A 48831-nucleotide genomic window follows, 5' to 3' on the forward strand; every position below is an offset into this window, starting at 1 on the left:
TCTCGAGCCACAGCGGATCGAGCTGGGCGAGCTTGTAGATCGGCGTGTACGCCTCCAGGCGCTGGCCGGCCTGCGCCATCTGCTCCACCACAACGGCGTTCACCGGCGAGGCCACGGTGACGCTGCTCGTGATCGCCGCACCGGTCTGGAGCTTGTCGATCGCACCGTCCGCCATGCCCGCCAGCTTGAGGGCGTGCCGGCGTTCGGCCAGCAGCGCCGATGCCTCCACGTGGGTCGCCCTGGTGGACAGCAGCCGGCTCTCCGCGATGAGGCCCTCGGCGGAAAGCTTGCGGTCCCGGTCCAGGTTGGCCTGGGCAAGCTGCATCTGGGTGAGCGCCTGGAGGTAGCCGCGCTGCGCTTCCGCCAGTGCGGAGCTCTGCATCCGGGCAAGCACCTGGCCGCGCTTCACGGGCTCGTTGACGGCGACCAGCACGGACTCCACCAGTCCGGGCAGAGGCGTGCTCACGACATGGAGCTGGTTGTTCGGCACCATGACTTCGGCGGCGAGGCCTGTCACCTCGCTGACGGGCTGGCTCTCGGGGCTGGCGGTGGCGATGCCCAGTGCGGTGATCTGGCGGGCATCGAGCTTGATGTCCTGGGCCTGCGGGCAGGCGGCGATGCCGGCCAGCACGAAACCCAGCACGCGAAAGGCGTTCTTCGTCACGGGTGGTTCCTCGAATGACTGCGTGGCGGCAGCCGCTGCGGGTCGGTCCTCCGGCGGTCGAGCCGGACGGACGGCGTGGCAGACGGCCGTCGACCTTGCCGGTGCGTGCGCGCACCGGTCGAAGCGGGGTCAGACGAGGAGGGGAGGGCCTATGGCGAAAGGAGGCGCGGCATCGATGCTGCCGCCGGCGCGGACGGTTGACGAGCGAAGGAAGATGCCCTGGGCGGCGAGCGAACGCACGGCAGTGAATGCCGGTGCCGCACTCCTGCCGGGATCGCTGGAGACCCCCATGCGGTCATTGCGCAGGTGTTCGGTCTGCGCCGTGACCAGCGCCCCTTCGTCCTGGCCGCAGCGGGCCACCACCGTGGCGCGGTTGCCGTGGGAATGGGGAACGAGGGCCGTCCCATCGGGGAGATGGATGCCGGAACCGGTGCTGCCGGCGGGGGCGACGTGGGCGTGCAACAGCGGCGCCCACGTCTGGATGAGCGCGAACGCGACCAGCAGAAACAGCACGCCGACGGAACGTCCCCGGGTCATCCCTTGTCTCCCCATGCGATGGCTCGCATTCTGGCACATGTCCCGGCACGGGCACGACCGCGACCGCATCTGTCGATGCATATGGCGCCGCCAGCCCGTGTGCCGCTAGTCCCTCCCTGTGCCGCCGGTAAACTCCGATGCCCGTCTCCGGCTCCCTTCGACACTCCCGTTCCCGCGATGTCCGCTCCGTCCCCGATTCCCGATCCTCTCGCGCTCAAGGCAGAGATTCTCCAGCTCGCGCGAGACGCCGGCTTCGACGGGGCCGGCATCGCGGACATCGACTTGCGGGAGGCCGAGCCCGGCCTGGCGGCGTGGCTCGAGGCCGGATTCCACGGAACGATGGACTACATGGCGCGCCACGGGAGTCTGCGTGCACGGCCCGCGGGGCTGGTGCCCGGGACCGTGAGCGTGATCTCGGTGCGCATGAACTATCTCGATCCTCGCACGGCGGATGCCGCGACCGTCCTGCAGGACGGCCGCCGTGCCTACATCTCCCGCTATGCGCTCGGGCGCGACTATCACAGGGTTCTCCGGTCGCGGCTGCAGCAGCTCGCGGACCGTATCGCGTCGCGGGTCGGACCCTTCGGATATCGGGTGTTCACGGACAGTGCTCCGGTCATGGAAGTGGAACTCGCGCGCAAGGCAGGGCTCGGCTGGCGGGGCAAGCACACGCTGCTTCTGCATCGCGAAGCCGGTTCCTGGTTCTTCATCGGCGAGATCTACACCGATCTGGAGCTCCCGCCGGACGAAACCGGGCAGGAACACTGCGGAAGCTGCACCCGCTGTCTCCAGGCATGTCCCACCGGCGCCATCGTGGCCCCGTACCGGCTCGACGCGCGCCGCTGCATCTCCTACCTCACCATCGAGCACGGGGGGCCGATCCCGGAGCCGCTTCGTCCGCTCATGGGCAACCGGGTCTACGGTTGCGACGATTGCCAGCTCTGCTGCCCCTGGAACAAGTACGCCAGGCCGGCGGGCGTCGACGACTTCGCCGTGCGCAACGGCCTCGATGCGGCCACGCTCGTGTCCCTGTTCGCGTGGACGCAGGCGCAGTTCGACGAGCGGCTGCGAGGCAGCGCGATCCGGCGGATCGGCCACGAGCGCTGGCTGCGCAATCTGGCCGTGGGGCTGGGCAATGCGCCGGGCTCGGAAGAGGTGATCGGCGCGCTGCGGAGCCGCTCGGACGACCCGTCTGCACTGGTCCGCGAGCACGTGGCCTGGGCGCTCGAACGCCACGGGGCGCGGACATGAATGGCTCCGTCCGCGGCAGTGCGCGCTGGAAATCTGCCGTACCGGCACAACGTGACCGGAACGGCCGCGGCGCGCGGCGGGGCCGTTCGCAAGCACCGTGCAGCACCACAATGACAGGATCGGGAAGACGCGAATGAATCGAATCAGGATCGGAGTCGTGCGGACCGGCGGACAAGGCCGCGGAAAGGGCATCGTCGGCACGCTGCTCACGGTGATCCTCGGTGCCGTGGCGATCGTGGGGGCCGTACTCTTCTCGGTGGTGATCCTCGCGGTGGCACTCGTCGTGGGCGCCGTGCTGGTGGGTTACTTCTGGTGGAGAACGCGCCACGTGCGCCGGCAGTTGCGCGAACAGGTCGCCCGTCAGCAGGCCGCGCAGGCCGCAGCGGCCGCGGGCGCTGCCGCCGGCGCACCGCCGCCTGGGGCCGGTACGCCCCCGCCGTCCGGCGGCACAATCATCGAAGGCGAATTCGTGCGCGAACCGGAACGTTGAATCGGTACGGACCGGTCACTGGAACCGCAGCGCCTCGATGGGCTTGAGGTAGGCCGCCTTGCGGGCCGGGTAGTAGCCGAAGAAGATGCCCACCAGGGCCGCCACGCCGAAGGCGAGGAGCACCGACGCAGTGGTGACCTGCGTGTAGATGCCGAAGGTTTCGGTGGCCAAGGCAGAAACGCCGATACCCATCAGCACACCGATCACGCACCCCAGGATCGACACGATGATGGCCTCGAGCAGGAACTGCGCGAGGATGTCGCGCGAGCGCGCCCCCACGGCCAAGCGGATGCCGATCTCGCGGGTGCGCTCCGTCACCGACACCAGCATGATGTTCATGATGCCGATGCCGCCCACCACCAGGGAGACGGCCGCCACGGCGCCCAGCAGCATCGACATCACGCGCGTCGTCTGCGCCTGGATGTCGGCGGCCGCGCTCATGTTGCGGACCATGAAGTCCGGCTCCATGCCTTCCTGGATGCGGTGGCGCTCGCGCAGCAGCGCCGTGATGTCCTGCTCGGTGTCTGGCATCAGGTCGTCCGAGACGCCCTGCACCATGATCATGCGCACGCTGTTGGGAAAGGGGCTGCCGAAGACCTTGCGCTGCGCGGTGGTGAGCGGCACCAGCACGGTGTCGTCCTGGTCGCGGCCGTCGAAGCTCTGCCCCTTGGGCGCGAGGGTGCCGGCCACCACGAACGGGGCATCCCGCACCCGAATGGTCTTGCCGATGGGGTCCTCGTCCCCGAACAGCCGGTTGACGACCGTCTGGCCGAGAATGGCCACCCGGTTGGCCGTGCGCACGTCCGCATCGGTGATGGGATCGCCGGACTGCAGATCCCACCCGCGCACATCCATGTAGGCGGACGTGACGCCGTAGACCTGGGAGTTCCAGTTGACCGAGCCGTACACGACTTGCGCCGATCCCGGCTGCACGGGCGCCACGTTGGCCACCGTGGCCAGTTCGCGGAGCGAATTGGCGTCGTTCAGCGTGAGCGTCGGAGTGGACCCCGTGCCCGAGCGCACGCCCGAGGTCATGGTGAAGCTGGAGAGCACCACGAACAGGTTGCTGCCCATGGTGGCGATGGTCTGGCGCATGATCATCTGGGCGCCTTCGCCGATGGCCAGCATGATCACGACCGCGCCCACGCCGATGATCATGCCCAGCATGGTGAGGAAGGTGCGCAGCTTGTTCGCGCCCATGGCGCGCCACGCTTCGGCGAGGATGGCGCCGATCATGACGCGACGGCCGCCTCGCCGGCCTGAGGAACGGGTCCGTCCAGAACGACCCGTCCGTCGAGGAAACTCACCAGCCGCTGCGCGAAGCGGGCCACGTCCATCTCATGCGTCACGAGCACGATGGTGAGCCCTTCGTCCGCATTGAGCGAAGCGAAGAGCCCCATGATCTCGTGACTCGTCGTGGTGTCCAGGTTGCCGGTCGGTTCGTCCGCCAGCACGAGATGCGGCTTGTTGGCGAGCGCGCGCGCGATGGCAACGCGTTGCTGCTGGCCTCCGGAGATCTGGTTGGGCCGCCGGTCCGCCTGGGCTTCCAGTCCCACCCGAGCGAGCAGCTCCCGTGCGCGGGCTTCCCGGGCTGCGCGCGGCATGCCCGCATACACGAGAGGCAGCGCGACGTTGTCGAGCAGGCTCGCCCGGGGCAGCAGGTTGAAGCCCTGGAACACGAAACCGATGAACCGGTTACGCAGCAGCGCGAGCCGATCCGTATCGAGGCGGGAGGTGTCGTGCCCGTCCAGCTCGTAGCGCCCCGAACTGGGCGTGTCCAGGCAGCCGAGAATGTTCATGAACGTGGACTTGCCGGAGCCGGACGGTCCCATGAGCGCAACGAACTCGCCGGCGCGGATCACGAGATTCACGTCGTGCAGCACGGGCTGGGGGCCTGCCGCAGTCTCGTAGTGCTTGTGCAGGCCGCTCACGGCCACGATCGGCCGGCCCGGTTCCGTCCCGCTCATCAGAAGGCCCGCATGCGAGGGGCGCCACCGCCGGAAGACAGGGCCCCACCCTTGTCGGAGACGCGGTTCTGGACCGCGACGCGGTCGCCTTCCTTCAGCTCGCCGCCGGTCACCTCCACGAACTTGCCGTCGGAGATGCCCGTCTGGACCGTGACGGGAACGAGTTCCTCGCCGCGCACGACGTGCACCTTGGGTCCCGGCCGCTTGCCGTCGCCGTCGCGCCCGTTCGTCCCCGCGGGCCGGGCACCCCGTTCGCCCGCGGTCGACGGGGCGGGTCCCGCAGAAGTCTTTTGCTCTCCGGCGGCGGCCGTCGCGTCCCGGGGGCGGAACCGCAATGCGGCCGTGGGAATCACCAGCACATTGCTGCGCTGGTCCACCTCCACCGTGATGTAGGCCGTCATCCCCGGCAGCAGGATGAGTTCCGGATTGTCGACGGCGACGACGACGTTGTAGGTGACGACGTTGGTCTGGATGATGGGGTTGAGCCGGATCTGCCGGATGCTGCCCTGGAATTTCCGTCCGGGAAACGCGTCGACGGTGAAGCTCACGGGCTGTTCCACGCGGATCTTGCCGATGTCGGCCTCGGCGACGTTGGTGTTGATCTGCATGCGGGTGAGGTCCTGCGCGATCTGGAACAGCGTAGGCGTCTGGAAACTGGCCGCCACGGTCTGGCCGATGTCCACCTGGCGCGAGACGACCACGCCGGACACGGGCGAGCGGATCACGCTGTAGTTCACGTTCGCGGTGTCGCGGGCGAGCTGGCCGCGCGTGGTCCGCACCTGCGCCTCGGCGGCCTCGCGGGCCTGGACGGACTGGTCCAGTTCCTGGCGTGTGATGTACTCCTGTCCGAACAGCTCGCGTGCCCTGCGTTCGTTCGCCAGCGCGAGCCGCAGGGCGGCCTCCGCGTTGGCGACGTTGCCCCGGCTCTGCTCCACGGCCGCACGGAACAGCGTCGGGTCCAGCTCCAGCAGCACCTGACCCTTGTCCACCTTGTCGTTGAAGTCGGCGTGCAGCCGCTGCACCGTGCCGGATACCTGGGTACCGACGTTCACCAGGACGACCGGGTTCAGCGTGCCGCTCGCGGTGACGGTCTGCACCACGTCGCCGCGGGCCACGGTTTCCAGCTGATAGCGCTCCGCGAGCGGCTTCACCTTCGACTTGTTCCAGTACGTCCAGCCGTACCACGCGACAGCCGCCACGATGGCCAGCAGGCCCGCGCGCAGCGCATACGACATCAGTCTTCGAGTCATCGGCACATCCGTGTTCGCGCACGGCGACGTGCCATGCAACACGGCATGTCATCGCGCGGGGTTGGGTTCGAGCGCCCGCGGCGTCCCGGGCAGGCCTTCATCATCGTGCGGCCGCCCCGGCGTCCGCGAACAGGGAAGGCTCCAGCACGCCGATCGCCCGCGCCAGCGCCACCTTCGACACGTTGAGCCGGAGCTGCGCCTGGATGCGCTGGATGTTCGCCTGCACCAGGGCGTTCTGGGCAGAGAGCAGATCGATGACATTGCCCACGCCTGCGCGATAGCGGCCGAGCGCGACGTCGTAGGACTCCGTGGCACTGCGCACGAGATCGCCCGCCGTCGTCAGCGCCTGGCCCTGGGTGCGGACGTCCTGGTACGAGCGCCAGACCTCCAGGGACACGTCGTTGCGGAGGCGGTCGCGCGTCGCGGCGTTGCGGTCCACCGATTCGCGGGCCGCCTGGATGCGGTACGTGTTCTGGTAGCCCGTGAAGATGGGAATGTTCAGGGTCACGCCCACGGACAGCGAACGCGGATCGGCGCCCGGATTGACCACGCCGAGACTGGGATTGGCGAACAGGGACAGGCTGGGCTTGCCGGCGGACTGTTCCACCGTGACAGCGGACTGCGCGGCGGCGACGTTGGCCTCCGCCGCTCGCAACTCGGGCCGGCGCTTCAGTGCCTCGTCCATGAGGGCGGCCACCGCCGATTCGCCGATGGCACGCGGGTCGACGTCGGCCGGGGGCGCGAGCCGGGGCATCGCATTCGCCGGCAGGCCCATGGTGTAGGACAGCGTTCCGCGAGCCACGGCGGCGTCGCCTTCCGCCTGAGTTCGGTTGAGCTGCGCCTGCGAATGGGCGGTCTGGGCCTGGAGCACGTCGGCACGCGTGGCGGTGCCGGCCTTCTGCCGTGCACGGGTCGCCTCCAGGCTCTGCAGCGCCAGCTTCTCCGCTGCCTGGGTCGCTTCGACCGCCTGGTCGGAGGCGAAGAGCTGGAAGTACGCCTGGCCGGTATCCAGGACGACGGCCTGGAGCGTCGCGTTGTGCGTCCAGTTGGCGGCGAGCAGGGACTGCCGCGCCTGCTCGATCGCCGCGCTGCGCCCGCCGAAATCGAACAGGAGATAGTTGAACGACAGGCTGCCGTTGAGTTGATCCCGGCGGCCCGAATTGATCACGTTGCGCGAATCCGACGACTGCGCGCTCACCGTGCCGGTGACCGTGGGCAGCGTGGCCGATCGGGCGGCACCGACCTGGGCCGCGGCGACCTTGGCCGCCGCCCAGCTCTCCCGCGTGCGCGGGTTGCGGCACAACGCCTGGTCGATCGCATCCACCAGTGTGATCAGGGCAGGCAGATCCCGAGCGGGATCGCACGGTGCCGACGCTGGCGCGGCCTGCCAGGTGCTGGAAGGCGACGGGGGGCGCAACTTCTCCGTATCGAACGGGTCCTGGGGCGGGGCGGCTCCCGCGAAGGCGGAGAGGCAGGCCAGCAGGGCGGCGGCGACGCCTGCGACGAACGCGACGGTCCGATTCACGGGCGCGAGCGGGGACGGATGGATGACATGAGGTGGCGCATTGTAGGGAGACTCGGTGACATCCGCACGATCCGGCTGCCGGCGTGCGGCCGCTCCCTCGCCGCAGACAGTGGCCCGCGCGATATGTTCAATGCTGGCGGGATCGTCGAGGGCACTGCCGGGGTCTCACGGAAGACGGGTTCAGAATGTGGGGGTCGCAGTCGTCTGGACAAGACGGACGACGATACGAGACCGCCACCCGGCGGGAAATCCGCGCACCGATCAGATTCTTCTCCCCGGGCGGGAACGGACGATGACGGAGGGAGCTTTCATGGCACTGACACGATTTTCCTGGTGGGCTCTGATGTGCATGGCGGCGGTGCCGGCCGGGGGCGGCGCCGCCTCGGCATTCACCCTCGCGTCCACGGCGTTCTCGCAGGGCGGGGCCATCCCGTCCAGGTACACCTGCGAGGGGGACAACGTATCGCCGCCGTTGCGGTGGACCGGAGTTCCGGCGCAGGCCCGCACCCTCGTCCTGATCGTCGACGATCCGGACGCGCCCGACCCGGCGGCGCCGAAGATGACCTGGGTGCACTGGATCCTCTACAACATTCCGGTGACGGCCACGGCACTCGACGAGGCGGTCTCCCGTTCGGGCCTTCCGCCGGGCACACGGGAAGGCATCACCGACTTCAAGTCGACCGGCTGGGGCGGACCGTGCCCGCCGATCGGGCGGCACCGGTATTTTCACCGCCTCTACGCCCTGGATACGGTACTGCCGGACCTCGGCCCGGCGCATCGGCCCGATGTCGACAGGGCCATGAAAGGCCACATCATTGCCGAGGCAGGGCTCATGGGCACGTACGAGAAGCGGAAGTTCACCGGCCGCTGAAACGGGGGAAGAGGCACAATGCAACGCGGATTGATCGTTCTGGGCGTCGCGATCCTGGCGGCGGGCATCCTCTGGCCTTGGATCGGCAAGCTGCCGTTCGGCCGGCTTCCCGGCGACATCCGCATCGAGCGGGACGGCTTCGGCTTCTACTTTCCGCTGACCACCGGACTTCTCGTTTCGGCGGTGCTCACGCTGCTCTTCTGGCTGTTCCGCAAGTAACGGGAGGTCAGCGGCACAGGTTGGCGATGCGTTCGCGCACGCCCGCGATCTCCGCCGCCATCTGGCGATCATCCAGGAACTGGCGCTGACCGGTCTCGTCGATCTTCACCACCCGGCCGCCGCCCTCCAGCCAGGCGAGCCGGCCACGCGCCTGCCCGCAGGCTTCCCGGCGCCGGTCCGCTTCCATCTTTTCCTGTTCCGCGCGCTTCTCCGCTTCTGCCCGCTGGACCCGTCGCTGCTGGAATTCCAGCTCCTGTGACCTGTAGTCCCGGGGCGGGCCTTCGGCTCCTGTCGTCGCGGGAGGAACCTTGAGCGTTCGGGTGCAGGTGACGCCCTGCGGCGGAGAGTTCGAGTAATGCACACGGCCGTCGGCATCGGTCCAGCGGCAGACCTCCGCGGCGGCGGGGGCGCAGACAAGAAGCATCATCGACAGGGAGACGGTTCTCATGACGCGCTGGATGACGGGGAACAGGGGAGCGGCATTATGGGAGCAGTCGAAAGCGAGAGGTACGCCATGCACGGGGGCGCCGCAGCCGGGCTGCCCCTGCAACGACGGCGCGTCCTGCAACACCGGCGTCCCCGCCGGCTGTCGCCCATGTAACACCGGCTGTCGCCGCGGCCGAGGCGCGCGGCGTGCCCGCGCGCGCAAGGCTGCTGCATAATTTCCCGCGGCCCATGACACCGCCTGTGTCTTGCCGCGTCGCACAACGATCACCGATCCGGGAGGGTTCCATGAACGTCTTCGGCGTGGCATCAGCAGTGCTGGCTGCAATGGTCTTCGTCTCGCCCGCATGGGCACAGAAAAAGTATGGTCCGGGAGCCTCGGACACGGAGATCAAGCTGGGGCAGACCATGCCCTACAGCGGTCCGGCCTCGGCGTACGGAGCCATCGGCAAGGCCGAGACCGCCTACTTCAAGATGATCAACGACCAGGGCGGCATCAACGGCCGGAAGGTGAACCTGGTGAGCCTCGACGACGGCTATTCGCCCCCCCGCGCGGTCGAGCAGACACGCAAGCTGGTGGAGGAGGAACAGGTGCTGGCCCTGTTCCAGCCGCTCGGTACGCCGTCCAACACCGCCATCCACAAGTACGTGAACGCGAAGAAGGTGCCGCACCTGTTCGTGGCCACGGGAGCGACCAAGTGGGGAGATCCGAAGAACTTCCCCTGGACCATCGGCTTCCAGCCCAGCTACCAGATCGAGGCCAGGATCTACGCGAAGTACATCCTCAAGGAAAAGCCGAACGCCCGCATCGCGGTGCTCTACCAGAACGACGACTACGGCAAGGACTATCTGAAGGGCTTCAAGGACGGCCTGGGCGCCAAGGCGAACGCCATCGTCGCCGAGGCGAGTTACGAGGTGACCGACCCGACGGTCGATTCGCAGATCGTGACGCTGAAGTCCTCGAACGCCGACGTGATGTTCACCATCGCCACGCCCAAGTTCGCCGCCCAGTCCATCCGCAAGGTGGCCGACCTGGGGTGGAAGCCGCTGCATCTGCTCAACAACGTCTCGGCTTCCGTAGGTGCGGTGCTCACGCCTGCCGGTCTGGACAAGTCCGTGGGTCTGGTGACGGCGCTTTATCTCAAGGACGCCACGGATCCTCAGTGGGCCAAGGACGCGGGAATGCAGCGCTGGCGGGACTTCATGTCCAAGTACATGCCGGGCGCCGACCTGTCCGACATCAATCACGTCTACGGATACGGCGCGGCGCAGCTCATGACCGCGGTGCTCAAGAGCTGCGGTGACGATCTGTCCCGCGAGAACCTCATGAAGCAGGCGACCAGCGTGAAGGACGCCACGACGGATGTCCTGCTGCCGGGAATCAAGTACAACACGAGCACCACCGACTACTTTCTCGTCGAGCAGCTGCAGATGGCGCGCTTCGACGGCAAGCGGTGGGTGCTGTTCGGAGACGTGATCGGTCACGAGTGACGGCCGCCGCGCCCCTGGACGGGAGCCTGCGGCATAATCGGCCGGCGCATTCGACAGACTCGCAACACAACGATTGGAGGAGATGCACATGAAGCGCTTCGTGGGCGCCCTGGTGGCGCTCGCCCTGACAACCGCCGGCGCCGCACAGGCCGAGAAGAAGTACGGGCCGGGTGTCACGGACAGCTCGATCAAGATCGGCCAGACGATGCCTTACAGCGGACCGGCGTCCGCCTACGGCGTCGTGGGCAAGGCCGAGGTCGCGTACATGGCCATGGTGAACGAGCAGGGCGGCGTCAACGGTCGCAAGATCGATCTGCTCTCGCTGGACGACGGCTACAGCCCGCCCAAGACCGTGGAGCAGACGCGCCGCCTGGTGGAGCAGGAAGAAGTGCTGATGATCTATCAGTCGCTCGGCACGCCCACCAACACCGCCATCCAGAAGTATCTCAACGCGAAGAAGGTCCCGCACATCTTCCTGGCCACCGGTGCGGCCAAGTGGGGCGAGCCGAAGACCTTCCCGTGGACCATGGGGTTCAATCCCACGTACCAGATCGAGGCGCGGATCTACGCACAGCACATTCTCAAGACCCGCCCGGACGCGAAGATCGCCGTGATCTATCAGAACGACGACTTCGGCAAGGACTACATCGTCGGGTTCAAGGGGATGCTGGGCGACAAGGCGGCGAAGATGATCGTCGCCGAGCAGACCTACGAGGTGACGGACCCGACGGTCGATTCGCAGGTCGTGTCGCTCAAGTCGAGCGGCGCGGACATGCTGCTCACCTTCGCGACGCCCAAGTTCGCCGCGCAGGTGATCCGCAAGGTGGGCGAACTCGGCTGGAAGCCCACGCACTACCTCACCAATGTCTCCGCCTCCGTCTCCGCCGTGCTGCAGCCTGCCGGTCTCGACAAGGCCACCGGCATCATTTCCGCCACCTACTTCAAGGATCCCACCGACCCGCAGTGGAAGAACGATCCGGCGGTGAAGACCTGGGAGGCGTGGATGAAGAAGTACCACCCTTCGGGCAGTCTGGAAGACGGGCTCAACGTCTACGGCTACATCGCGGGACAGGCACTCGTGCACCTGCTCAAGGCCTGCGGCGACGATCTTTCGCGCGAGAACATCATGCGCCAGGCGGCGAACCTCAAGAAGGTGGAACTCGCGCTGCTCCTGCCCGGGGTGACTCTCAACACGAGTCCGGCGGATTTCTATCCCATCGGCGAGATGCAGCTTGCGAAGTTCGACGGCAAGCGCTGGGTGCTGTTCGGAGAGATTCTGAGCGGTCGTTGATTTCCACACGGCGGCGATGGCTGCCGCGAAAGGAGCCGGTGCGAGCCGGCTGCAGAACACCGGTGCAGGCCGGATCCGGAACCCGACCTGCGGGCATGCGCAACAGCGCGTTCGCCGCAGGCACAGGAGAGGTGAATTCGCATGAACGACAAGTTTCTGACCGGCCGCGTCGCGGTCATCACGGGCGGCAATCGCGGCATCGGGCGCGCGACGGCGCTGGCTCTGGCAGGCGCGGGCGCCAAGGTCGCCATTGCAGGACGAAACCAGGAAAAGCTGGCCGAGACCATGGCACTGCTCGAGAAGGCGGGTGCCGATGCGGCAGCATTAACGTGCGACGTTCGCGACGAAGCGCAGGTGAAGAAGCTGGCGGACGACGTGATGAAGCGCTTCGGCGCCGTTCACATCCTGATGAACAACGCCGGCACGGCGATCCGCAAGAACGTGATCGACTTCACCATGGACGAGTGGCGCATGCTTACCGACACCAACATCACCGGTGTCTGGCTCTGCTGCAAGTATTTCGTTCCGCACATGAAGGGGCAGGGCTACGGACGCATCATCAACCTCACCTCCATCATGGCGCACGTGACGAGCACCGGGCGCGGCGTCTATTCCGCCACCAAGCACGCGGTGGCAGGTCTCACCAAGGCGCTCGCGCTGGAACTGACCGAAGACAAGATCACGTGCGTGGCCATCAGTCCCGGTTTCATCGCCACGGATCTCACTGCGCCGCTGCGCGCAGATGCCGCCAAGAACCAGGCGCTGATGGACCAGACCCCCATGCACCGCTGGGGCGAGGCCGACGAGATTGCTTCACTCGCGCTCTACATCTGTTCCGACAAGGCGGCGTTCATGACCGGCAACGACGTGCTGATGGATGGGGGGTGGTGCGCGCAGTGACGATGTTCAGTCTCCGAGTGACGGCATGTGGTCTTGGCGGCGTCGAGGACTCCACTCCCGGATGAACGCCGCCACGGCCTCCAGCACCGGCACATCGCCCGTTGGCCACGGCCAGAGCGCCATCAGTGTGCGCGCGTGCCCGGCTTCGGGAAACGTGATCAACTGCACCGGCACCTGGACGGCACGCAGCGCCGCGGCGAGGCGGACACTGTTGCCGGGCCGAACGCGCTCGTCGGCCTCGCCGGTGAGCAGCAGCGCGGGTGGCGAGTTCGCCGACACGTACGCGATCGGCTGCGTGGCCGGCCAGCGATCGCGCGGACCGAACACGATCTGCACGACCGGGTCCACGATCGGCAGGAAGTCGTAGGGCCCCGAGAGTCCGATCCACCCACGGACGTCGTGTGCCGGATCCAGGCCAACGCCACGCAGCCATCGCGCATCGAGGGCCAGCATCGCGGCGTTGTACGCGCCGGCCGAATGCCCCATGAGGAAAAGGCGGGACGGGTCGCCGCCGTGGTCGGCCGCGTGGTCGCGTGCCCAACGTACGGCAGCGGCGCCGTCTTCCAGAAAATCCGGAAAGCGCGCCTCGGGATGTACGCGGTAGTCAGGCACGATCGTCACCCACCCTCGCGAAGCCAGCGAGCGCGCAACGAAGCGGTATTGCGCCCGGTCACCCTCCTGCCACGCGCCACCGTAGAAGAACACGACGACCGGACGTCCGCTCGAAGGCTCGACGGGCGCCACCACGTCGAGGCGATGGCGGGGATTCTCGCCGTAGGCGATGCCGTGGATTTCGCGCAGGCCGTTCGCGGGCGTGATGGCACTCAGAACAGTGAGCGGTGCCCAGACAGCCGCGGCGGCGAGCGCCATCAGAAGGGCGATGAAAGCGAAGAGGAATCGGCGGACCATGGTTCGAAGGATACGAGCGGTGGGACGATCCGGATGTAGCCTCGGGCAGGGCGAAAGGCCACAGAGCCGTGACATCGAGCACGGGGCGGGCGATGCCTCACGGGCGGTCTGCTTTCCACCCCGCGGCGCTTGTCCGGGCAGCACGATCGTCTCGCGGCGAACGCGGCACGTGCCGGCACGCGGAAAACACGCGTCGCTCGCGCTTTGCTCGTCCTCTCCAAGCCTTCGGCCCTTCTCGACACCCGTCGAGACGGACCCGAACGCTGCAGGAGACCTGTACTCGTTCAGCCTGGTGATGGCGCCGGGTCGGGTCCGGGCGTGACATCAGCATCCTGAGCCGCCGCCGCGATCATCGCTGCCCGGGTGGCCGGCGTCTCCAGGCTGATGCGCCCGAGCGCGCCGGCGCGATAGTCCTGCAACAGGATCAGCGACGCCTTCTCCAGATCGAGACCGCCACCGCGCAGCTGGCAGCCGCGCCGGCGCGCGATGGCCTCGATCATGGCGTGCACGTCCAGCGCAGCGGGATCGAAGCCGTAGCGCGACTTCAGCGCCGATGGATAGCGGCGCTTCAGCAGCTCCGCGAGAAATGCCGCCACCTCTTCCTCCATCACGGCGTTGGTGCCCACGGCGTGGCTCGCCGCCAGCATCAGCCCGTCGGAGGGATGCACGATCTTCGGCCACAGCAGGCCGGGCGTGTCGGTGAGCGTCATGCGCGGACCCATGGAGAGGCTCTGCTGCGCCTTGGTCACCGCCGGCTCGTCGCCCACCTTCGCCACCTTGCGCCTGACCAGGGCGTTCATGAGCGTGGACTTGCCCGCGTTGGGGATGCCCATGATCATCATGCGCAGCGGCTTGGTGCCGTCGTTGCGGTGCGGCGCGAGCGCCTGGCACAGCGCGATCACCTTCGCCGCGTCGCCGGCATTGCGGCAGCTGAGCGCCACCGCCCGGAAATCCTTGCGCGCGGGCATGGCCGCGAGCCACTCGCGCGTGGCCGCCGGGTCGGCGAGGTCGGCCTTGTTGAGCACCCGCAGCCGCGGGCGCTGCCGGTGGGCGCACAACTCGGCGATCATGGGGTTGGCGCTCGCCTGGGGCAGGCGGGCATCGACTACCTCGATCACGACGTCCGTGCGCGCCATGGTTTCGGCGGCCTTCTCGCGCGCGAGGGCCATGTGCCCCGGGAACCACTGGATGCTCATGGGTGTGTCACTTCCGGCTGCCGAAGTCCGGTAGGCCCGCCCGGTCGCGAGGCGGGTGGAAAAGGATGAGGGCCTCCACTGGCTCGGCGGGCCGGCACGGCGCACCGGATCGCCCCCGATGGCCGCTCACGAACCCGGGCGCGTCGTCGAAGAGATTCTGGTCCGACGATGCGGTCCCTGTCGGTCTCGAACATGCGCGGATTGGGCGCCGCCGCGGCGAAGTGCGCGTTCATGAGAGTGAACAGAGGGCCGTCGAAGAGCCGTGAGGGTTGCGTCCGCCGCCTTCGCTTCGTCCATCGAGCGGCAGCGCCATCGCCGCAATCAGCTTGCGCACAGCTGCTCTTCGTACTCTTGCCGCAGGTGCTTCCAGGTGCTCCACAGCGACGGCGGCTGCCTGCCATGCAGGAGGGCGACGAGCCGTGCCAGGTGGGCGTGCCAGCCGGCGCAGACATTGAGGATCAGGTTGTCGCCACTCAAGCGCCGGTGGGTCAAGGTCAGCAATACTTCCTGGCCCGACGCTTCCAGCTCGATGCTGACCTCGCCGACGCCCGGCCAGAGATAGCGCAGGCGATGTGGCGGCTCCACCTCGACAAACTCGCAGGTGGCGCGTGACTCGGCCGGGAAGCCCTCGGGTCGGTCTGCAGGCGCATCGGATAGATCGTCGTTGCGCCAGACCAGTTCGAACGTGGCGCCGGCATGCAGCGGCATGTGGCCGCTCGCGAGCCATTGCCGACGCAATTCGCTCTCGGTCAGGTAGGACCACACACGCTCCATCGAGCCGGGCAGCCGGCGCTGAATTCGCAGCACTTCACCATCGGACAACGTGCCGTGCCGGTCGTTGAAGGAAACATCGGTCATCGCTTTCCTCGCTTTCGTTGGGCGGTGGGACGAGCGGGCGACCGGCTCGAACCCGCGTTGCGCGGCGTCGCCGCGGAGTCCGCTCCGGCGCTGGCTGTCTCGAGGCGCAGCAGTTCCTCGAGCCGGTCCAGCCGTGCGGTCCAGAATTTCTCGTAGTAGCGGAGCCACTCGCTGGCAGCGGAAAGGGGATCCGCGTTCAGGCGGCAGACGTGCGTCCTGCCTTGCACGTCCCGCTGGATGAGCCCGGCGCCTTCCAGCGCCTTGATGTGCTTCGACGCAGCGGCCAGCGACATGCGGAACGGCTCGGCCAACTGACCGACGGTGTGCTCGCCCCCCGCCAGGCGGTTGAGCATCAGACGGCGCGTGGGATCGCCCAGCGCGCGAAAGATGGCATCGAGTCGGGATTCGTTAAATTCAACCATGGGGTTGAATTTATGCGGTGCGCGCCCATCTGTCAACCATTTAGTTGAATATATGGGGCGGGCCCACGCGTTGACCGATTCTGCGGCACGCAGTCAGCCCGGTCTCCTGGGCGATCCTGATCGGAGCGAAACCCTACGCCATGCTCGCGCCGTGCTCGCCATCATTCAAGAACCCGAGAAGAGTAAATCCAGACGCGGCAGCGGGCGGCGGAGGACGTTGGCCGCATCGAAGCCGTGGTTGTCTGCTGACCTTGCGGATATCGGAGAGCACCTCGTCAGCTTCGCTCGGGCCAAGTGGACGGGGCCGCCCCGCGGCCAGTTTCCATTTCTCACGCCAACGCAGGTGCTCTCGTCGGCTGCGGCGGGCGCGATGCACTGCTGGCATGCATCCCGATGCCGGTGGGCAGGTCGCCCGGCCGGCCCGGGCCGCCGCAGGCGGCCGTCAGCCGGCCGCCTTGCGCATCTGCATGATCGCGTTCACGGTTTCATGGGACAACTTGCTGAAATTGCCTCCGGTGGCGATCAGGGCCTCGGCCTCGGCTTTCTTGCCTGCGCTGGCCTGAGTGACGACCTGGGACGCACACTTGTGGAACTGCGCGTGGGAAGCGCGCAACTTCTCATAGGCATCCAGGCTCTTGTACTTCGAGCCTTCCCCGTAGATCCATTTGCCCAGATCGCACTGGTTGTCCATCGCGACCTTGGTGCTGTCGAGCTGTTCGCCCGTGCCGTCGATGAACGTGCGAAGGCGTACCTTCCATTTCGTGTGTGCGGCGATTGCTTCGTCGAAATTCATGCTATTCCCCTGATGGTCATGGCAGAGAGGCCATATCGGCGCGTTACGGTCGATTCGACCGCAACTTGATGCCGAGGGCCTGGCTTTCGATTTTCTGGCCGGAAACGGAGTCCTCCGGGAAGAACGGTCGCCGGTTCGGCGTCCGGCACCGGAGAAACCCGTGCGATCCGAAGGGCCCGGGCAGTGGTCTGCCCGCGCATCTGCCTGCGGCGGCGGACTGCGGGCGGGGCGTACGAAGGATCCGTCCGTCCGGTCTTGTGGCCCGCCAGTCCACCTCGCTGATCAGTTCGCGGCCTTGCGCATCCGCATGATGGCGTTGACCGTTTCCTGCGAGAGCTTGCTGAAGGTGCCCCCGGGGCCGATCAGCGCCTCGGCTTCCGTCTTCCTGCCCGACTCCGCCTTGGCGACGACCTGGCCTACGCACTTGTGCATCTGCGCGTGCGAGGCGCGAAGCTTCTGGTAGTCCTCGAGGCTCTTGTACTTCGCGCCTTCTCCATAGATCCACTTGCCGAGATCGCACTGGTCATCCATGGACGCCTTGGTTGCGTCGATCTTCTCGCCGGCTCCGTCGATGTACGTGCGAAGGCGGATTTTCCATTTTGTGTGGGCCGAAATGGCGTCGTCGAAGTTCACTTTTCTCACCTGGTCGAGATGGCTGAGATTGCCACCATTGCGTTCATCGGCCACATCTTCTGAATCTTGAGCCCCGCCAAAGGGCCGACGCGCAGATGGGGAAATGGACGATCGGAAACCGGAGCGCCGCAAAAGGGGAGGCGTCTTGACGCGCCGGGTTGCCCGCCGCGCCGGTACAGGCCTAGACTCGATCCATGAGTCTGCTTCTGCGCCATGTGTTCGCCGCCGTGCTCGTCGCGGTGCTCGGCATTTCCCTGCCGTTGCAGGGATGGGCTGCCGTGGCGATGCCGTTCTGCAAGCAAGGGGGCTTCCCGGCAGCTGGTCAGTCGCACGAGCACGGTGCCGATGGACAGACCGCCGCGCATCACGCCGGCCATGACATCTCCGGTCAGGGCATCGAGGCGCACGCAACTGGGGATTGCGCGGATCATCACACCAACCTTCGCTGCAATCAGTGCGATCTCTGTGCGCTGGCCTGTGCCGGCGCATTGCCTTCCTCGGCGCGGCACCTGGCGATCCTCGGGACGGATGTCCCGCGTCCCGGCGACATCGAGGCTGCATTCGCGTTCATCACCCATCCTCTCCTGAAACCTCCGCGCGCCGCCGCCTGAGCGACGCACGTTCCGACTCATCGAGCTTTCTCGATCAGCGCCGTTCCCCGACGGAACGCCTGAGGCGAGGCTCCGTCCGGCGGTCATGACGGCCGGACGGTCGAACTGGAGGTTTTCCATGAAGCACTCACGACGATTCCGTCGCGCCGGGTTTGCACTGCATCCCGTCGCCTGGACCTTCTCCGCGATGGTCCTCGCCGGATGCACGCAGTTCTCGCCCGACGCCGGCATGTCGGGTCTGAACGAGATCGCGCAGGACCGGTTGCAGGCGCGTTCGCAATGGGCGCGTACGACGGAGGAGCAGGCCTCCATCCGCAAGGAAGTCGACGCTCTGCTGGCGCGGCCCCTCACGGCCGAGGACGCGATTCAGATCGCGCTTCTCAACAACCGGCGACTGCAGGCGGAGTTCGCGGACCTGCGCATTGCCGAGGCCGACCTCGTACAGGCCGGACGCCTGCCGAATCCGCGGTTCAGCACCACGCGCACACGCTCCGCCGATTCGTTCAAGTACGAGACCTCGCTGACCTTTCCGATTCTCGGCCTCGTCACGATGCCTGCGGCGTTGAAGCTCGAGCGGCGCCGTCTCGAAGCGGTGCGGTTGCAAGTGGCCGACAGGCTGCTGCAACTCGCCGGGCAGACGCGGCAGGCCTATCTGGAGGCGGTCGAGGCGGAGGCGGCCCAGCGATACTTCGAAGGAGTTCACGAAGCCGCCGAGGCCACCGCAGAGCTGGCTCGCAGGATGGAAAAGGCGGGCAACTTCTCGCGTCTCGACCGTTTGCGGGAGCAGGCGTTCCAGCTCGACGTCGCGACCGAGCTGTCCCGCGCGACGGCGGGCCGGGCCGTTGCCCGGGAAAGGCTCGTTCGTCTGTTGGGCCTGGATGACGGAGGCCGGCTGGTGTTGCCTTCGCATCTGCCCGGACTGCCTGGGCAGGCTGCCGCTCTGTCCGAGCTGGAACCCTTCGCTCTCGATCACCGCATCGACATCCAGGCGGCCCGGCGCGAAGCCGAAGGAACTGCGGCGTCGCTGGGGCTGGTGAAGGTGACGCGGTTCGTGAACGCGCTGGAGCTGGGACCGGCCACCGTGCTGGAACAGGGCGATGCCACGAAGAAGGGCTACGAGATCAACGTGGAGTTGCCCCTCTTCGACTGGGGCGGCAGCCGCGTCGCCCGCGCCGAAGCGGTGTACATGCAGGCAGTCCACCGTGTTTCGCAGGTGGCCGTGGACGCCCGTTCCGAGGTCCGCGAACACCACGCGCGCTATGTCGCCGCCTGGGAGACCGCGAAACGGTATCGCGACGAGGTGGTGCCGCTGCGCGAGTCCATCTCCGATGAACAGCTGCTCCGCTACAACGGAATGCTGGTGAGTGTGTTCGAACTGATGTCGGATGCGCGCGACCAGATGGCGGCGGCCCAGGGCTACGCCCGGGCCCTGAGTGACTTCTGGCAGGCGGAATCCGCGCTGCGTGAAAGCCTCGGCGGACGCCTCCCCACCCCCACCTTGTCGGCGCGCGCGCCAGCGCCCGTGACGACGGCGCCGGCCGGTCACGACCACTCCGGAGACTGACCCCATGGATCGCAGACATTTCATCACGAGCGGAGGTCTTGCCGTGCTGGGCGCCGGAGCTGTCTCTCGCGCCGCTCTCGCCGCATTGCCCGAAGCGCATCAGCAGACGAGCCCCGATACGCAGGTGCCGCGGGCGCCCCTCGACGAGCAATCCTATCGCCCTGTGGTCACGCTGAACGGCTGGACGCTGCCGTGGCGCATGAATGCAGGATGGAAGGAGTTCCATCTGGTGGCCGAGCCGGTCGTCCGCGAGATCGCGCCGGGCATGAAGGCCAATCTCTGGGGATACAACGGCCAGTCGCCGGGCCCCACGATCGAGTGCGTCGAGGGCGACAAGGTGCGGATCTTCGTGACCAACCGGCTGCCCGAACACACCTCGATCCATTGGCACGGCGTGCTGCTGCCCAACGGCATGGATGGCGTGAGCGGACTCACCCAGCCTTCCATCAAACCGGGCAAGACGGTGGTCTACGAGTTCACCATGCGCAAGTCCGGGACGTTCATGTATCACCCGCACGCCGACGAGATGGTGCAGATGGCCATGGGCATGATGGGCGCGATCATCGTGCATCCGCGCGACCCGGCCGCGCACCGCGTGGACCGCGACTACGTGTTCCTCATCAACGCCTACGACATCGAGCCCGGGAGCTACACGCCGCGTGTGGCCACGATGCTGGACTTCAATCTGTGGACCTGGAACAGCCGGGCCTTTCCCGGCATCGATCACCTGGTCTGCGGCGTGGGAGAACGCGTCCGCATCCGCATGGGGAACCTCACGATGACCAATCACCCCATGCACATCCACGGCACGGAGATGGTCGTCACCGGAACGGACGGCGGCTGGGTGAGGGACTCCGCACAGTGGCCCGAAGTGACCGTCGACATCCCCGTGGGTGCGATCCGGACCGTGGAGTGCGTTTTCCAGGACGCCGGGGACTGGTCGTTCCACTGCCACAAGTCGCACCACACGATGGGCCCGATGGGGCATCAGGTGCCGACCATGATCGGGGTCGATCAGAAGGGTCTGTGGCAGAAGTTCCGCAAGCTGGTGCCCGGCTACATGGTGATGGGCGACACGGGCATGGCGGAAATGGGCGAGATGCAGATGGCCCTGCCGGAGAACACGCTGCCCATGATGACCGGGGAGGGCCCGTTCGGCCCCATCGAGATGGGCGGGATGTTCACGGTGGTCAAGGCGCGGGAGGGCCTGGCGCCGGACCAGCACACCGTGCCGGAGTGGCATACCCATCCGCCGGGGACGGTCGCTTACGAGTGGACGGGGGAACCCGTGGCCGCAATACGGCATGCGGAGCCGGCCATCGACGAAAAGGCGTTGACCGTGACGCGCGGCGGCGGTGGCAAGGGTATGCACCAACATTGAGCGACGCGCGGTTTGTGCGGTGCACGAATCATGGGTGCCGGCGTCTCGTCCCCGGCTCGGCTCGCCGGCGTCCCTTCTCTCAGTCCCACCACTGTCCCCTGAATTCATTCGGGTTGGCGCCTGCGCGGCCGGGCTCCTGCATGGTTTTTGTCGCGCCGCAGCAAGACGGCAAGGGCTTTGCTTTGGAAGGCAAGGAAGACGGTGGCGCGTGGTACGAATCGGGCTCCTCCGGCCTGTCGGGTGAACCGGCTACGGCGCCACGCGGAATTGGTCAGGGTGACAAGGTACGGGACCACCCGGGCGGGGATGACGGATTCTCCCGGTGCGGGAGGCCACCCGGCCTTCGAACCGGAAAGAGGGAACGAGCATGAACGACGTTGCTGGAAAGACATGGATCCGCCGGACCAGGCTTGTGGTCGCTGGCCTGGTCCTGGCGGCAGGCTCCGCGGCGGGTGCGGCCGATCTGTCCGCGGCAGGTTCGGGCGAAGGTCCGAATGCCAGCACGTACCGTGTGCGCATGGCGCTCAACGACAACGAGATCACGGTGTGCCTGTTCGACGCCGGGAGCGGTGCCCCGGTGACGGAAGCGCTGGAGGTCGACGCGATCGTCCGGTCCGCCCAGGACGAGACCCACGTGCATCTGCGGCCGGCCGGCGGAAACTGCTCCAGCGGGCGCGGCCGATTCATCCTCGATCCGCGCATGCGTGTCTCGATCCAGGTGCGGTCTTCGGGACAGCCGCTGACCCAGGCTTCGTTCGAACCCATGAAACGCGTGGCGTACTGAGCGCGCCTGTCCGGCGCCGATCTTCCCCGGTTAGAATTCCGCCCCTTGCAAGGGACTGCGGTTCCACCACCGGGATGAGGCAATGATTCGATTTCTGAAGACGGGTATCAGCGCCGCGGACGACGCGGCAGAGCAGGCGAAGGTTCGGGCGACGGTGGAGGGAATCATCGCCGACGTCGAGAAGCGCGGCGATGCCGCCGTGCGGGAGATGTCGGAGAAATTCGACAAGTGGTCCCCCGAGAGCTTCCGTCTTTCGCCGGCCGAGATCGAAGCCAACATCAAGTCCATGTCGCCCCGCGACGTGGACGACATCAAGTTCGCGCAGACCCAGATCCGCAATTTCGCGCAGGTCCAGAAGGACTCCATGCGCGATGTGGAAGTCGAGACGCTTCCCGGAATCATCCTCGGTCACAAGAATCTTCCCGTGAACAGCGTGGGCTGCTATGTGCCCGGCGGCAAGTATCCGCTGGTGGCTTCGGCCCACATGACCATCCTCACCGCCAAGGTCGCCGGCGTGCCGCGCGTCATCGCGTGCGCGCCGCCTTTCCAGGGCAAGCCCGCCCCGGCCATCGTGACGGCCATGCACCTGGCGGGCGCCGATGAAATCTACGTGCTGGGCGGCGTCCAGGCCATCGCGGCCATGGCCGTCGGAACCGAGACGATCAAGGCGACGGACATGGTGGCGGGTCCCGGCAATGCCTACGTCGCCGAAGCGAAGCGGCAACTGGCCGGACGCGTGGGCATCGACCTGTTCGCCGGACCGACCGAAACGCTGGTGATCGCGGACGACACCGTGGACGGGGAGATCTGCGCGACCGATCTGCTGGGTCAGGCCGAGCACGGTCCCAACTCTCCGGCCATCCTGCTCACCAACTCCGAACAGCTCGCGCTCGACACGATGAAGCAGATCGAAGTGCAGCTGAAGACGCTGCCGACCGCGGCCGTCGCGGGACAGGCGTGGAAGGACTACGGCCAGGTGATCGTCTGCGACACGTACGACGAGATGGTGGCGGAAGCCGACCGCATCGCCTCCGAGCACGTGCAGGTGATGACGAAGGATCCTGACTACTTCCTGAACCGCATGACGAACTACGGCGCGCTGTTCCTCGGTCCCGAAACCAACGTGTCGTTCGGCGACAAGGTGATCGGCACGAACCACACGCTGCCGACGCGCAAGGCCGCGCGTTACACGGGCGGCTTGTGGGTCGGCAAGTTCATCAAGACCTGCACGTACCAGAAGGTGAAGCCCGAGGCGTCCGCGATGATCGGCGAGTATTGCTCGAGACTGTGCGCGATCGAGGGCTTCTCCGGCCACAAGGCGCAGGCCGACATCCGCGTCGCCCGCTACGGGCATCTCAAGACGTCCGGTCATCGCTGAGCTTTCCGCGCAGGGCCTGGCCGTGTCGCGAACCGTCTGCCGTGTGCGTCTGGACGTTGCAGGGACGAGAACGCGCGAGGCAGACGACAGGTTTGCGGGTATTTGCGGGTGATCGACGCCGAAGCGCTCGCCGGCATTCCCGCAGAGGACGAAGCGCTTCGCGCGCCGGTCCGCGCGTTTCTCGCGGAGGCCCTCGGTGCGGTGCCGGCAGGTGTGCGTGTGCAGTCCTGGTCCGGCTACGACGCCGGGTTCAGCCGCGCTCTGGCAGCGCGTGGATGGCTTGGCCTCACTCTTCCCCGGGAGTATGGCGGCGCAGGACGCAGCGCGTTCGCCCGCTTCGTCGTCAACGAAGAGCTTCTCAATGCAGGCGCGCCGGTGTTCGCCCACTGGATTGCCGACCGGCAGAGCGGGCCGCTCATCCTCAAGTACGGAACCGAGGCACAGAAGCACTTCTATCTGCCGCGCATCTGCCGGGGGGAGGCGTTCTTCTGCATCGGCATGAGCGAACCGGGCAGCGGCTCGGATCTCGCGAGCGTGCGCACGCGAGCCACGCGCGCGGAAGGCGGCGGATGGCGATTGAACGGCCGCAAGATCTGGACTACGAACGCGCACCGGTCGCATTACATGATCGCGCTGGTCCGGACGTCCGGCGCCCCGGAGGACCGGCACGAGGGGCTGTCGCAGCTCATCGTCGATCTTTCGCTTCCGGGCGTCACCATCCGGCCCATCCAGGATCTGCAGGGCGACCGCCACTTCTGTGAAGTCTTCTTCGACGACGTGCCGCTCGACGAGTCGGCGCTGATCGGACAGGAGGGCAGCGGGTGGGCGCAGGTGGTGGCGGAGCTGGCCTTCGAGCGCAGTGGCCCCGAGCGCATCTATTCGAGCCTGGTGCTGGCGGACGAATGGCTTTCCTTCGTGCGCGCGCAGGAATTGCCCTCGCAGCGCTCGATGCTGCTGGCGGGCCGGTTCGCGGCGCATCTTGCGACGTTGCGTGCCATGTCGCTGGCAGTCACGGCGAAACTCGTGCGTGGCGAGAGCCCGGTCGTCGAGGCTGCGCTGGTGAAGGATCTCGGCACGGAGTTCGAGCAATGGATTCCGGCGGCGATTGCCGATGCGTTGGACGAGGACCCTGATGCCGTCTTGCCGGCGGAATTGCTGAAGTGCCTCGCCTACGTCACGCATCTGTCGCCGTCGTTCTCCATCCGGGGCGGCACGCGCGAAGTGCTGCGCGGCATGATTGCCCGCGGATTGGGCCTGCGCTGAGATGGACGATCCCTTCGACGATGCGCTGGTGCGGCTGCTGGGGGACAGGTGTCCTTCCGCGCGCGTGCGCGAAATCGAGGACGGCGATTCGGCCGCGGATCTCTGGCGGAGTCTCGAAGAGGGGGGATTCGCCGACGCCATGGTGGCCGAAGAGGCAGGGGGTAGCGGACTCGACCTTGCCGCCGCGTCGCGGATGATGGCGTCCTGCGGCGTTCACGTGCTGCCGCTGCCGCTGCCGTTCACCATGCTCGCGCGAGCCTGGCTTGCGCAGTGCGGCGAACCGGTACCGCCGGGGCCCGTGACCTTCGCCGCCGTTCCGTCTCGCCGGCAGGAGGACCGGATCCTGGTGCAGCGCGTACCCTTTGCCGCGACGGCTGCATGGGTGCTGGCCGAAGTGGACGATGTGCTTCGCCTGCTCCCCGCGGCCGAAGCGCAGGCAGAGCCGGGTGCGGATGGTGCAGCGCTGGGGAACGCCGGGTGGCGCTGCTGGTCTTCAGCGACGCTGGAACGTTCGCCCGTGGTGCCCCGGTTCGATTGGCGCAGTGCCGGCGCCTGCGTGACGGCGGCCATGATGGCCGGCGCCATGAACCGCGTGCTCTCCGACACGCTTCGCCACGCCAACGAGCGTTCGCAGTTCGGGCGCACGCTGGGCAAGTTCCAAGCGATCCAGCACCAGCTGAGCGTGATGGCGGAGCAGGTGTCGGCCGCCATGGCCGCAGCGGCGCTCGGGTGTGCCGGAGCCCGCCTGTTCCCCGGTCACTTGCAGGCGGCAGTGGCGAAATCGCGTGCCTGCGAAGCGGCTGTCATCGTAGCCACGTCGGCGCACGCCCTTCACGGCGCCATCGGCATCACGGCGGAGTTCGACCTGCAGTTGCGTACGCGGCGTCTGCACGAATGGAGAATGGCATTCGGAACGGAGTCGTACTGGCACGGACGTCTCGGCGCAGCGCTGCTCGAGCGGCGCGACGCAACGGTGCTCGATTTCGTTCGGGAGAACGTTTCCCCGACCGGGACGGCAGACGCCTGAGCGGCCGGCCTCCGGCGTCACGGCGGATGACTCAGTGGTGCTCGCCGGGCGAAGCCGGCGCCTTGTCTTCGCCGCCCTGGGTCGATTCCTTCATCAGCTTGAGCGCCATGGCGCCGAACACCACCACACCGGCGACGAGCAGACCCCACAGACCCAGTTTTCGATAATCCGTGCGCTCGCGGCGGGCGGCATCGCCGGACGCGAGAGACTCGGCGCCGACGGTCGCCGTGGCGGGAACGATTGCATCCGTCGTGCCATGACCGGGAACGAGCGTGGACAGCGGTATGGCCGTGGAATCGGCGCCCGACTTGCCGTAGGCGAGAACGAAGGGTCCGGCGCCGCGCGCAGCGAAGACGATCTCCGCCGGCCTCCATTCCACGCGCAGTCGCGGTGCCTTTGAAGGCATGGCCGCCGCTGCCGACCCGAGCCGCACGCGCACGTGGCGCAGGGGGCCTCCGCTCACCGTCAGCGGCGGGTTCACGAACGTGGCGCCGTTCTGCTGCAGTCGGTACACCACGCCCCGGCCGATGGGGATCCAGGGGGCGGATTCCCCGGTGCGAACTTCGATCTCCACGGCGAGCACCGTGTTGTCCTCGGCCAGGTCCAGCGTTGCGCGCTCCACGGCCAGCGGCGATTCGAGGTCGTACTCCCACGCGTGGGCGCCGGAATCGATCCGGACGGGATCGACGCTGATGGAGTCGTGCGCGTGCCGTGGAGCACCGCCGTCCAGCAGCGCGTCGACACGGACCAGCGGCAGAGCGTCACCGGAGGTCCGCACGACGCGGAGATAGCGCGATCGCGTCGCACCGGCATCCACGCGCAGCTGCGCCAGGCGCTCGCCGCCGAATCGCATGCGGACGATCGGTGCCTCCGACACCACGGTGTGCCACGCCGAGAGGTCGTCGCTCGCATCCACCGATACGCGGGAGGCAATGCTCGATGGATCCTCTGCCAGGGTGAAGTCGAGCGCCTTGACCGGCGCGCCGAGCGTGCTGGCGTCGAGAATCCATGCGTTCGGCTTCGTGCCGGTCGCCCGGTGCGCAGAGCGGACACGAACCACGCCGCCGTCGGCGCGCACTTCGACGCGGATTTCCTGCGCGTCCAGCGGCAAGCCCCCATCCGTGACCAGCGGAAACACCGGCAGCTTGCGGCGCTGCTCGGCATCCCGGACCGGCTCGGGCAGACGCAAGGCATGCGGCACCGCCTCGCCCGCGCCGTTGAACACCCGCAGGTCTCCCAGGTCCGGCCGGGCTGAGTGACGGTAGGTCAGGGCCGGAAGGCGCGCCGCCTGGAACGCCTGGCCCTCGCGGACCGTGATGGGCGCGGTGTAGCCGAAGTTCGATGGCGATTCGGCGGCCATGGCGCAAGCGGGGCAGGAGAAGCCCAGGCCGATCGCCGCGGTGGCGAGAACTCGAGCGAGCATTGTCTTGAGCGACGTCACGCCCCGGCCTGCCGTTTCGGCGGAACGGGCGCGAACCAGCCCACCACCAGCATGAGCAGACCCACGCCCACGAACGACACGATGCGTTCCACGCTGCCCACGTGCGCGAGATCGAAGAGGAAAAGCTTGGCGACGGTGACCGCGAGCAGCGCAGCGCCGACGATCCACGAAGGGCGGCGCTTCCATCGATGGGCAGCCACCATGAGCGCCAGGGAGATGAGCGTCCAGAACAGCGACAGGGCCGCCTGCGTGAGCGTCGAATTCATGACGCCCTCCGGATCCAGCGGCGTACCGGCGAAGTGATGCAGCGCGTGCAGGAGCGAGCCGTTCAGCACGAGAAATGCAGCGGCGCCAAGGATGCCGTAGCGCAACCAGGGGCGGCCGCCGAACCACCGGGCGATCGGTGGATCCCCGCCGATGCGTCGCATCCAGATCTCCACGGAGAGCAGCGCCCCGAGAGAAGCGAGGTCCAGGGGATTCAGCAGGGGCACGTAGGGGAGCGGCGCCGCCGAGCCGTCGGAAGCGAAATTGACGAGCACGGTGAACGCGACGACGACCCCGGCCAGTACGCCACACGCGATCCAGCGGTATGCGCTGCGATGCGTCTCGAACGGCCAGGCGAAGCGGCCCGTCGCGGTGGCCGCGAATGCGAGCATGAGCGCGACGACCGCGATGACACCTGCCAGAGGCCACGCCGTGTCCGGCCGGGCGAGCGTGCCGAGCAGCCAATGCGTCTGGCTCGCGAGCACGCACACGAGGAGCCAGTAGCCGGCAGCATGGACGGCTGCCGGTGTGATCAGGCCCGCGCGGTCCTGACGTCTCAATACCGCAAAGTGAACGGCGAAGAGCGCGGGCCAGCCCGCCAGACCGGCGCCGGACAGAGGCGGGATGTCGGAGAACCGTTCGAGCGCCGCGATGAACACGGCTACGGCGAATCCGCCCATCGCGGGCCAGCGCAGATCGGTCCACGAAAGACGCACTCGCAGGAACTCGAGCGCGGCACAGGTTGCGGCGGTGAACAGGAGCGACAGTCCGGGTTCCCACGGATCTGATGCGAACATCGAGATCTCGCGCAGGCCTCCCACGAGCCACCACGCGAGTGCGGCGGCGAGAGGAAAGTGCCGCAGCATGCGTTCCGGTTCCGTCGCACGTTCGCGCTGCCGATCGAGTTGCCACGCGGTGAAGAACGCGCTGCCGGCGAGCAACGCAAAGCCCAGGCAGTCGCGATTCAGGACGGCGACCGGTCCCGGTTGCCAGCCCAGCCTGTCCAGAAACATCACCGCGGCACCGAGTTGCAGCAGGTACCCCGCGACGCGTGGCAACCAGCGGCTCTGGCGAAGTCCGAGCCACACGACTGCGGCGCCTTCGAGCGCCCAGGCGGCGGAAGACCAGCGCGCGTCGAGCGCCAGGGGGATCGCCAGCGTCGCGGCGATGAACGCGAGCGAGGCGAAACCCGCAGTGAGCAAAGGCAGTTCGTTCCCGTGCCGGCGGCGCACCCAGCGGGAAGCGGCGACGTAGCAACCGCTCATCACCAGCGCGCTGATCGCCATGCCGTACTCGAAATCGCGCACCAGGTGGACCTGGAGCGCTGCAGCGACGACCGGAAGTCCGAAGACCAGTGTCCCATCCAGATAGCGGTCTGCTGTTCGCTCCGCATGCCGGGCGAACAGCGTCGGTATGGCGAGATAGATCAGGAAGAAGGCGGCGAGGAAAGGCTGCGTGCTCGCCCACAGATCGGGCCGGTAGAACCGTGCGCCCCACGAGGCACCGATGACGAACGTGAAGACGAACCCGGTCAGATTGAGCAGGCGCCATGCGCGTCGTGCGGCAATGGCGAGAATGCCCAGGTTCAGCAGCGTGTAGTAGGCGAACAGCGCGACGTGGGATCCTCCCCCGGTCGAAGCGAGTACCGGCGCGAGAAAGCCGCCGCTCACGGCGAGAAGGGCGAGGGCCTGCGCGTTCTGCCGCAACGCCAGGATGACGGAGAAGACGGAGAGCGCCGCGAGCAGACCGAACGCCGCGGTGGGCGGCAGCAGCCCGTAGAGGCGGAAAGCGGCGAATATCGTGAGATACATGATGCCCACGCCCCCGCCCTGCAACGCCGTCGCGAAGCCGGGCCGCCGCTGGCGTTGCCACCAGCCGATCGCCCCGAGCGCCATGCCGCCCAGCATGGCGCCGGCCACCCGCAGTTCCGGCGGAACATGCGCGTGGTCGTAGGCGTACTTGAACAGGAATGCGACGCCGAAGAACAGGATGACGATACCGACCCGGACGACGGTGTTGCCGCCGGTGAACCACCCGAGAATGCGCTTGACGAACTCTCCGGCCGGCGACGGGCCGCGGGCCCAGGAACTGGACAGAGGCTCGGGTTCCGGGGCCGGTTCCGGGGCGATTGCCGACACCGCCTCGCCGGGTTCCCCGGCCGTGCCGTCGGTCGAGACCGGCGCCGACGCGACGACGGACGGTTCGTCGATTGCCGCGTCCACCGGCGAGCCCGCCTGCATCTCGCTGGAATCGACCTGAGCCGCAACGGCAGTTTCAGGGGGTGCCGCACCGGCTTCCAGGTTCCTCAGCCGGGCGCGCAGCAGCTCGATGGCAGCGCCCTGTTCCCGAACCTGATTCTCGAGTGCCTCCAGGCGCGAGGTGGCTGCGACGGGAACCGGATTCTTGCGGCGCAACAGGAAAGCGATGACGGCGCCGCCGATGGCGCCGACGATGGCGCCCCCTTCGTCACCGATGCTGCCGCCCAAGGCGGCTCCGAGCAGGAGTCCGATGAACCACATGGCGGCGGATTCTACGCGCGCTGCCGGCCGCGCCGATCATTGTTGATCCAGCAGCACAGCGATTTTCGTCATCAGGATTACATTGTCCGATCACATCATGGCCGTTTGTTCCCGGCCATCCGGAAGCAGGAGCAGAGCGTGGTGAAGGGCAGAGAGGGCGCCGGTCAGGCGCCCTGGGAAGGGGAAGACGTCGAAGCGCTGATCGGCGAACTGTTTGCGTTGAAGAACGGGCTGCTGGAGGCGCAAGGGGACCAGCGTGACGCGGTCGCCGCGGTGCATCCCGAGCACGTGGCAGGTGCCACCAATCTGGTGCACTACGTGGCCCTGCGGCAACGGGACGTCCGCTCGTTGCAGGACCGCCTGGCGCGCATGGGGCTCTCCTCCCTGGGGAGGGCCGAGTCGCACGTCATGGCCAATCTCGACAAGGTGCTGGGGCTGTTGCACCGGTTATGCGGAAGGCCGTGGTCGGTCATGTCCGCCGACGAACCGGCCGGCTACAACTCCGCGCGCCGTCTGCTCGCCGCGCACGCCGACGCGCTGCTCGGCGCTGCGCCACCGGCGTGTCCCGTGCGGATCATGGTGACGATGCCGGCCGAGGCGGCGGAGGACTACGGGCTCGTACGGGACATGGTGCTTGCCGGCATGACCTGTGCCCGGATCAATTGTGCACACGACGGTGAGCCGGTCTGGCAGGCGATTGCGGACAACGTGAAGCGCGCCGCCGCCGAGGCCGGCCGGTCGTGCAGGATTCACATGGATCTCGGCGGGCCCAAGCTGCGCACCGGCCCGGTCGAGCCGGGACCGGCCGTCCTCAAATGGAAGCCCGGCCGCGATGCCTTGGGACGGGTGATCCGCCCCGCACGGATCGGCCTGCACCCCTTCGGTGAATCGCCCGGGGCGGACGTTCCGGCGGACGCGCATCTCGGCGTGGATGGGGAGTGGCTGGCGCAGCTCGTGACCGGGGACGCTGTGGAATTCGTGGACGCGCGCGGAGCTCACCGGCGCCTGGACATCGTGGACGTCCAGACCTGGGGCTGCATGGCGGAGTCGAGCCGCACCGCCTACGTCGTACCGGAAACCCGCCTGACCCTTTCGTCGGAACGCCTGGTTCATGGCCGCCGGACCAGCGGCGTGGGCGATATTCCGCCCGGGCCCGCGGTACTGAAACTGCACAACGGCGAACGCATCGTGCTGGGAAACGGCGGTCTCACCGGCAGACCGGCCGCCCCCGGCCCCGAGGGCGCGACACGGCCCGCCACGATCGGCTGCACGCTTCCGGAGGCATTGCGGCGCATTCACGTCGGCCAGCGCGTGTACTTCGACGACGGCCGCATTCGAGGTGTCGTGCGTGGCGTGAGCCATGGCAAGGCTGAAGTGGAGATCACCCGGGCACGCGAGGAAGGCGACAGGCTGGCACCGGACAAGGGCATCAATCTGCCCGACACGGACATCGATGTTCCCGCACTGACGGACACGGATCGCGCGGATCTTGCCTTTGCCGTGACCGTGGCGGACTCCATCGGACTGTCCTTCGTGCGCAGCCCGGTGGACGTGATCCTCCTGCAGGAGGCGCTTCGAATGCTGGGCGCGGAGCATCTGGGCATCGTGCTCAAGATCGAGAACCGGGCGGCGTTCGGGCAGTTGCCCGAATTGCTGCTCACCGCCATGCGCAGCCGATGTGCCGGTCTGATGATCGCGCGCGGCGATCTCGCCGTGGAGATCGGCTACGAGCGGCTGGCCGAAGTGCAGGAAGAGATTCTCTGGTGCGCCGAAGCCGCCCACATGCCCGTCATCTGGGCCACCCAGGTGCTGGAAGGGCTCGCCAAGACCGGCCAACCGTCCAGGGCCGAGATCACCGATGCCGCGATGGGCGAACGGGCCGAGTGCGTGATGCTCAACAAGGGGCCGCACATCGTCGAGGCCATCGAAACCCTGGTCGGCATCGTTTCGCGCATGGCAGGTCACCAGCACAAGAAGCAGTCGTGGCTGCGGCGTCTGCGTTCGTGGGACCTCGACGACGCCGATCTGCCCGCCCCAACGAGATGAAAAAGGCCGCCCGTTCGTGGGCGGCCAACCGGGGAGGCGCTGCCCGAAGACAGCGCGGGAGGAACGCGGGAATCAACCGTTGCCGACGAGCTTCGGCTTGGTGGAGGTCGCCGCCCGAAGCGCCTGCTGGACATCCTCGAGAATGTCGTCGATGTGCTCGATGCCGATGGACAGCCGGACCAGGTCCGCCGTGACACCCGCACGGGCCAACTCCGGCGGCGTGAGCTGCCGATGAGTGGTGCTGGCGGGATGGCAGGCCAGGGACTTCGCATCCCCGATGTTCACCAGACGCGTGACGAGCTTGAGCGCATCGATGAACCGGGCACCGGCCTCGGCACCGCCTTCGATGCCGAAACTGAGAATCCCGGAGGCGTGGCCACCAAGATAACGCTGCGCGAGTTCGTGGTCCTTGTCGCCCGGCAGGGCGGCGTACTTGACCCACGTCACCTTGGGATCGGACTTCAGGTATTCCGCCACCGCAAGCGTATTGGAATTGATGCGGTCCATGCGCACCGCCAGCGTCTCGATGCCCTGCAGCAGGAGGAAGCTGTTGAGCGGCGAGAGCGGGGCGCCCATGTTGCGCAGGGGAACGACGCGGGCACGGGCAATGTAGGCCGCTGCGCCGAGCGCCTCGACGTAGTTGACGCCGTGATACGACACGTCCGGCTCGTTCAGCCGACGGAACCGCTGTGCGTGCTGACCCCAGGGGAACTTGCCGGAGTCCACGATGGCGCCGCCGATGCTGTTGCCGTGTCCACCGAGATACTTGGTGAGGGAATGCACGACGATGTCGGCACCGTGCTCGAAGGGGCGGCACAGGTACGGCGTGGCCACGGTGTTGTCCACGATGAGAGGCACGCCGGCCTTGTGCGCGAGATCGGCGAGCGCCTGGATGTCGACGATGTTGCCGCCGGGGTTGCCGATGGTTTCCGCATAGACGGCCTTGGTCTTGCCATCGACGAGACGGAAGAAGTCAGCGGGATTGCGCGGATCGGCAAATCTCACCTCGATGCCGAGTTGCGGAAACGTGTGGGCGAAGAGGTTGTACGTGCCGCCGTAGAGCGTGCTGGCGGAGACGATGTTGTCGCCCTGTTCGGCGATGGTGAGAATGGCGTAGGTAATCGCGGCCTGGCCGGACGCCAGCGCCAGTGCGGCAATGCCGCCCTCCAGGGCCGCCACCCGCTTTTCCAGCACGTCGGTGGTCGGATTCATGATGCGCGTGTAGATGTTGCCCTGGACCTTGAGGTCGAACAGATCGGCACCGTGCTGCGTGCTGTCGAACGCGTAGGACGTGGTCTGGTAGATGGGTACCGCCACCGACTTGGTGACGGGGTCGGGCGTATAGCCGCCGTGAACGGCCAGGGTTTCGAGCTTCATCGGTCCTCCTGTCAGTGCCGCTGGTCGCGGCGCCGGAAATGAAGCCGAAACTTACCGGGGGCGCTTTAGTCCGTGAAGTTCTGTTTTCCGATATGGATATGAAACGGCGGAATCAAGTCGTTGCGGGTGCCGGCGTGGACATCGCCGTGTCGACGGCGTCCCGTGTGAGATGGGGCGCGAACATCTCGATGAAGTCGTAGGCGAATCCGCGCAGGTAGGTGCCGCGCCGGATGCCGATGCGCGTGGTGTTGGGCTCGAACAGGTGGGAGGCATCGATGGCCCGCAAGTGGCGATCCCGCTTGGGGTCGAAGGCCATCTCGGCAATGATGCCGATGCCCAGTTCCAGCTCCACGTAGGTCTTGATCACATCTGCGTCGATGGCGGTCAACACGATGTCGGCTTTCAGCCCCTTGCTCTCGAACGCGCGCTGCATGGTCGAACGCCCGGTGAACGCGAAGTCGTAGGTGATGATCGGGAATCGTGCGATGGCCTCCAGAGACACCCGCTTCATCTCGAGGAGCGGGTGCTTCGGCGGGACCACGATGCAGCGATTCCATTGGTAGCAGGGCAGCATCGCCAGCTGTCCGTACATGTCCAGCGCTTCCGTGGCAATGGCGATGTCGGCCTGACCGTGGATCACCTGTTCCGCAATCTGAGTGGGGCTGCCCTGCTTCAACGACAGCCGCACCTGCGGATAGCGCTTCATGAACTGCCTCACCACCGGGGGCAGGGCGTACCGGGCCTGGGTGTGGGTCGTCGCCACCGTGAACGAGCCGGTGGTTTCCCTGTGGAATTCCGCGCTGACGTCCTTGAGGCTGCGGGCCTCCAGGAGGATGCGCTCGGCGATGGCCAGGACTTCCTGTCCTGGCGGCGTGATGCCCACGAACCGCTTGCCCGAGCGCACGAAGATCGTCACGCCCAATTCCTCTTCGAGCTGAAGGATTTGTTTGCTGAGCGCCGGCTGGGACGTGTACAGGGTTTGCGCAGCCTTCGAGAGGTTGAGGCCCTGTCGAGATACTTCGACGATCGTCCTGAATTGCTGGAGTTTCATGGTTCAGACCCTGTAGCCGGGCCGGGATTATGGCAGGGACGTCCGGCGCCGGGCAGTCCGCATTCCCCTGACGGGATCCAAAATTCTAAAGATTTGTTAGGTTTGGTCGTAAGTACGTTCACCAGCTTTTGCGGTACCGATGGACAAGGTGGATGCGGTTTCGAATGTCTCGACGCGCACCGAGTCAGGTCTGAAGGATGGAGAGTGCGATGGGAATTCGGGGATGGATGCTGGCGGCACTGGCCGTCGCTGCGTTGCAGGGTTGCGCTTCGTCGGTCACGACTGCCGGCAGCGGCCTGCAGGTGATGGGCAAGATCGAAGGCATCTACGTGGAATCCCGTCCGGGCGTGCTGGTGGAGCAGTCGCTCGCCCGGGGCGGCCGTGACCTGCCCGTGTGGGCCAACGTCGTTCTGAATGCACCGACCGAAGACGGCCGTATGACGCTGAGCGCGCGTCTCGAGGATGGACTGGTTGTCGAGACCGGAGACCTCGTGGCCGTACGCCTGGCTCCCGTCGGCAACAACAATGTCGCCGCTGGCCCGTTGAAGCCTGCGATGGTGGCGGGTGTGATCGACCGGGGTGACACGCTTGCGGCCCCGATTCCGGCGCGCGAACCGCTGCGCCGGGTGTCGTGGACCGAAAGCCTGCGCTGACCGGTTCCCCGGAAGGTCCGAAGCTCGGCCTTCCGGTGCAAGTCCCGGGGTAGCACGACACCCCGGGCTCCCATTTTCGGCCGGGTCTGGTCCGGCCCGGAACGTCAGGCCGCCAGTTTTCCGGACACCGCAGGACTCGCGGCCGACATGGCAGCCAGCGCACGCCCGATGAGTTCGGGTCCCGCGTCCGGCCGATGAGCCTCCTCGCTCAATGTGCGCCGCCAGGCTCGCGCACCCGGCACACCCTGGAATAGCGCCAGGATATGACGCGTGATGGCGCCGATGGGCGTTCCGGTCGCACACATCCGCTCCGCATACGCGACCATCGCGCGCACGACTTCCGGTCGGTCCACGGTCTTCTCCGTGTCTCCGAACAGCCGCGCATCGACGGCGGCCAGCATCCAGCAGTTGTAATAGGCCTCCCGCCCCAGCATGACGCCATCGAGCACGCGCAGGTGCGCCTCGCATTCGTCCAGCGTGCGCAGACCTCCGTTGAGCACGACGCCCAGGTCGGGATAGAGGCGCTTCAGTTCGTGTACCACGTCGTAGCGAAGCGGCGGGATCTCTCGGTTTTCCTTGGGGGAAAGGCCGTCGAGCCAGGCGTTGCGGGCATGCACGATGACGGTTCGGCAGCCTGCTTCACGCACTTGCTGCACAAGTGCATGGAGACGGTCGGGCGTTTCGTCACGGTCGATGCCGATGCGGGTCTTGACGGTCACGGGAATCCGGACCGATCGCACCATGGCGTCGACGCACCGGGCAACCAGCTCGGGTTCCGCCATGAGGCAGGCGCCGAAGCGTCCGCTGCGCACCCTGTCGCTGGGACAACCCACGTTCAGATTCACTTCGTCGTAGCCGTACTGCTCGACCATCCGCGCACAGCGGGCCAGCGCGTCCGGATCGGAACCTCCCAACTGGAAGGCGACCGCGTGCTCCGCAGCATCGAACTGAAGAAAGCGGTTGGAGTCCCCGTGAATGAGGGCGCCGGTCGTCACCATCTCGGTGTAGATCTCGGCGGGCGCCGTATCCTTACAAAAGAAGTAGCGCGCGTGCCGCTCCGTGAGATCCAGCATGGGGGCCACGCAGAAGCTGTGCGTATGGGAGGTGTGCATGTTGACCATCGATGGATCCGCGATTCTAGGGAAGGCCTGATGTGCGTGCATCAACGCAGCGCCGGCAAAGCGAGCTTGGGGTGGGTGTTCAGTCATGCAAGAGGAGTCGTTTCCCGACCTCTCCTGCACCCGGGGGGCGCGGGAACGTCCCATGCCACGTGAGGCCGGCAAGAGAACAAAAAGAAAAAAGCCCCGCGGGTGCGAGGCTTTGTAGAGGGGCCGGGGATTGTTTTCAGCAGGACGGGCTTCGGTAGAGCCTTTGCTTTCGTCCTGCCGGGGTCTCCTCGCCGGCGTCGAGTGCTTGTTTCACTGGGGAGTTGGTCTCCTCCCCCTGGATGTTCTGCGGGGTTGGTATTGGTCTCCCGCCCCCTGATGGCCTGTCTGTTTGCACTGACTGTGCCAGCTCCCTAAGTGCCGGAAAAATTGGAAGAACGCTGCCGGCCTCTGGGCTGGAAACGCAAACGTGTAAGCCAGGGCGACAGAGATGGCGAGGCGCTGCAAAGGGGGCGTGCGAAACCTGTCGGGGAACGGCTACGCCCTTGACGGACTGCCGGTCGCCCCCCATTTGCCTGTCTCAAGATTTTCCCTGGGCTTCGAGACGACCCTGGGCCGCGAAGTGCGCTTTCCACTCGCACGAAACCGCGTGGCGGGCCTGAGAGCCGTAGAAATGTCGGGAACCGGAGACGAACGAGCAGCACAAAATTTTCCGACACCTGCGGCGCGATCGAGCGTTGGGCCCATCAGACACCCGTTGCTATTCCGGAGAGGGTGCGGGAGATCGTGACGCAGTGCCTAAGAGGATTCCGTCCGGCGGATTCACGCGCCGGGAACCTGGACAACGCGCCGTTGTTCTAAACGGCGTCATCCGACTTATCGATGCAGGAGTCGTTCGAATGAATAAATCCGTCGTTGCCTCGGCTGTCGCTGCCGCATTTGCCACGGGCCTGTTCGCAGCGCAGTTCGGTCTGGAAAAAGCGCTGGTGGGCGAAACGCATGCGGTGCCCAAGACGGTCGCCGTCGATCCTTCTTCTCCCACAGGCTCGAGCACACCCACACTGTCGGGCAATCTTCCCGATTTCAGTGCTCTGGTGGAGAGCCAGGGTCCCGCCGTGGTGAACATCAGCGTGTCGAAGGTCGTGAAGAACGGCGTGCCCAATGGCATGCAGGGTGTTCCCGAAGACTTGCAGGAATTCTTTCGGCGGTTCCAGCCGCAGCCTCGCGGGCCCGAAGACGGCTCGCCTGTCCCGCAGGGCGTGGGCTCCGGTTTCATCATCAGTCCCGATGGTTACGTGTTGACCAATGCGCACGTGGTGAAGGACGCAGACGAAGTGACGGTGCGGCTCACCGATCACCGCGATTTCCGGGCAAGGTGATCGGCGTGGATTCCCGGACGGATGTCGCGCTGTTGAAGATCGATGCCGACAATCTGCCGTCCGTACGCGTGGGCAGCCCGGATTCGGTGAAGGTCGGCAACTGGGTCGCCGCGATCGGGTCTCCCTTCGGCCTGGAGAACACGGTCACGGCCGGCATCGTCTCCGCGAAGTCGCGCAATCTGCCCAGCGACGCCTACGTTCCGTTCATCCAGACGGACGTTGCAGTCAATCCCGGCAATTCGGGCGGGCCGCTGTTCAACCTGTCGGGCGAAGTGATCGGCATCAACTCGCAGATCTACAGCCGCACCGGCGGGTACATGGGATTGTCGTTCGCGATTCCCATCGACGTGGCCATGAAGGTGAAAGACGACCTGCTCAAGTACGGCAAGGTCCAGCGCGGCCGCATCGGCGTGACGATCCAGCAGGTGAACAAGGATCTCGCCGGTACGTTCGGCCTGGACAAGGCACGTGGCGCATTGGTCTCCGGCGTGGAGAAAGGGGGGCCGGCCGATTCCGCAGGATTGAAGGTGGGCGATGTCATCCTCTCGGTCAACGGGAAGCAGATCGATCAGTCCATCGATTTGCCGCGGATCATCGGCGAAGGCAGACCCGGCAGCGACTTCAAACTGGAGATCTGGCGTGAAGGCAAGTCTCGCGAAGTGGGCGTGAAGCTTGGCGAAACGCCATCGGAGCAAGTGGCCGAGGCGGCACAGCCTGCCATGAAACCCGCGAAGCTGGGACTGGTGGTGCGTCCGCTGAGCGCCGAAGAGACGAGCCGGCTCCAGACACGCAGCGGCGTGGTGGTCGAGCGAGCGGAAGGACCCGCGGCCAAGGCGGGCATCCGGCCGGGCGATGTGATCGTCGCGCTCAACAGCGAGCCGGTGGATTCTCCGGAGAAGCTGCGCAGCCTTATCGAACACTCCAAGGACCGCGTGGCGATTCTGGTTCAGCGAAACGATGCGAGATTCTTCGTGCCGGTGCCGCTGAGCTGACGCTGTCTCATAGAAGCCCGAAAGGCCGCCCTTGGGCGGCCTTTTTTGTAATGGAGTGTCCTCTTCCCGATGGCGAGGTGTTCCTGCCCGGACGGGCGGTCGCGTGACTGGGATGTTGTCTTCGGGAATGCTTTCCGGATTCAATGAACGTTCACTCGTGTTGCGCCAGGAGCGGGGTCATGGGATTGTGTCGAGCGGTCACGATGGTGGTTTCGTTCTTGATCGGATTCGCAACTGCGCCTTCTTCTCAGGCCCAGAGGTACGTTGGACCGGGCGTGAGCGAGACGGAGATACGGCTCGGCCAGACGATGCCCTACAGTGGTCCCTTGTCCGCATACGGAGCGTCGGGACACGCGCAGGCTGCGTACTTCCGGATGCTGAATGAAAGGGGAGGCATCAATGGCCGCAGGATCACGCTTCTTTCGCTCGACGACGGATACAACCCTGCGAAGGCTGTCGAGCATACCCGCCGCCTCGTCGAGCAGGAGAACGTGCTTCTGCTCTTCAGTTCGGTCGGCACTGCCACCAATCTTGCGGTCCGTAAGTACCTCAACCAGAAGAAGGTTCCACAGCTGTTCGTCGCAGGTGGCGATTCAGCCTGGGGATCACCGCAGTTATCCGTGGACGATGGGTTGGATGCCCACGTTCCGCGCCGAGGACGTCTCTACGCGAGACATACTGCAGACTCGTCCTGCTGCGAAGATCGCCGTGCTTTACGCAGCGGACGATTACCGGCAAGGACTACCTGAAAGGGTTTCGCGAAGGACTTGGCGACAAGGCAGACTCCATGATCGTTGGACTTGCGTCGTTCGAGTGGTCCGATCCCACCGTCGATTCACAAGTGATTTCCCTCAAGTCGTCCGGCGCCGATACGCTCTTTACGGCAACCTACGGAAAGCAGGCCACGCAGGCTATTCAGAAAGTCTGGTCGCTCGGCTGGCGTCCGGCACACTACACGGCCATCCCGGCGGCGTCGCCCCGCGGGATACTGGCGCCGGCCGGTCTGGAAAAATCAGTGGGCATGATCTCCGCGTACTACGCAAAAGATCCCTCCGTACCACGCTTTCGCGAGGATGCGGCCGTGAAGGAGTATTTCGCCTGGGCCAGGAAGTATTACGAGGGCGATCCGCAGGATGGCATCGCGACGTACGGATATCAGGTCGCTCAGGCATTGGAGTACGTCCTGCGGCAGTGCGGTGACAATCTCTCGCGAGAGAACGTGATGAAAGTCGCCACCAGCCTCAAGGACATTTCCTTTCCTCTTCTCTACCCCGGCGTGAAAGTCAACACCTCATCGACCGACTACCAGCCCATCCGCCAGTTCGTCATGATCCGGTTCGACGGAGAGAACTGGATACCCTTCGGCGAAGTGGTCACGGAAGACTAGACGGCGACGGGGGCCGTAGGGCTCCACCTGTTGTCGAGTCGGGCGTGGCAGTGCCCAACCCCGATCAAGGGCGAGCCAATTGTCTATGCAGGAAAGAGAGGGCCGCGGAATTGAAATCTGCCGGTGCCACGAACGGCGGTACGTGTGAAATGCCGGGAAACACGCGTCGTTCGACGTCCGGCATGACGGACTCCAACGCATCCAGCATCAACGTGAACATTCTCGGGCTGATCTCGCCACCGACGAGCATGGTCGGCGAGCGGACAGCACGAGCATCCTCCATCGAGAACGGCGAAAAGAACCCGTCGTTGGAAAACTCCAGATACATCTCGGGCGCGTTCTGCATCACCATGTGCCGGACGTCCGGATCGAAGGAGGCGAACGCTCCTTCGCCCAAAGTGCGTCGCACAGGATCTCCTCCCCGCTCTGTCCTGCCGTCCATGAACGCGCGTGCCGCAGGTTGCCAGGTCTTTCTTTCATAGTCCTGCCAGGCTTCCACGCCCGCGGAGCGTTGTCCAGCGCGTCCGGTACGAACGGCTCGCTAAGCACGAGGCTGTGGACGAGATCAGGCCGTTTCCTGGCTGCGTGCAACGCGACCAGCCCGCCTGAGGACTGCGCGACCAGCGTGGCGGGGCCGACCGCCAGCTTGCCGGATGAGTTCGGTGAGATCATCCGCGTGACGACGGATGTCCACGCTCTGCGGGGCGCCGGCCCAACGATTGGGATGATGGTGCCGTCGACTGTAGACGATCACCCGGTGCTCCCGGCCGAAGTCGGCCATCTGCGAGAACCACGCGCGGTAGTCCGCAAATGAGCCATGAACGAAGACGACCGCGTGGCCCTTTCCATGTTCGAAGACATGCAGTTGGGTGCCGTCATCGAGTTGCACCGGACGGACCGGCAGATCATAGGTGGAGGCTCCTACCGGTGTGGCTTCGCCTCCGGCAAGCTGCTGGTGGAACCCGCCCGTCACGAGACTCGCGATCTGGATCTGGGGTCGACAACTCCGACTGGATCTCTTCGATGCGGTGCGATTTCCGGGCATTCTTCACGGTTTGTCTTCCAGGAATCGACGAATCTCCTCGGCCACCCGTCCAATACCGAAGCGGCCCTCCAAGTGGCCCATGGGACCGTCGAGCGCAACGTAGCGCGCGGCGATGCCTCTCTTGGACAAGATGTCCACGTCGCGCTTGAGCGAACTCTCGACCGTGACGATATCCGAAGGTGTGCCGATCACCAAGACACGGGCTCGTACTCGCTGCAGCCCCTTCTCGACGGATTCTTCACCCGCGAGCGTGAACGTCTGGATCGCTTTCGCAGCCATCAGATAGCTGTTGGCATCGATCACGGATGCGAAGTAGCGACCGATCTGCCGTTGCTGGGATTCCCATGCGTACAGGTTCGCGTCCTCTTCCGCCGGATTGGCGGTCTCCTGCGCCCACTTGCGACCGAATGCGGAATTGATCCATGGGTGCTGGGCAACGGTCATGAGTTGGACTTCGATCGCTGACGAAACGCCATCGTCGGGTTCGGCTCCGGTACCGTAGTCGCCATGGTGCCACTTCGGATCCAGGACGATCGGCCTCGTCCATGCGCGGATCCACCCGATAGTGCTGCCGTCGACCTGCGCGCCGCCGCCTACTGCGACCAGACGGGGCACGACATCCGGGAATCTGGCCGCCCATTCGAAGCCCTGCAAGGCTCCCATCGACCACCCCGCCACGGCATGCAGCCGGGTGATTCCGAGGCCGGCGATCAACTCCTGTGCGCCCGGACGGGAGTCGCTCAAGGTGATCCGGGGAAAATGGCGTCCGTACGAGTTGCCCGTGTGGGGATTCGTGCTGAGTGGTCCTGTCGTGATCACGTTCGGGTCACGGGCATTTGTGTTGGCGAGGGTGTCTGCGCTGACGACGAAGTAGCGATCTGTGTCGATCGGCTTGCCCGGGCCGATGATGGCGTCCCAGTACCCCGGTTCTGGATCGTCGGAACGATACTTTCCCGCGGCATGCGAAGTGCCGAGAAACATGTGCGGAATGAAGACGGCGTTGTCACGATTCGCGTTGAGACGGCCGTACGTCTCGTAGCCGATCCGCACGTTGGTGAGGGTGTGCCCCGACCCTGTGACGAAGCTCTCCAGAACGAACGTCTTCTTCTGCACGATCATATCGGCGGCGACGGCGTACTGGTAGCCCCATGATCAGCAGAGCGACGTGGCACAGCAGAGTGATCGACCTGAACATTTCGCCTTCCTCCTCTCGAGTGGCACCCGGAGTGCCATGTACACGAGCATCGGCGAGGAGGGCTCACCGATCGGTAACGGATGACGGTCGGCGGGATCAGTGCCTGAGTTTCGACGGAAGGGAGGATGCCGAGGGTCGAGAGGAGGGCCGTGCGGCAGCGCCGATAGACGTTGACCGCTTCAGCGTGCCGGCCCTGAGCCAGCAGCGCGGACATCCAACCTCGATAAAAGGCTCGTGGATGGGATCGATTTCCAGTGCGGGCCATGGTATCTGCGGCTTCCGGCCAGTTTTGCCCGCTGCGCCAACGCCTGATACTCCCGCTCGACCAGCCTCTGCATCCGCGATCGGTGCCGGTCTCTGGCCGGTAACATCAGGGGCTGTGCCGGCTCGTTGTCCAGAAAGTGTCCGCGATAGAGGCCCAGGGCCTCGTGAGCCGCATTGGAACCTCCGGGGTACCGGAGAGCGGTCTCGGACAGGCGATCGAATGCTTCGGCGTCAATCCAGCAGACGTCCTCGTTGAGTGAGATCCGTCCCTCCTCCAGGAGAACCGTGTGCTCTACGCACAACAGTTTCCTCAAGCGGTGGAGCGCCATCGAGAACGCGTCGGCCGCCGCATCGCCGTCGGCGTCTGGCCAAAGCGACTCCCAGAGCCGTTGGCAGTCCACGGAGCGCCCGCCTCGCGCGATCACGCCTTTCAAGAGCTCGAGCGGCCTCTTGGGTGACTTGCCCGCGAATTGCAGTCTTGATCCCTCGATCTCGATCTCGAATGTTCCAAGGCAACGGATGCGTACCGGCCATGGCCAATGCGATGGGCGGTTTTCCGGGGGACGGAGCTTGCGCATCCGGATGAGTCGTTGCACGTAGTCGGTCTCGATTCCCTGTTCGAGCGCTGCCGAAGCCAGTTCGCTCATCATCCACGGGAGCCAGACGTAGGTGTTCATTGCCCCCAGACGGCGGCCACGGGCCAGACCTTCTGCCAGATGTTTGCGGGCCATTTCCATTTGGCCGGCCCGCCCCGCCGAAAACGCGGCAACGAGTGATGCCTCGAAGCGTATCTTCTCCGCTCCTTGCGCCGGAAGGAGGTGTCTCACCTGTTCGAGATGAGCTTCCGCGTTCTCGAGCTCCCCGCAAAGCCGTGTGCGATCGCGGCCATGTGGTGGTCGGTGATGGCTGTGCCCTCGGAGTGGAGCTCGCGTGACAACCTCAAGGCCTCGGCAAGGATATCGATTGCTGCCCGGCACAATCTGCGACAAAGAAGCAGTTCAGCGTGGAGATGGCGTACGCGAATGCGGTCCTGCGGGACGCATGGTCGGTTCAAGGCCAGCAGTTGGGGCAGGCGTTCTTCCGCTCGATCAAGATCGCCACGACCCGTTGCGTCCCAGAACTCCACCATGATCATGGCCGCGCCGACGGCCGGAGATCCCGATCTCGCACCAGCCAGGCGAAGTTCGTCGACGACGCGCAGGGATTCATCGACCGTAGCGGCCTGCCGATGGTGGTGAAACTCCGCGAGCAGCCACCAGGCTCGTACGAAATCCGAGCGCGCGGGTACCCAGCAGGGGATTGATCATCGCCACGAGACCTGCGGATTTGATGGGTTCGAAACCAATCGAAGTGCGTCAGCAGCAGCGCCGCAGCGCTCACCCGCTCATGGATATCGAGGGGCGGTCGGTCAGCCCGTAGACGTGCTCGGCGCATAGTGCAAGGAATGGCCGCCCGGGCCGGACGAACATGAGGGCCGTCATCAGCATGGCGTAACAACGTAGCTCCGCTTCGGGCGAGGAGAAGGCAATTCCTTCCTCCAGAAGCTGTTCGAGAGATTCCGTCCAAGGTATCAGACCCCCATAGTCGCCTTGCTCGAAATAGTAGGTTTCCACGATGGCTGAGGCTGCCTGCGCGCATCCCTGACGGTCGTTGTTCCGCTCGAAGTGGCCGTAAGCGTGTTCGAGGGCAGCAACCAGGCAAGAGGGTGACGTCGAGATGGTCGCGATTCCCATGCTCAGCGACAGCGGTCCGGGTCCTCGACCAGGAACCTCGGTATGCGGCCGAGCCAGTCTCGCAGCACGCCGGTTCGTCCCTGCGATCGCAATCCTTGTGATTCGGCGATCACGACCCGACCGGCAGCCAACCACTCTTCCGCCTGCAGGTACAGATCGATGGCGGCTTCATTGGCCCCCGCAACCTCGAGAGCCTGGGCTGCGGCCGCGCGCAGTTCCCGCAAGGCACGCCCGCCCAGTTCGTTCTCTGCCGTCTTGAGAAGGAAGGAGCGAAACAGGTCGTGATATCGGTACGTTGCGTCGACGCCTCCGTGGCGTTCCGTAAAGAGATTGCCGCGCGACAGAGCTTCGAGAATTCGGGGCGCTTCCTGCCGACCCGAGAGGGCGATCGCCAGACTGCCGGGTACATCGGCAACCACGGACGTGCGAAGCAGAACCCTCCGCTGATCCGGTGTCAGCCGATCGAGCACCTCGGTCGCGAAGTATTCGTCCAGCCGTTCGACGGATGTCCGGTCCGACAGATTGGCATATTCACGGCGCGAATCGCCGGGACTCAGCAACAAACGCATACCGGCGGGCCAACCGGCGCAGGCATCGCATAGCTGCACGGCCGTAATGGGACCGAGACCCGAAAACTCGGCCGTTTCCGCCACCGTGAACCTGAGGGAATGCCAGTCGATCAGACTCATGCGGCTGTCCGCCAGCAAGGCCGTGAATGCCTTCGACGGTGAAGAACGGCTCGCGATCACGAGGCGCGACCCCGGCGGCACGTGCTCCACTGCCTGCCTGACGATATCCGCCACCCGGAGAGTCCGGGGGAACACGATGGAAGTTGTCGAACACCAGTACGGAGCAAGGTGGCAGGCGCGCGAACAGAGCGCGAAAGAACTGACGGCCGAACGCCCCAATATCCGGCTCGTATTCCTGCTTGAAGCGGGGCAGACGTCCGCCCTTGTTTGGCACACCAAGGCTGAGATGATGGAACAGACCCGCCACATCCTCGCCCGAATCCAGTTGATACCAAAGGCAAGGCCGTTGCCGTTCTTCGACGTAGCTGGCGACAAGGGAAGTTTTCCCGCCGCCGGGCGGCCCTTCGATCCACGCCAGGGGCGGTGGCGCGTCCAGTATTTCGAACAGCCGCCGGCGGAACATGAGGTGACCAGCCGATGGCCGGCTGAGCTTCGCGAGTCGGCTGGATCTCCTTGCCATCTAGGGACGCCGCGTAGCTTGCGTCAGAGATCCGTCCGATACCGTTCGCGCACGCCTGCGTCGAACGAGTCCACATCGCACTCCGGCAGTCCCCGATTGGCCGCGATCTCGCGGCCGAAGGAGATGGCGATCGGATCCGGCCAGGAACCGGGTATCCAAACATCGCTGCGAAGAATGGATTTCGCGCAGTGGAAGTAACAGCGGTGGACGCGGATGCGCGTCAGCAGCAGCGCATCTCGGCCGCGAGCCCCGTGGCGGGCGCACAGCGCCGGATCGTCGTCCAGTTCGGCCGCACCTTCGATCCTGAGCGTCTCACCGGTTCCCGGGACCACCGCGGTGATGGCCACGCGGCCGTTGTCCAGGATGTTCCGGAGCGTGTAGACCAGCTTGTTGCCATGACGCTCGGGCAGCAGCACGGTCCTGTCGTCTTCCACTTGCAGAAAGCCCGGAACGTCGCCCTTGGGCGAGACCATCGGCTGCCCACCCGGATCCACGGTGGCGATGAACGCCAGCGGACTGCGGGCGAGAAATGCCTGTGCCTGTTGGCGTGAGCCGGTCGTTGAATCCCTCTCTCTCTCTTCTCTTCGCGACCGCAGGTCCGGGCGAGCCGATGATCTCCGTCAGGCGTTCGATCGATTGAATACGGGCCATCGACTCTCCACCAGTACCGGGGCTGGCTATTTCATCGTTGGCATGACGAATTCAGCACCCCGCGCGGATGCCGGCGGGCCACCGGCGGTGATGGTCTTCATGCGCGTGAAGAAACGCACGCCTTCAGGACCGTACATGTGGTGGTCGCCGAACAGCGAGTTCTTCCAGCCGCCGAAGCTGTGGAACGCCATGGGCACAGGAATGGGCACGTTGATGCCCACCATGCCGATCTGCACGCGATTGGCGAACTCCCTTGCCGCATCGCCGTCGCGCGTGAAGATGGACACGCCGTTGCCGAATTCGTGCTCGTTGATGAGCGTCAGCGCCTGTTCGAAGTCGTCGACGCGCACCACCGCAGCACCGGCCCGAAGATCCCTTCGCGATAGATGGTCATTCCGGGCTTCACATCGTCGAACAGGCGGCCTCCGAGGAAGAAGCCTTTCTCGCACCCGCCGGCTTCAACCGCGCCCGTCCACCACGAGTTTCGCGCCTTCGCTCACGCCCTTGTCGACGTAACCGGTGACCTTGCCCAGGTGCTGGGACGTGACCAGCGGCCCCATTTCCGCCGCCGGGTCCATGCCCTGATTGATCTTCAGCGCGCGAGCACGCTGGGCCAGGCGTTCGACCAGTGCATCGGCGACCCCACCCACGGCCACGGCCACCGAAATGGCCATGCAACGCTCGCCCGCCGCTCCGTAAGCCGCACCCATCAGGGCATCCACCGCCTGGTCGAGGTCCGCGTCGGGCATCACGACGAGGTGGTTCTTTGCACCACCCAGCGCCTGCGCGCTATGCCGTTCTTCGCTCCGGTTTCATAGATGTACTTCGCGATGGGCGTGGAGCCCCCGAAGCTCACCGCCGCCACGTCCGGATGAGCGAGCAGCGCGTCCACGGCCGTCTTGTCGCCCTGGATGACGTTGAACACGCCGTCGGGAAGGCCCGCTTCCTTGAGCAGCCTCGCCATCAGGAGACTGGCGGAGGGATCGCGCTCGGACGGCTTCAGGATGAAGCAATTGCCGCAGGCGATGGCCACCAGGGATACATCCACATGGGCACCATCGCAGGGAAGTTGAAGGGCGTGATGCCCGCGCACACACGCCCAGCGGCTGGCGGACGGACCACGAATCGATGCCGGAACCGATCTGTTCCGTGAATTCGCCCTTGAGCAGTTGCGGAATGCCACAGGCGAACTCACGACCTCGAGCCCGCGGATGACCTCGCCCTTGGCGTCCGAGAACACCTTGCCGTGCTCGGCCGTGAGAATCGCGGCCAGCTCGTCCATGTGTTCGAGCAGATCCTTGTACTTGAACATCACCCGCGCGCGCCCAGGCGGGGGCGTTGCAGCCCAGGCCGGGATGCGGCCTTCGCGTTCCGGACCGCGGCATCCACCTCTTCGTTCGACGCCAGCGCCGCGCGGCCCGTCACCACTCCGCGAGCGGGGTCGAACACGTCGGCCGTGCGACCGCTGGTGCCCGGGGCTTCGCGGCCGTTGATCCAGTGGGGGATGTCCTTGATCTTGAGATTGGCGTCGAGAGGCTGTTCATGGTTGGGCGATAGGTTACTGGCGATGGGTCTTGGAGGATGGGGAGGGCGGGCTGTTCGCGATCTTCTTCCGGGCCTGTCCGGGAAAGTCTGATTCCTGTGCGCGAGCCGCGTGCACTGATCAGTCCTTGCCTGGACGCGATTGTGACAAGGCAGCCCGGCGTTACGAGGCTCGCGCGCGGAGAAATGTCTCGAATGATCGGGGCCTGCCGGTGGTCGGGCGGTACGAACATCCGACCCCTGCCATCGTCGACAGGGGTGCCGGGCCGGCCAAATTCAACGATGCCCGGCCGGAAACTCGTCCAGGGGGTAGATCGGGCGGCGGAGCTTCCTGTACTCGAAGGCCGTCCAGTCCGACGTTCCCACACCGGGTGCGTCGCAGAAGACCATGCCCTTGGCGATCGGCAGGAATACCGGCCGGAAGTACATCCGGGACTTGAGCAGGAGGAAGCGCTTGCGGGTCGGGTCGATGCCCACGCTGGTGAACACGGCGCGGTCCCAGGGCTCCTGGTTGCGCTCGATCACGACGATCTCCGCGGTGCCCGGTGTCCAGCACGGCCGTCCGCCCCATGTAGCAGCGCATTCCGGTGAACTGCGGCCCACTACCGTGTACTCCCCATCGGTGATGGCACGCACGACGCCGGTCAGACGCAGGTTCTCCCTTGCGGCCGATGGCGGCATGTCCATCTTGCCGCCGATGTCCAGCGTCACCGTGGCCCTGACGCCTGCCTCGATCATTCCGGGCGACGGCTTCCGGATCGCGCGTCGGGCCGACCGCAATGCCGTGAGCCCGGCGGCGAGCGCCTCCCACCAACACATACATGGTGTCCTGGTTCGCACCTGACGCACATTGTCGGCGTGATCGAGCAGCAGGATCGGCCCGCCGTGTTCGTCAGCCAGTTTCTTGGCTGCGCAGCGCGTCCGCCAGCGGCCGCCCGGTAGATGAAATCTTCCTTGCGGGCCCAGGCAATGTCGCGAATCCGTTCGCACTCGTCCCGGGCTTGATGCGCATTGCCCGTCCGCGACGGTGACGACGCTGATTCCGGCATCGCGGATATCCGCCTGCTGAAAACCGCCGAAAGAGGAGGCCGCGAGCAGTCCACGCCGTTCGCCCTCGCGCGCGCCGCGTCCGTGAATTCCTTGTTCGGGCCCTCGTTCCGTGTTCTGCTTGAGCGTGTGCGCCAGCAAAGGCCGGTTGCCCCAGGCCATGACGGGCTTCACCTCGCCCTTGATGGCACGCCACAGGATGCTGCCGGCG

The 48831-nt window shown here is 66.2% G+C and carries 42 protein-coding genes and 3 pseudogenes (1 of these 45 only partly in view); 17 read left to right on the forward strand and 28 right to left on the reverse strand.

Features of this window, described 5'->3' with window-relative positions; genetic code table 11:
• Both IPK20_16100 and IPK20_16105 read right to left on the reverse strand, forming a co-directional pair.
• Window positions 1–664, reverse strand: partial view of an efflux RND transporter periplasmic adaptor subunit gene (locus tag IPK20_16100; GenBank protein ID MBK8018087.1) — the 5' portion only. It extends 254 nt beyond the left edge of the window; 664 of the gene's 918 nt are visible here — the first part of the coding sequence; the start codon lies at window positions 662–664; its stop codon lies beyond the left edge, outside the window.
• A gap of 129 nt (window positions 665–793) precedes the next feature.
• The gene (locus IPK20_16105; GenBank protein MBK8018088.1) at window positions 794–1201 is read right to left on the reverse strand and encodes a hypothetical protein; all 408 of its coding nucleotides are present in this window, start codon (window positions 1199–1201) and stop codon (window positions 794–796) included.
• Between the two features lie 177 nt (window positions 1202–1378).
• On the opposite strand from IPK20_16105, the gene queG reads away from it, so the two are divergent.
• Together queG and IPK20_16115 are read left to right on the forward strand one after the other, a co-directional pair.
• On the forward strand, window positions 1379–2452 hold the full coding sequence (queG, locus tag IPK20_16110) for a tRNA epoxyqueuosine(34) reductase QueG (GenBank protein MBK8018089.1): 1074 nt from the start codon (window positions 1379–1381) through the stop codon (window positions 2450–2452).
• Window positions 2453–2585: 133 nt separating this feature from the next.
• Window positions 2586–2942 carry a hypothetical protein gene (locus tag IPK20_16115; GenBank protein MBK8018090.1) on the forward strand — a complete coding sequence of 119 codons (357 nt, stop codon included), beginning with the start codon at window positions 2586–2588 and terminating at the stop codon, window positions 2940–2942.
• A gap of 15 nt (window positions 2943–2957) precedes the next feature.
• Here IPK20_16115 and IPK20_16120 read toward each other — a convergent pair whose 3' ends face one another.
• The 4 genes from IPK20_16120 to IPK20_16135 all read right to left on the reverse strand — a co-directional run bounded on the left by IPK20_16120 (window position 2958) and on the right by IPK20_16135 (window position 7684).
• Window positions 2958–4178: an ABC transporter permease gene (locus tag IPK20_16120; GenBank protein ID MBK8018091.1), complete on the reverse strand. Its 1221-nt coding sequence runs from the start codon at window positions 4176–4178 to the stop codon at window positions 2958–2960.
• On the reverse strand, window positions 4175–4909 hold the full coding sequence (locus IPK20_16125) for an ABC transporter ATP-binding protein (GenBank protein MBK8018092.1): 735 nt from the start codon (window positions 4907–4909) through the stop codon (window positions 4175–4177). Before IPK20_16125 ends, IPK20_16120 begins: the two co-directional genes overlap by 4 nt.
• The gene (locus IPK20_16130) at window positions 4909–6159 is read right to left on the reverse strand and encodes an efflux RND transporter periplasmic adaptor subunit (protein ID MBK8018093.1); all 1251 of its coding nucleotides are present in this window, start codon (window positions 6157–6159) and stop codon (window positions 4909–4911) included. Before IPK20_16130 ends, IPK20_16125 begins: the two co-directional genes overlap by 1 nt.
• Before the next feature lie 100 nt (window positions 6160–6259).
• A complete protein-coding gene (locus tag IPK20_16135; GenBank protein MBK8018094.1) occupies window positions 6260–7684 on the reverse strand; it encodes a TolC family protein in 1425 nt (474 codons plus the stop codon).
• 349 nt (window positions 7685–8033) lie between these two features.
• Here IPK20_16135 and IPK20_16140 point away from each other — a divergent pair, with 349 nt between their 5' ends.
• Complete coding sequence (locus IPK20_16140; GenBank protein MBK8018095.1) at window positions 8034–8555, forward strand: YbhB/YbcL family Raf kinase inhibitor-like protein; 522 nt, start codon at window positions 8034–8036, stop codon at window positions 8553–8555.
• A gap of 18 nt (window positions 8556–8573) precedes the next feature.
• Window positions 8574–8774 carry a DUF2905 domain-containing protein gene (locus IPK20_16145; GenBank protein ID MBK8018096.1) on the forward strand — a complete coding sequence of 67 codons (201 nt, stop codon included), beginning with the start codon at window positions 8574–8576 and terminating at the stop codon, window positions 8772–8774.
• Between the two features lie 7 nt (window positions 8775–8781).
• On the opposite strand, the gene IPK20_16150 is transcribed toward IPK20_16145, so the two are convergent.
• Window positions 8782–9222: a DUF4124 domain-containing protein gene (locus IPK20_16150; protein MBK8018097.1), complete on the reverse strand. Its 441-nt coding sequence runs from the start codon at window positions 9220–9222 to the stop codon at window positions 8782–8784.
• Between the two features lie 284 nt (window positions 9223–9506).
• Here IPK20_16150 and IPK20_16155 point away from each other — a divergent pair, with 284 nt between their 5' ends.
• From IPK20_16155 to IPK20_16165, 3 genes are all read left to right on the forward strand, one after another.
• Window positions 9507–10709 carry an ABC transporter substrate-binding protein gene (locus IPK20_16155; GenBank protein ID MBK8018098.1) on the forward strand — a complete coding sequence of 401 codons (1203 nt, stop codon included), beginning with the start codon at window positions 9507–9509 and terminating at the stop codon, window positions 10707–10709.
• An 82-nt stretch (window positions 10710–10791) separates the two neighbouring features.
• Complete coding sequence (locus IPK20_16160) at window positions 10792–12000, forward strand: ABC transporter substrate-binding protein (protein ID MBK8018099.1); 1209 nt, start codon at window positions 10792–10794, stop codon at window positions 11998–12000.
• Between the two features lie 141 nt (window positions 12001–12141).
• The gene (locus IPK20_16165; protein MBK8018100.1) at window positions 12142–12900 is read left to right on the forward strand and encodes an SDR family oxidoreductase; all 759 of its coding nucleotides are present in this window, start codon (window positions 12142–12144) and stop codon (window positions 12898–12900) included.
• A 6-nt stretch (window positions 12901–12906) separates the two neighbouring features.
• On the opposite strand, the gene IPK20_16170 is transcribed toward IPK20_16165, so the two are convergent.
• The 7 genes from IPK20_16170 to IPK20_16200 all read right to left on the reverse strand — a co-directional run bounded on the left by IPK20_16170 (window position 12907) and on the right by IPK20_16200 (window position 18442).
• Window positions 12907–13809 (reverse strand): alpha/beta hydrolase, encoded by a 903-nt coding sequence (locus tag IPK20_16170; GenBank protein ID MBK8018101.1) that lies wholly within the window; start codon window positions 13807–13809, stop codon window positions 12907–12909.
• A 284-nt stretch (window positions 13810–14093) separates the two neighbouring features.
• Window positions 14094–15005 (reverse strand): ribosome biogenesis GTPase YlqF, encoded by a 912-nt coding sequence (gene ylqF, locus IPK20_16175; protein MBK8018102.1) that lies wholly within the window; start codon window positions 15003–15005, stop codon window positions 14094–14096.
• Between the two features lie 321 nt (window positions 15006–15326).
• Entirely contained in the window at window positions 15327–15863 is a 537-nt protein-coding gene (locus IPK20_16180) for an SRPBCC family protein (protein ID MBK8018103.1), read from the reverse strand.
• Entirely contained in the window at window positions 15860–16285 is a 426-nt protein-coding gene (locus IPK20_16185) for a helix-turn-helix transcriptional regulator (protein MBK8018104.1), read from the reverse strand. The genes IPK20_16180 and IPK20_16185 overlap by 4 nt, the downstream gene beginning before the upstream one ends.
• A 442-nt stretch (window positions 16286–16727) precedes the next feature.
• Window positions 16728–17078, reverse strand: coding sequence for a CZB domain-containing protein (locus IPK20_16190; protein ID MBK8018105.1), 351 nt, complete (start codon window positions 17076–17078; stop codon window positions 16728–16730).
• 282 nt (window positions 17079–17360) lie between these two features.
• Window positions 17361–17711: a CZB domain-containing protein gene (locus tag IPK20_16195; GenBank protein MBK8018106.1), complete on the reverse strand. Its 351-nt coding sequence runs from the start codon at window positions 17709–17711 to the stop codon at window positions 17361–17363.
• A 5-nt stretch (window positions 17712–17716) separates the two neighbouring features.
• On the reverse strand, window positions 17717–18442 hold the full coding sequence (locus IPK20_16200) for a hypothetical protein (protein ID MBK8018107.1): 726 nt from the start codon (window positions 18440–18442) through the stop codon (window positions 17717–17719).
• Here IPK20_16200 and IPK20_16205 point away from each other — a divergent pair.
• From IPK20_16205 to IPK20_16230, 6 genes are all read left to right on the forward strand, one after another.
• Complete coding sequence (locus tag IPK20_16205) at window positions 18441–19886, forward strand: TolC family protein (protein MBK8018108.1); 1446 nt, start codon at window positions 18441–18443, stop codon at window positions 19884–19886. The two genes, IPK20_16200 and IPK20_16205, sit on opposite strands and share 2 nt — an antisense overlap.
• A gap of 4 nt (window positions 19887–19890) precedes the next feature.
• Window positions 19891–21267, forward strand: coding sequence for a copper oxidase (locus IPK20_16210; protein ID MBK8018109.1), 1377 nt, complete (start codon window positions 19891–19893; stop codon window positions 21265–21267).
• A 367-nt stretch (window positions 21268–21634) separates the two neighbouring features.
• Window positions 21635–22051 carry a hypothetical protein gene (locus IPK20_16215; GenBank protein ID MBK8018110.1) on the forward strand — a complete coding sequence of 139 codons (417 nt, stop codon included), beginning with the start codon at window positions 21635–21637 and terminating at the stop codon, window positions 22049–22051.
• 82 nt (window positions 22052–22133) lie between these two features.
• A complete protein-coding gene (hisD, locus tag IPK20_16220) occupies window positions 22134–23429 on the forward strand; it encodes a histidinol dehydrogenase (protein ID MBK8018111.1) in 1296 nt (431 codons plus the stop codon).
• Between the two features lie 102 nt (window positions 23430–23531).
• Window positions 23532–24692: an acyl-CoA dehydrogenase family protein gene (locus IPK20_16225; protein MBK8018112.1), complete on the forward strand. Its 1161-nt coding sequence runs from the start codon at window positions 23532–23534 to the stop codon at window positions 24690–24692.
• A 1-nt stretch (window position 24693) separates the two neighbouring features.
• On the forward strand, window positions 24694–25719 hold the full coding sequence (locus tag IPK20_16230; protein MBK8018113.1) for an acyl-CoA dehydrogenase: 1026 nt from the start codon (window positions 24694–24696) through the stop codon (window positions 25717–25719).
• 31 nt (window positions 25720–25750) lie between these two features.
• On the opposite strand, the gene IPK20_16235 is transcribed toward IPK20_16230, so the two are convergent.
• On the reverse strand, window positions 25751–27160 hold the full coding sequence (locus IPK20_16235) for a DUF3999 domain-containing protein (GenBank protein ID MBK8018114.1): 1410 nt from the start codon (window positions 27158–27160) through the stop codon (window positions 25751–25753).
• A gap of 2201 nt (window positions 27161–29361) precedes the next feature.
• On the opposite strand from IPK20_16235, the gene IPK20_16240 reads away from it, so the two are divergent.
• Window positions 29362–31989 (forward strand): pyruvate kinase, encoded by a 2628-nt coding sequence (locus IPK20_16240; protein MBK8018115.1) that lies wholly within the window; start codon window positions 29362–29364, stop codon window positions 31987–31989.
• Window positions 31990–32061: 72 nt separating this feature from the next.
• Here IPK20_16240 and IPK20_16245 read toward each other — a convergent pair whose 3' ends face one another.
• Window positions 32062–33366, reverse strand: a complete 1305-nt coding sequence (locus IPK20_16245) for an aminotransferase class I/II-fold pyridoxal phosphate-dependent enzyme (GenBank protein MBK8018116.1) — start codon at window positions 33364–33366, stop codon at window positions 32062–32064.
• Window positions 33367–33478: 112 nt separating this feature from the next.
• Window positions 33479–34417, reverse strand: a complete 939-nt coding sequence (cysB, locus tag IPK20_16250; protein ID MBK8018117.1) for an HTH-type transcriptional regulator CysB — start codon at window positions 34415–34417, stop codon at window positions 33479–33481.
• A gap of 209 nt (window positions 34418–34626) precedes the next feature.
• On the opposite strand from cysB, the gene IPK20_16255 reads away from it, so the two are divergent.
• Entirely contained in the window at window positions 34627–35070 is a 444-nt protein-coding gene (locus IPK20_16255; GenBank protein ID MBK8018118.1) for a hypothetical protein, read from the forward strand.
• Window positions 35071–35174: 104 nt separating this feature from the next.
• Here the strand turns inward: IPK20_16255 and dusA are convergent, their stop codons facing one another.
• On the reverse strand, window positions 35175–36182 hold the full coding sequence (gene dusA, locus IPK20_16260) for a tRNA dihydrouridine(20/20a) synthase DusA (protein ID MBK8018119.1): 1008 nt from the start codon (window positions 36180–36182) through the stop codon (window positions 35175–35177).
• Window positions 36183–37075: 893 nt separating this feature from the next.
• Between dusA and IPK20_16265 the strand changes: the two are divergent.
• A pseudogene (locus IPK20_16265) lies at window positions 37076–38547 on the forward strand (DegQ family serine endoprotease).
• 203 nt (window positions 38548–38750) lie between these two features.
• Window positions 38751–39934: pseudogene (locus IPK20_16270) on the forward strand (ABC transporter substrate-binding protein).
• A gap of 64 nt (window positions 39935–39998) precedes the next feature.
• Here the strand turns inward: IPK20_16270 and IPK20_16275 are convergent.
• The 10 genes and pseudogenes from IPK20_16275 to IPK20_16320 all read right to left on the reverse strand — a co-directional run.
• Window positions 39999–40286 (reverse strand): alpha/beta hydrolase, encoded by a 288-nt coding sequence (locus IPK20_16275; GenBank protein ID MBK8018120.1) that lies wholly within the window; start codon window positions 40284–40286, stop codon window positions 39999–40001.
• 213 nt (window positions 40287–40499) lie between these two features.
• Window positions 40500–40907, reverse strand: coding sequence for an alpha/beta hydrolase (locus IPK20_16280; GenBank protein MBK8018121.1), 408 nt, complete (start codon window positions 40905–40907; stop codon window positions 40500–40502).
• A gap of 75 nt (window positions 40908–40982) precedes the next feature.
• Window positions 40983–42092 carry a homoserine O-acetyltransferase gene (locus IPK20_16285; protein ID MBK8018122.1) on the reverse strand — a complete coding sequence of 370 codons (1110 nt, stop codon included), beginning with the start codon at window positions 42090–42092 and terminating at the stop codon, window positions 40983–40985.
• Window positions 42093–42094: 2 nt separating this feature from the next.
• Window positions 42095–42388 (reverse strand): hypothetical protein, encoded by a 294-nt coding sequence (locus IPK20_16290; GenBank protein ID MBK8018123.1) that lies wholly within the window; start codon window positions 42386–42388, stop codon window positions 42095–42097.
• Window positions 42354–43169 carry a hypothetical protein gene (locus IPK20_16295; protein MBK8018124.1) on the reverse strand — a complete coding sequence of 272 codons (816 nt, stop codon included), beginning with the start codon at window positions 43167–43169 and terminating at the stop codon, window positions 42354–42356. The genes IPK20_16290 and IPK20_16295 overlap by 35 nt, the downstream gene beginning before the upstream one ends.
• Window positions 43170–43814: 645 nt before the next feature.
• Window positions 43815–44171 carry a hypothetical protein gene (locus IPK20_16300; GenBank protein ID MBK8018125.1) on the reverse strand — a complete coding sequence of 119 codons (357 nt, stop codon included), beginning with the start codon at window positions 44169–44171 and terminating at the stop codon, window positions 43815–43817.
• Window positions 44172–44173: 2 nt separating this feature from the next.
• Entirely contained in the window at window positions 44174–44974 is an 801-nt protein-coding gene (locus IPK20_16305) for a hypothetical protein (GenBank protein MBK8018126.1), read from the reverse strand.
• A 429-nt stretch (window positions 44975–45403) separates the two neighbouring features.
• Window positions 45404–45976 (reverse strand): pyridoxamine 5'-phosphate oxidase family protein, encoded by a 573-nt coding sequence (locus IPK20_16310; protein ID MBK8018127.1) that lies wholly within the window; start codon window positions 45974–45976, stop codon window positions 45404–45406.
• 81 nt (window positions 45977–46057) lie between these two features.
• A pseudogene (locus tag IPK20_16315) lies at window positions 46058–47546 on the reverse strand (CoA-acylating methylmalonate-semialdehyde dehydrogenase).
• 303 nt (window positions 47547–47849) lie between these two features.
• A partial coding sequence (locus IPK20_16320; GenBank protein ID MBK8018128.1) for an MlrC C-terminal domain-containing protein occupies window positions 47850–48831 on the reverse strand: 982 nt, incomplete at its 5' end.

Source organism: Betaproteobacteria bacterium (assembly GCA_016713305.1).
Taxonomy (GTDB): Bacteria; Pseudomonadota; Gammaproteobacteria; order Burkholderiales.

Coding starts and splice junctions, on each gene's coding strand:
- IPK20_16105 (MBK8018088.1), bottom strand. CDS start 1,201: ATGACCCGGGGACGTTCCGTCGGCGTGCTGTTTCTGCTGGTCGCGTTC.
- queG (MBK8018089.1), top strand. CDS start 1,379: ATGTCCGCTCCGTCCCCGATTCCCGATCCTCTCGCGCTCAAGGCAGAG.
- IPK20_16115 (MBK8018090.1), top strand. CDS start 2,586: ATGAATCGAATCAGGATCGGAGTCGTGCGGACCGGCGGACAAGGCCGC.
- IPK20_16120 (MBK8018091.1), bottom strand. CDS start 4,178: ATGATCGGCGCCATCCTCGCCGAAGCGTGGCGCGCCATGGGCGCGAAC.
- IPK20_16125 (MBK8018092.1), bottom strand. CDS start 4,909: ATGAGCGGGACGGAACCGGGCCGGCCGATCGTGGCCGTGAGCGGCCTG.
- IPK20_16130 (MBK8018093.1), bottom strand. CDS start 6,159: ATGACTCGAAGACTGATGTCGTATGCGCTGCGCGCGGGCCTGCTGGCC.
- IPK20_16140 (MBK8018095.1), top strand. CDS start 8,034: ATGGCGGCGGTGCCGGCCGGGGGCGGCGCCGCCTCGGCATTCACCCTC.
- IPK20_16145 (MBK8018096.1), top strand. CDS start 8,574: ATGCAACGCGGATTGATCGTTCTGGGCGTCGCGATCCTGGCGGCGGGC.
- IPK20_16150 (MBK8018097.1), bottom strand. CDS start 9,222: ATGAGAACCGTCTCCCTGTCGATGATGCTTCTTGTCTGCGCCCCCGCC.
- IPK20_16155 (MBK8018098.1), top strand. CDS start 9,507: ATGAACGTCTTCGGCGTGGCATCAGCAGTGCTGGCTGCAATGGTCTTC.
- IPK20_16160 (MBK8018099.1), top strand. CDS start 10,792: ATGCACATGAAGCGCTTCGTGGGCGCCCTGGTGGCGCTCGCCCTGACA.
- IPK20_16165 (MBK8018100.1), top strand. CDS start 12,142: ATGAACGACAAGTTTCTGACCGGCCGCGTCGCGGTCATCACGGGCGGC.
- IPK20_16170 (MBK8018101.1), bottom strand. CDS start 13,809: ATGGTCCGCCGATTCCTCTTCGCTTTCATCGCCCTTCTGATGGCGCTC.
- ylqF (MBK8018102.1), bottom strand. CDS start 15,005: ATGAGCATCCAGTGGTTCCCGGGGCACATGGCCCTCGCGCGCGAGAAG.
- IPK20_16180 (MBK8018103.1), bottom strand. CDS start 15,863: ATGACCGATGTTTCCTTCAACGACCGGCACGGCACGTTGTCCGATGGT.
- IPK20_16185 (MBK8018104.1), bottom strand. CDS start 16,285: ATGGTTGAATTTAACGAATCCCGACTCGATGCCATCTTTCGCGCGCTG.
- IPK20_16190 (MBK8018105.1), bottom strand. CDS start 17,078: ATGAATTTCGACGAAGCAATCGCCGCACACACGAAATGGAAGGTACGC.
- IPK20_16205 (MBK8018108.1), top strand. CDS start 18,441: ATGAAGCACTCACGACGATTCCGTCGCGCCGGGTTTGCACTGCATCCC.
- IPK20_16200 (MBK8018107.1), bottom strand. CDS start 18,442: ATGGAAAACCTCCAGTTCGACCGTCCGGCCGTCATGACCGCCGGACGG.
- IPK20_16210 (MBK8018109.1), top strand. CDS start 19,891: ATGGATCGCAGACATTTCATCACGAGCGGAGGTCTTGCCGTGCTGGGC.
- IPK20_16215 (MBK8018110.1), top strand. CDS start 21,635: ATGAACGACGTTGCTGGAAAGACATGGATCCGCCGGACCAGGCTTGTG.
- hisD (MBK8018111.1), top strand. CDS start 22,134: ATGATTCGATTTCTGAAGACGGGTATCAGCGCCGCGGACGACGCGGCA.
- IPK20_16230 (MBK8018113.1), top strand. CDS start 24,694: ATGGACGATCCCTTCGACGATGCGCTGGTGCGGCTGCTGGGGGACAGG.
- IPK20_16240 (MBK8018115.1), top strand. CDS start 29,362: ATGCGCGTGGTCGTAGGCGTACTTGAACAGGAATGCGACGCCGAAGAA.
- IPK20_16245 (MBK8018116.1), bottom strand. CDS start 33,366: ATGAAGCTCGAAACCCTGGCCGTTCACGGCGGCTATACGCCCGACCCC.
- cysB (MBK8018117.1), bottom strand. CDS start 34,417: ATGAAACTCCAGCAATTCAGGACGATCGTCGAAGTATCTCGACAGGGC.
- IPK20_16255 (MBK8018118.1), top strand. CDS start 34,627: ATGGGAATTCGGGGATGGATGCTGGCGGCACTGGCCGTCGCTGCGTTG.
- dusA (MBK8018119.1), bottom strand. CDS start 36,182: ATGCACACCTCCCATACGCACAGCTTCTGCGTGGCCCCCATGCTGGAT.
- IPK20_16275 (MBK8018120.1), bottom strand. CDS start 40,286: ATGGTGATGCAGAACGCGCCCGAGATGTATCTGGAGTTTTCCAACGAC.
- IPK20_16290 (MBK8018123.1), bottom strand. CDS start 42,388: ATGTCCGCGCTGCTGGCTCAGGGCCGGCACGCTGAAGCGGTCAACGTC.
- IPK20_16295 (MBK8018124.1), bottom strand. CDS start 43,169: ATGGCCCGCAAACATCTGGCAGAAGGTCTGGCCCGTGGCCGCCGTCTG.
- IPK20_16300 (MBK8018125.1), bottom strand. CDS start 44,171: ATGGGAATCGCGACCATCTCGACGTCACCCTCTTGCCTGGTTGCTGCC.